51 protein-coding genes and 1 tRNA gene (1 of these 52 cut by a window edge) are annotated in these 56,663 nt (G+C 67.6%); 20 read left to right on the plus strand and 32 right to left on the minus strand.

Annotation, left to right across the window (positions count from 1 at the left end; genetic code table 11):
• Positions 1-186: 186 nt before the first annotated feature.
• The 3 genes from MYA_RS11560 to MYA_RS11570 are packed head-to-tail and all read right to left on the minus strand — an operon-like array spanning position 187 to position 6,182.
• Entirely contained in the window at positions 187-1,710 is a 1,524-nt protein-coding gene (locus MYA_RS11560; RefSeq protein ID WP_011885888.1) for an efflux transporter outer membrane subunit, read from the minus strand.
• Positions 1,710-4,910: an efflux RND transporter permease BpeB gene (gene bpeB / locus MYA_RS11565; RefSeq protein WP_014723557.1), complete on the minus strand. Its 3,201-nt coding sequence runs from the start codon at positions 4,908-4,910 to the stop codon at positions 1,710-1,712. The genes MYA_RS11560 and bpeB overlap by 1 nt, the downstream gene beginning before the upstream one ends.
• Before the next feature lie 15 nt (positions 4,911-4,925).
• Positions 4,926-6,182, minus strand: coding sequence for an efflux RND transporter periplasmic adaptor subunit (locus MYA_RS11570; protein WP_011885890.1), 1,257 nt, complete (start codon positions 6,180-6,182; stop codon positions 4,926-4,928).
• A gap of 403 nt (positions 6,183-6,585) precedes the next feature.
• Here MYA_RS11570 and MYA_RS11575 point away from each other — a divergent pair, with 403 nt between their 5' ends.
• The gene (locus MYA_RS11575) at positions 6,586-7,227 is read left to right on the plus strand and encodes a TetR family transcriptional regulator (RefSeq protein ID WP_011885891.1); all 642 of its coding nucleotides are present in this window, start codon (positions 6,586-6,588) and stop codon (positions 7,225-7,227) included.
• Positions 7,228-7,343: 116 nt separating this feature from the next.
• On the opposite strand, the gene MYA_RS11580 is transcribed toward MYA_RS11575, so the two are convergent.
• A complete protein-coding gene (locus MYA_RS11580; protein WP_014723558.1) occupies positions 7,344-8,009 on the minus strand; it encodes a cysteine hydrolase family protein in 666 nt (221 codons plus the stop codon).
• A gap of 152 nt (positions 8,010-8,161) precedes the next feature.
• On the opposite strand from MYA_RS11580, the gene MYA_RS11585 reads away from it, so the two are divergent.
• Complete coding sequence (locus MYA_RS11585; RefSeq protein WP_014723559.1) at positions 8,162-9,163, plus strand: helix-turn-helix domain-containing protein; 1,002 nt, start codon at positions 8,162-8,164, stop codon at positions 9,161-9,163.
• Here MYA_RS11585 and MYA_RS11590 read toward each other — a convergent pair.
• The 7 genes from MYA_RS11590 to MYA_RS11620 form a co-directional block, all read right to left on the minus strand.
• Positions 9,118-9,381, minus strand: a complete 264-nt coding sequence (locus MYA_RS11590; protein ID WP_014723560.1) for a tyrosine-protein kinase Wzc — start codon at positions 9,379-9,381, stop codon at positions 9,118-9,120. The two genes, MYA_RS11585 and MYA_RS11590, sit on opposite strands and share 46 nt — an antisense overlap.
• A 126-nt stretch (positions 9,382-9,507) precedes the next feature.
• Positions 9,508-10,200: a CoxG family protein gene (locus MYA_RS11595; RefSeq protein ID WP_014723561.1), complete on the minus strand. Its 693-nt coding sequence runs from the start codon at positions 10,198-10,200 to the stop codon at positions 9,508-9,510.
• 28 nt (positions 10,201-10,228) lie between these two features.
• Entirely contained in the window at positions 10,229-10,588 is a 360-nt protein-coding gene (locus MYA_RS11600; protein WP_011885896.1) for a DUF427 domain-containing protein, read from the minus strand.
• Positions 10,589-10,717: 129 nt separating this feature from the next.
• Positions 10,718-11,155, minus strand: a complete 438-nt coding sequence (locus tag MYA_RS11605; protein WP_014723562.1) for a carboxypeptidase-like regulatory domain-containing protein — start codon at positions 11,153-11,155, stop codon at positions 10,718-10,720.
• A gap of 105 nt (positions 11,156-11,260) precedes the next feature.
• Complete coding sequence (locus MYA_RS11610; protein WP_011885898.1) at positions 11,261-12,745, minus strand: DegQ family serine endoprotease; 1,485 nt, start codon at positions 12,743-12,745, stop codon at positions 11,261-11,263.
• A 100-nt stretch (positions 12,746-12,845) separates the two neighbouring features.
• A complete protein-coding gene (locus MYA_RS11615) occupies positions 12,846-14,186 on the minus strand; it encodes an ATP-binding protein (RefSeq protein WP_014723563.1) in 1,341 nt (446 codons plus the stop codon).
• Positions 14,187-14,189: 3 nt separating this feature from the next.
• Positions 14,190-14,852, minus strand: a complete 663-nt coding sequence (locus MYA_RS11620; protein ID WP_011885900.1) for a response regulator — start codon at positions 14,850-14,852, stop codon at positions 14,190-14,192.
• 183 nt (positions 14,853-15,035) lie between these two features.
• On the opposite strand from MYA_RS11620, the gene dacB reads away from it, so the two are divergent.
• From dacB to MYA_RS11635, 3 genes are all read left to right on the plus strand, one after another.
• A complete protein-coding gene (dacB, locus tag MYA_RS11625; protein ID WP_011885901.1) occupies positions 15,036-16,577 on the plus strand; it encodes a D-alanyl-D-alanine carboxypeptidase/D-alanyl-D-alanine endopeptidase in 1,542 nt (513 codons plus the stop codon).
• 576 nt (positions 16,578-17,153) lie between these two features.
• On the plus strand, positions 17,154-18,068 hold the full coding sequence (locus MYA_RS11630) for a sterol desaturase family protein (protein ID WP_011885902.1): 915 nt from the start codon (positions 17,154-17,156) through the stop codon (positions 18,066-18,068).
• A 95-nt stretch (positions 18,069-18,163) separates the two neighbouring features.
• Positions 18,164-19,300 (plus strand): SGNH/GDSL hydrolase family protein, encoded by a 1,137-nt coding sequence (locus MYA_RS11635; RefSeq protein WP_014723565.1) that lies wholly within the window; start codon positions 18,164-18,166, stop codon positions 19,298-19,300.
• 99 nt (positions 19,301-19,399) lie between these two features.
• Here the strand turns inward: MYA_RS11635 and MYA_RS11640 are convergent, their stop codons facing one another.
• The 6 genes from MYA_RS11640 to pyk form a co-directional block, all read right to left on the minus strand.
• On the minus strand, positions 19,400-20,437 hold the full coding sequence (locus MYA_RS11640) for an L-threonylcarbamoyladenylate synthase (protein WP_011885904.1): 1,038 nt from the start codon (positions 20,435-20,437) through the stop codon (positions 19,400-19,402).
• 11 nt (positions 20,438-20,448) lie between these two features.
• Positions 20,449-21,645, minus strand: a complete 1,197-nt coding sequence (locus MYA_RS11645) for a 5-(carboxyamino)imidazole ribonucleotide synthase (protein WP_014723566.1) — start codon at positions 21,643-21,645, stop codon at positions 20,449-20,451.
• 75 nt (positions 21,646-21,720) lie between these two features.
• Positions 21,721-22,242 carry a 5-(carboxyamino)imidazole ribonucleotide mutase gene (gene purE / locus MYA_RS11650; RefSeq protein ID WP_011885906.1) on the minus strand — a complete coding sequence of 174 codons (522 nt, stop codon included), beginning with the start codon at positions 22,240-22,242 and terminating at the stop codon, positions 21,721-21,723.
• A gap of 16 nt (positions 22,243-22,258) precedes the next feature.
• On the minus strand, positions 22,259-23,149 hold the full coding sequence (locus tag MYA_RS11655; protein ID WP_014723567.1) for a phosphoribosylaminoimidazolesuccinocarboxamide synthase: 891 nt from the start codon (positions 23,147-23,149) through the stop codon (positions 22,259-22,261).
• 229 nt (positions 23,150-23,378) lie between these two features.
• Complete coding sequence (fba, locus tag MYA_RS11660) at positions 23,379-24,443, minus strand: class II fructose-bisphosphate aldolase (protein WP_014723568.1); 1,065 nt, start codon at positions 24,441-24,443, stop codon at positions 23,379-23,381.
• A 297-nt stretch (positions 24,444-24,740) separates the two neighbouring features.
• Positions 24,741-26,177: a pyruvate kinase gene (gene pyk / locus MYA_RS11665; protein WP_011885909.1), complete on the minus strand. Its 1,437-nt coding sequence runs from the start codon at positions 26,175-26,177 to the stop codon at positions 24,741-24,743.
• Between pyk and MYA_RS32415 the strand changes: the two genes are divergently transcribed.
• Positions 26,176-26,304, plus strand: a complete 129-nt coding sequence (locus tag MYA_RS32415) for a hypothetical protein (protein WP_257785811.1) — start codon at positions 26,176-26,178, stop codon at positions 26,302-26,304. The genes pyk and MYA_RS32415 overlap by 2 nt on opposite strands.
• A gap of 157 nt (positions 26,305-26,461) precedes the next feature.
• Here the strand turns inward: MYA_RS32415 and MYA_RS11670 are convergent, their stop codons facing one another.
• From MYA_RS11670 to MYA_RS11680, 3 genes are all read right to left on the minus strand, one after another.
• Positions 26,462-27,658, minus strand: a complete 1,197-nt coding sequence (locus tag MYA_RS11670) for a phosphoglycerate kinase (protein WP_011885910.1) — start codon at positions 27,656-27,658, stop codon at positions 26,462-26,464.
• Positions 27,659-27,937: 279 nt separating this feature from the next.
• Positions 27,938-28,261 carry an AzlD domain-containing protein gene (locus tag MYA_RS11675; protein ID WP_011885911.1) on the minus strand — a complete coding sequence of 108 codons (324 nt, stop codon included), beginning with the start codon at positions 28,259-28,261 and terminating at the stop codon, positions 27,938-27,940.
• On the minus strand, positions 28,258-29,013 hold the full coding sequence (locus tag MYA_RS11680; RefSeq protein WP_011885912.1) for an AzlC family ABC transporter permease: 756 nt from the start codon (positions 29,011-29,013) through the stop codon (positions 28,258-28,260). Before MYA_RS11680 ends, MYA_RS11675 begins: the two co-directional genes overlap by 4 nt.
• 207 nt (positions 29,014-29,220) lie before the next feature.
• Between MYA_RS11680 and MYA_RS11685 the strand changes: the two genes are divergently transcribed.
• From MYA_RS11685 to MYA_RS11710, 6 genes are all read left to right on the plus strand, one after another.
• Positions 29,221-30,144 carry a branched-chain amino acid transaminase gene (locus MYA_RS11685; protein ID WP_011885913.1) on the plus strand — a complete coding sequence of 308 codons (924 nt, stop codon included), beginning with the start codon at positions 29,221-29,223 and terminating at the stop codon, positions 30,142-30,144.
• A 50-nt stretch (positions 30,145-30,194) separates the two neighbouring features.
• Positions 30,195-30,389, plus strand: a complete 195-nt coding sequence (locus MYA_RS11690) for a zinc-finger domain-containing protein (protein WP_006749970.1) — start codon at positions 30,195-30,197, stop codon at positions 30,387-30,389.
• 139 nt (positions 30,390-30,528) lie between these two features.
• Positions 30,529-31,566, plus strand: coding sequence for a lipopolysaccharide heptosyltransferase II (waaF, locus tag MYA_RS11695; protein ID WP_011885914.1), 1,038 nt, complete (start codon positions 30,529-30,531; stop codon positions 31,564-31,566).
• Between the two features lie 115 nt (positions 31,567-31,681).
• On the plus strand, positions 31,682-32,128 hold the full coding sequence (locus MYA_RS11700) for a nuclear transport factor 2 family protein (RefSeq protein WP_006749968.1): 447 nt from the start codon (positions 31,682-31,684) through the stop codon (positions 32,126-32,128).
• A gap of 34 nt (positions 32,129-32,162) precedes the next feature.
• Entirely contained in the window at positions 32,163-33,200 is a 1,038-nt protein-coding gene (locus tag MYA_RS11705; protein ID WP_011885915.1) for a hydrolase, read from the plus strand.
• The gene (locus tag MYA_RS11710; protein ID WP_011885916.1) at positions 33,193-33,822 is read left to right on the plus strand and encodes a DUF2946 family protein; all 630 of its coding nucleotides are present in this window, start codon (positions 33,193-33,195) and stop codon (positions 33,820-33,822) included. Before MYA_RS11705 ends, MYA_RS11710 begins: the two co-directional genes overlap by 8 nt.
• 30 nt (positions 33,823-33,852) lie before the next feature.
• Here the strand turns inward: MYA_RS11710 and MYA_RS11715 are convergent, their stop codons facing one another.
• Positions 33,853-35,547, minus strand: coding sequence for a M48 family metalloprotease (locus MYA_RS11715; RefSeq protein WP_014723571.1), 1,695 nt, complete (start codon positions 35,545-35,547; stop codon positions 33,853-33,855).
• 333 nt (positions 35,548-35,880) lie between these two features.
• Between MYA_RS11715 and moaC the strand changes: the two genes are divergently transcribed.
• From moaC to MYA_RS11735, 4 genes are all read left to right on the plus strand, one after another.
• Positions 35,881-36,369 (plus strand): cyclic pyranopterin monophosphate synthase MoaC, encoded by a 489-nt coding sequence (gene moaC / locus MYA_RS11720; RefSeq protein WP_011885918.1) that lies wholly within the window; start codon positions 35,881-35,883, stop codon positions 36,367-36,369.
• 217 nt (positions 36,370-36,586) lie between these two features.
• On the plus strand, positions 36,587-37,822 hold the full coding sequence (locus tag MYA_RS11725; RefSeq protein ID WP_014723573.1) for a WD40/YVTN/BNR-like repeat-containing protein: 1,236 nt from the start codon (positions 36,587-36,589) through the stop codon (positions 37,820-37,822).
• Positions 37,823-38,228: 406 nt separating this feature from the next.
• Positions 38,229-39,458: a WD40/YVTN/BNR-like repeat-containing protein gene (locus tag MYA_RS11730; protein ID WP_443101900.1), complete on the plus strand. Its 1,230-nt coding sequence runs from the start codon at positions 38,229-38,231 to the stop codon at positions 39,456-39,458.
• Between the two features lie 229 nt (positions 39,459-39,687).
• Positions 39,688-40,854: a WD40/YVTN/BNR-like repeat-containing protein gene (locus MYA_RS11735; protein ID WP_014723575.1), complete on the plus strand. Its 1,167-nt coding sequence runs from the start codon at positions 39,688-39,690 to the stop codon at positions 40,852-40,854.
• A 170-nt stretch (positions 40,855-41,024) separates the two neighbouring features.
• On the opposite strand, the gene MYA_RS11740 is transcribed toward MYA_RS11735, so the two are convergent.
• The 9 genes from MYA_RS11740 to recA all read right to left on the minus strand — a co-directional run bounded on the left by MYA_RS11740 (position 41,025) and on the right by recA (position 50,143).
• The gene (locus MYA_RS11740) at positions 41,025-41,375 is read right to left on the minus strand and encodes a TonB family protein (protein WP_041493884.1); all 351 of its coding nucleotides are present in this window, start codon (positions 41,373-41,375) and stop codon (positions 41,025-41,027) included.
• A 409-nt stretch (positions 41,376-41,784) separates the two neighbouring features.
• Complete coding sequence (locus MYA_RS11745; RefSeq protein ID WP_041493885.1) at positions 41,785-43,563, minus strand: PglL family O-oligosaccharyltransferase; 1,779 nt, start codon at positions 43,561-43,563, stop codon at positions 41,785-41,787.
• A 153-nt stretch (positions 43,564-43,716) separates the two neighbouring features.
• Positions 43,717-44,313, minus strand: a complete 597-nt coding sequence (locus MYA_RS11750) for a pilin (RefSeq protein WP_011885922.1) — start codon at positions 44,311-44,313, stop codon at positions 43,717-43,719.
• A gap of 98 nt (positions 44,314-44,411) precedes the next feature.
• On the minus strand, positions 44,412-45,116 hold the full coding sequence (locus MYA_RS11755; RefSeq protein ID WP_011885923.1) for a TerC family protein: 705 nt from the start codon (positions 45,114-45,116) through the stop codon (positions 44,412-44,414).
• A gap of 159 nt (positions 45,117-45,275) precedes the next feature.
• The gene (gene sucD / locus MYA_RS11760) at positions 45,276-46,157 is read right to left on the minus strand and encodes a succinate--CoA ligase subunit alpha (protein ID WP_011885924.1); all 882 of its coding nucleotides are present in this window, start codon (positions 46,155-46,157) and stop codon (positions 45,276-45,278) included.
• A 68-nt stretch (positions 46,158-46,225) separates the two neighbouring features.
• Positions 46,226-47,392, minus strand: coding sequence for an ADP-forming succinate--CoA ligase subunit beta (sucC, locus tag MYA_RS11765; protein WP_011885925.1), 1,167 nt, complete (start codon positions 47,390-47,392; stop codon positions 46,226-46,228).
• A 68-nt stretch (positions 47,393-47,460) separates the two neighbouring features.
• Complete coding sequence (locus MYA_RS11770; RefSeq protein ID WP_011885926.1) at positions 47,461-48,069, minus strand: DUF2889 domain-containing protein; 609 nt, start codon at positions 48,067-48,069, stop codon at positions 47,461-47,463.
• 146 nt (positions 48,070-48,215) lie between these two features.
• Complete coding sequence (gene recX, locus MYA_RS11775; RefSeq protein WP_014723581.1) at positions 48,216-49,073, minus strand: recombination regulator RecX; 858 nt, start codon at positions 49,071-49,073, stop codon at positions 48,216-48,218.
• Positions 49,073-50,143: a recombinase RecA gene (gene recA / locus MYA_RS11780; RefSeq protein ID WP_011885928.1), complete on the minus strand. Its 1,071-nt coding sequence runs from the start codon at positions 50,141-50,143 to the stop codon at positions 49,073-49,075. Before recA ends, recX begins: the two co-directional genes overlap by 1 nt.
• Before the next feature lie 188 nt (positions 50,144-50,331).
• On the opposite strand from recA, the gene MYA_RS11785 reads away from it, so the two are divergent.
• The 4 genes from MYA_RS11785 (at position 50,332) to MYA_RS11800 (ending at position 54,708) form a co-directional block, all read left to right on the plus strand.
• Positions 50,332-51,063, plus strand: a complete 732-nt coding sequence (locus MYA_RS11785) for a response regulator transcription factor (RefSeq protein WP_011885929.1) — start codon at positions 50,332-50,334, stop codon at positions 51,061-51,063.
• A gap of 17 nt (positions 51,064-51,080) precedes the next feature.
• Positions 51,081-52,628, plus strand: a complete 1,548-nt coding sequence (locus tag MYA_RS11790) for a sensor histidine kinase (protein WP_014723583.1) — start codon at positions 51,081-51,083, stop codon at positions 52,626-52,628.
• 216 nt (positions 52,629-52,844) lie between these two features.
• Positions 52,845-54,503, plus strand: a complete 1,659-nt coding sequence (locus MYA_RS11795) for an MFS transporter (protein WP_014723584.1) — start codon at positions 52,845-52,847, stop codon at positions 54,501-54,503.
• Positions 54,504-54,631: 128 nt separating this feature from the next.
• A tRNA-Met gene (locus tag MYA_RS11800) sits at positions 54,632-54,708 on the plus strand.
• An 84-nt stretch (positions 54,709-54,792) separates the two neighbouring features.
• On the opposite strand, the gene MYA_RS32490 is transcribed toward MYA_RS11800, so the two are convergent.
• Complete coding sequence (locus tag MYA_RS32490; RefSeq protein ID WP_308726612.1) at positions 54,793-55,275, minus strand: hypothetical protein; 483 nt, start codon at positions 55,273-55,275, stop codon at positions 54,793-54,795.
• A gap of 52 nt (positions 55,276-55,327) precedes the next feature.
• On the minus strand, positions 55,328-56,663 hold the 3' portion of the coding sequence (locus tag MYA_RS11810; RefSeq protein ID WP_041493886.1) for an SWIM zinc finger family protein. Its footprint extends 440 nt past the window's final position; only the last 1,336 of its 1,776 coding nucleotides appear in the window; the start codon falls outside the window, past its right edge; the stop codon is at positions 55,328-55,330.

A 56,663-nucleotide genomic window follows, 5' to 3' on the forward strand; every position in this document is an offset into this window, starting at 1 on the left:
CTGCTTTTGGGACCCACGAGTGCATGCACGCGACGGCGGCCGCGATACGCGCGATCGCCGGCTTGCGCGCGACGTCGCCACGCCGAGCGGCCGCGCAAAAAGAAAACGCCACGGACCTTGGTCCGTGGCGTTGTCGCCTGCGCGGGCAACGGCGTACGGGCGCGTTGCCCCCGTACGCCGCCGCGCCTACCCGTTCGTCGCCGCGGCGGATGCCGGCGCCGGCGCGGCCGCCTTGTCGTAGCCTTCCGTCACGTCCGGCGCGCGCGGCGTCTCGCCGGCGTGCTGAATCCAGCCGCCGCCCAGCGCACGGTACAGATCGACGAGGTTGGTCCAGCGCGCGAGGCGCGCGCTGATCAGCGACTGCTGCGCGGAATACAGATCCGTCTGCGCGGTCAGCACCGACAGATAGCTGTCGACACCGTTCTTGTAACGCAGGTCCGACAGATCGAAGCGACGCTGCTGCGCGTGCTCGTTGCGCTCGAGCGCGGCGATCTGCAAGTCGTACGTGCCGCGCGCGGCGAGGCCGTCCGACACCTCGCGGAACGCCGACTGGATCGCCTTCTCGTAGTTCGCGATCTCGATGCGCTTCTGCACGTTCGCGAGGTTCAGGTTCGCGATGTTCTGCCCGCCTTCGAAGATCGGCATCGTCAGCTGCGGCGCGAACGACCATGCCGCCGTGCCGGCCTTGAACAGCCCGCCGAGCGTCGGGCTCGCCGTGCCGAACGCGGCCGTCAGCGAGATGCGCGGGAAGAACGCCGCGCGCGCCGCGCCGATGTTCGCGTTCGCGGCCAGCAGCGTCTGCTCGGCCTGCATCACGTCGGGGCGACGCGTGAGCAGGTCCGACGGCAGGCCCGCCGGCACGTCGGTGAGCAGGTTCTGCGCGTCGAGCGACATGCCGGCCGGCAGATCGTCCGGCAGCGGCTCGCCGATCAGCAGCACCAGCGCATTCACCGCCTGCGCCCGCGCACGCGCCTGCGCCTGCTGGTTCGCGAGCGCCTGCTCGACGACCGTCTGCGCCTGACGCAGATCGAGCTCGGAGCCCGTACCGTTGTCGAACTGCAGCTTGGTCAGGTCGTACGACGCCTGCGCGGTCTTCAGCGTGTTCTCCGTGACCTTCAGCAGGTCCTCGGTCGACAGCAACGTCAGATACTGGTCCGCGACCTGCGACACGAGCGAGATCTCGGTGGCCTGCCGTGCATACGAGGTCGACAGGTACTGCGCGAGCGCCTGGTCCTTCAGGCTCTGCACGCGGCCGAACAGGTCGAGCTCCCAGGACGCGGAAAGCCCGACGCTGTAGGTGCGCGTGATGAGCGGCTGGCGCGTCGTCGACACGCCCGCGGGATAGCGCTGGATGTTGCCGGAGCCGGTGCCGTCGAGGGTCGGGAACAGCCCCGCGCGCGTGATCTGGTACTGCGCGCGCGACGCCTCGATGTTCAGCACCGCGACGCGCAGGTCGCGGTTGTTGTTCAGCGCGATCTCGATCAGCCGCTGCAGGCGCGGATCGGCGAAGAATTCGCGCCAGCCGATGGCGCTCGCCGCCTGGCCGTTGGCGCTGCGCGTGCCGGCCGCAGCGGGCTGCGTCGCGTAGACGCCGCCGGCCGGATACGCCTGCGCGACGGGCGCGTCGGGCCGCGTGTAATGCGGCGCCATCGTGCAGCCCGTGGCAAGCAGCGCGACCGCGATTGCAGTCAAAGCGTGTTTTTGCATCATCACTGTCCCTTGTTGCCTTCGTCGCCGGTGCCCGGCGTCTCTTCGTGGTGCGAGTGCTCCTGAGCCAGACGCAGCGCCTCGTCGGCGTCTTCCTTCTCGCCGCTGAAGATCGCGCGGATCTTCACGAAGAACATCGGGATCGTGAAGATCGCGAGGAACGTCGCGGTGATCATCCCGCCGATCACGCCCGTACCGATCGCGTGCTGGCTCGCCGAACCCGCGCCGTTGCTGATCGCGAGCGGCATCACGCCGAGAATGAACGCGAGCGACGTCATCAGGATCGGACGCAGCCGCAGACGCGCCGCTTCCAGCGCGGCCTCGATCGGCCCCATCTTCTCCGTCATCTGCAGTTCGCGCGCGAATTCGACGATCAGGATCGCGTTCTTCGCCGACAAGCCGACCGTGGTCAGCAGACCGACCTGGAAGAACACGTCGTTCTCGAGGCCGCGCAGCGTCGCCGCCAGCAGTGCGCCGATCACGCCGAGCGGCACCACCATGATCACCGAGAACGGGATCGACCAGCTTTCATACAGCGCCGCGAGACACAGGAACACGACCAGGATCGAGATCGCGTACAGCACCGGCGCCTGCGAGCCCGACTGGATTTCCTGGAACGACAGGCCGGTCCACGAGTAGCCGATACCGACCGGCAGCTTCTTCGCGAGCCCTTCCATCGCGGTCATCGCCTGACCGGTCGACTTGCCCGGCGCGGCCTGACCCTGGATCTCCATCGCCGACACGCCGTTGTAGCGCTCGAGCTTCGGCGAACCGTAGGTCCAGTGACCGGTCGCGAACGCGCTGAACGGCACCATCCCGCCCGAACCGTTGCGCACGTACCAGATGTTCATGTCTTCCGGCGTCATCCGGAACGGCGCGTCGGCCTGCACGTACACCTTCTTGATCCGGCCGTCGGTGTCGAGGAAGTTGTTCACGTACTTCGACGCCCACGCGATCGAGAACGTCTGGTCGATCGCATCGGCCGTCACGCCGAGCGCGTTGGCCTTCTCGCGGTCGATGTCGACCTTGTACTGCGGCGTATCGTTCAGCCCGTTCGGACGCACGCCCTGCAGCGTCGGATCCTTCGCGGCCATCCCGAGCAGCTGGTTGCGGGCGGCCATCAGCGCGTCGTGGCCGAGACCGGCGTTGTCCGTCAGCTCGAAGTCGAAGCCGGCGGCCGTACCGAGTTCCGGAATCGACGGCGGGTTGAACGGGATCACCAGCGCGTCCTTGTAGCTGCCGTAGCGCCCGAACATCCGGCCGATCAGCGCCTGGACCTTCTGGTTCGCGTGCTGACGCTGCGAGTAATCCTTCAGTCGCACGAACACGAGACCGGAGTTCTGGCCGCGGCCGGCGAAGCTGAAGCCGTTGACCGTGAACGCGGACTCGACGATGTCCTTCTCGTCCTTCAGCAGATAGTCGGAAATGTTCGCGAGCGTGCGCGCGGTGGTTTCCTGCGTCGAGCCCGACGGCGTCTGCACGATCACGAACATCAGCCCCTGGTCCTCATCGGGCAGGAACGACTTCGGCAGGCGCACGAACAACAGGCCGACCGCGACGATCACGACCAGATAGATGATGAGCCAGCGGCCCGAGCGCTTGATCACGTGGTGCACGCCGACGTGATACTTGTCGCGGCTGTTGTTGAACGTGCGGTTGAACCAGCCGAAGAAGCCCTTCTTCTCTTCGTGATGGCCCTGCGGGATCGGCTTGAGGATCGTCGCGCACAGCGCCGGCGTCAGAATCAGCGCGACGAGCACGGACAGCACCATCGCGGACACGATCGTCAGCGAGAACTGCCGGTAGATGGCGCCGACCGAACCGCCGGAGAACGCGACCGGCACGAACACCGCCGACAGCACCAGCGCCACGCCGACGAGTGCGCCGGTGATCTGGCCCATCGCCTTGCGGGTCGCCTCCTTCGGCGACAGGCCCTCTTCGGCCATCACGCGCTCGACGTTCTCCACCACCACGATCGCATCGTCGACCAGCAGGCCGATCGCGAGCACGAGGCCGAACATCGACAGCGTGTTGATCGAGAAGCCCACCAGCGACATGATCGCGAACGTGCCGAGCAGCACCACCGGCACGGCGATGGTCGGGATGATCGTCGCGCGCAGGTTCTGCAGGAACAGATACATCACGAGGAACACGAGCACGATGCCTTCGAGCAGCGTCTTGACCACTTCCTCGATCGACAGCTTCACGAACGGCGTCGTGTCGTACGGATACTTGACGACGAGGCCGTGCGGGAAGAACGGTGCGAGCTCGTCGATCTTCGCGCGCACGGCCTTCGCGGTCGCGAGCGCGTTCGCGTTGGTCGCGAGCTGGATACCGAGCGCGGCGGTCGGCTGACCGTTGTACTTGGTGTCGAAGTTGTAGTTCTCGCCGCCGAGGCCGATCTGCGCGACGTCCTTCAGGCGCACCTGCGAGCCGTCCTGGTTGACCTTCAGCAGGATGTTGCCGAACTGCTCGGGCGTCTGCAGCAGCGTCGATTCGGTGATCGTCGCCTGCAGCACGGTGCCGGGCTTGGCCGGCGTGCCGCCGATCTGGCCGCCCGCGATCTGCACGTTCTGCGCGGTGATCGCGCTCGACACGTCGACCGGCGTGAGGCCGTAGTTCGTCAGGCGGTTCGGATCGAGCCAGATCCGCATCGCGTACTGCGAGCCGAACAGCGTGACGGTGCCGACGCCGTTCAACCGGCTGATCGGATCCTTCACGTGCGACGCCACGAAGTTCGCGAGGTCGTACTTGCTCATGCTGCCGTCTTCGGAGTTGAACGCGAGCACCAGCAGGAAGCTGCTGCTCGACTTCGTCACCGACAGACCGAGCTGCTGCACGACCTGCGGCAGAACCGGCGTCGCGAGCGACAGCTTGTTCTGCACCTGCACCTGCGCGATGTCGGCGTTGGTGCCCGGCGCGAAGGTCAGCGTGATCGTCGCGTTGCCCGAGTCGTCACTCGTCGACGACATGTACAGGAAGTTGTCGAGGCCGCTCATCTGCTGCTCGATCACCTGCGTCACCGTGTCTTCCACCGTCTTCGCGGAAGCGCCCGGGTAGTTCGCGGTGATCTGGATCGATGGCGGCGCGATCGTCGGATACTGCGCGATCGGCAGCGAGAAGATCGCCGCGACCCCGGCCAGCATCAGGATGATGGCGATCACCCACGCGAAGATCGGGCGATCGATAAAAAACTTTGCCATGAAGCAGGCTCCCTGTTATTGCGCGCTCGACGCAGCGGCGGCGCTGGCCGGCGCGGCGCCCGACGCGGCTGCGGCACCGGAACCGGCGGCGGCCGGCGCGGCGGATGCGGCTGCACCCGATGCGGCATCGGCTGCCGGCAGCTGCGCGGCGACCGTCTTCACCGTCGTGCCCGGACGCGCCTTGTCGCCGCCCTGGACGATCACGCGGTCGCCCGCGTTCAGCCCGCCTTCGACGATCCAGTTCTGACCGTTCATGCCGGTCGTCTTCAGCGGACGCGGCTCGACCTTGTTGCTCGCGTTCACCACCATCGCGATCGCCTGGCCCTTCTGGTCGTGCGTGACGCCGATCTGCGGCACCAGGAACGCGTTCTCGTTCACGCCTTCCTCGATGCGGGCGCGCACGAACATGCCCGGCAGCAGCACGCGGTTCGGGTTCGGGAACACCGCGCGGATCGTGACCGAGCCGGTCGTCTGGTCGACCGTCACGTCGGAGAACTGCAGCTTGCCGGGCACCGGGTAGGTCTTGCCGTCCTCGAGGATCAGCGACACCTTCGCCGCGCCGGGGCCGCTCGTCTTCAGGCGGCCGCTCTGCACGTCCTGGCGCAGCTTCAGCCCCTCGAGGCTCGATTGCGTCAGGTCGACGTAGACCGGATCGAGCTGCTGCACCGTCGACATCAGCGTCGCCTGGCTCGCCTGCACGTAAGCGCCCGGCGTCACCTGCGAGATGCCGACGCGGCCGCTGATCGGCGACACGACGTCCGTATAGCCGAGGTTGATCTGCGCGGTTTCGACCGCTGCCTTGCCGGCTGCGACGTCGGCCGCGGCCTGGCCCTGCGTGGCCACCGCGTTGTCGTAGTCCTGCTTGCTGACCGCGTTGGCGGCCACCAGCACCTTGTAGCGCGCGACCAGCGCGTTCTGCGTGACGAGGTTCGCCTGCGCCTTCGCGAGCGTCGCCTTCGCGCTGTTCAGTTGCGCGAGGTACGGCGCCGGATCGATCTTGTAGAGGCGCTGGCCGGCCTTGACGTCGCTGCCTTCGACGAATTCACGGCGCAGCACGATGCCGTCGACCCGCGCGCGGACCTGCGCGACGAGGAACGCACTGGTGCGGCCCGGCAGTTCGGTGTAGATCGGTACGGCTTGCGGTTGGACGGTGACGACGCCGACTTCCGGCGTTTGCGGCGGCGGTGCCGATTCTTTTTTCCCGCACGCGGCCAGGAAAACGGCGGCCGTCGCGACAGTGAGTAAGCGGTATGGAACCCGTTCGACGCGCATGGAGCGACCTCTGTGTATAACCATTGGAATGAGTGCGGCGCCCGGACCGAGCGTCACACGGATGCGCCTTGCGGCGCTGATCGAACACCTGAATTACGGGACTACTGGACTACTGGATACGGTACGTCGGCACGAGGCTTCCGGGCCGACGCGATGCCGCAATGCGGCCTGGTACTTTGGCGGGAATCAGCAGAGTGGGATATTAACTGATTGCCCCTTGGGTCATTCGATCGTAGGGTGGTATTGTATATACATTCACGGATGTATGTAAAAAAGCCCCTACGCTCGTCACGCATGCTGAGTCTTACGAAACATTACGAATTGTGAGCATGGCGGCCGCAGCAGCGGCGACGGGGGCGCAGCCCCCTATTCACACCTACGATCGATCCATTCAGGCCTGCACATGGTCAGACGCACCAAGGAGGAGGCACTCGAGACGCGCAACCGCATTCTCGACGCCGCCGAACACGTGTTCTTCGAGAAAGGCGTGTCGCACACGTCGCTCGCGGACATCGCCCAGCACGCCGGCGTCACGCGCGGCGCGATCTACTGGCATTTCGCCAACAAGAGCGAGTTGTTCGACGCGATGTTCGACCGCGTGTTCCTGCCGATCGACGAGCTGAAGCGGATGCCGCCCGATGCGCCGGGCGCCGATCCGCTGGAAAAGATCCGCAAGATCCTGATCTGGTGCCTGCTGGGCGTGCAGCGCGACCCGCAGTTGCGGCGCGTGTTCAGCATCCTGTTCATGAAGTGCGAATACGTGGCCGACCTGGAGCCCCTGCTGCAGCGCAATCGCGCGGGCATGAGCGAGGCGCTGCACGCGCTCGACGCCGATCTCGCGCTCGCCGTGCAGCTCAAGCTGCTGCCCGAGCGGCTCGACACGTGGCGCGCGACGCTGATGCTGCATACGCTCGTCAGCGGCTTCGTGCGCGACATGCTGATGCTCCCCGACGAGATCGACGCCGAACAGCACGCGGAGCAGCTGGTCGACGGCTGCTTCGACATGATGCGTTATAGCCCGGCGATGCTGAAGACGGGGGGATGACGGGGCGCGCGGAGACCGCGCGGTTCATCGCCCCATCGCGATCTGCGACTGAATCGATCGCGAGCGCATACCGGCGCACCGCGCCGTCCGATCGACTTTTCAACTACCTCATCCGCTCAGGCCGCCTGCGCGCGCCGCGCCCGCGCCCGCCGGTTCGACGCCGCCACCGAATCGCGCGCAGGCATCGCCGCGCCGCCGAGGCCCGCGATCCACGCGTCGGTCGACATCACCGCCGCGAAATTCGACTGGAACACGACCGTGTACGCACGGTGTATCTCCTCGGCGCTCGCCGCCCCCGCTTCGTTCTCGTACGGCAACGCGCCGGTCGCATCGGCGAGGTACTCGACGCCGAGCCCCGCGTGCGCCGCGTGCAGGACGGTCGCCGCATTGCAGTTGTGCGTCATGTAGCCGACGACCGCCAGCGTGTCGATGCCGCGCGCGTCGAGCCATGCGGCGAGGTCGGTCGCGGCGAACGCGCTGGCCTGCGCCTTCACGATCAGATGCGCATACGGACGCTCGGCCACGACCGGGTGAAGCGCGACGCCGTCGGTGCCGGGCGCGAAGATCGGCGCGCCGGCCGGCGCGACGTGCTGGACCACGATCACCGGCACGCCGGCCGCATGCGCGGCGTCGATCGCCCGGCCGATGTTCTGCAGCGACACGTCGAGCGGCGGATACTCGATCGGCAGATTGCCGCTCACGTATTCGTTCTGCACGTCGATCACGATGAGGGCACGGCGGGAAACGACTGACGACGGGGACGACGGCGTGGCGTTCGACATGGGAAGCTCCAAAATCGGCCGCGCCGCGCTGCTCCGGAGCGGAGCGGCCAGCGACGCGATGCGAGGCATTGTCGGGTCGCGCCGCGCGGCCGGACAGTGGCCCGTTTGCCATTCTTCGATAGAATCGGGCCATCGCCATTCCGGAGCCCGTCATGCCCGCCGCCGCGTCGCCCGCCGCCCTCGCCCCGACCGTCGTCGCCGTGATCGCGTACGACGGCATCAGCCCGTTTCACCTGTCGGTGCCGTCCGTCGTGTTCGGCAACGAGCGCGATGCCGGCGCGACGCCCGTATTCGATTTCCGCGTGTGTTCGGCCGAGCGCGGCCCGCTCGCGACCACCGGCGGCTTCACGATCACCGCGCCGCACGGTCTCGACGCGCTCGCCGACGCCGACATCGTCATCGTGCCCGCATGGCGCGACCCCGATGAAGCGCCGCCCGACGTGCTGGTCGACGCCGTCCGCGCGGCAGCCGCGCGCGGCGCGCAGGTCGTCGGGCTGTGTCTGGGCGCGTACGTGCTCGCCGCCGCGGGCCTGCTCGACGAGCGCCCGGCCACCACGCACTGGGCCTGGGCCGACGATTTTGCGCGGCGCTTTCCGCGCGTGAAGCTCGACCCCGACGTGCTGTACGTCGACGACGGCAACCTGATGACGTCGGCCGGCACGGCGGCGGGGCTCGACTGCTGCCTGCACGTCGTGCGGCAACGCTTCGGCGCCGACGCGGCGAACCGGATCGCGCGCCGGCTCGTGATCCCGCCGCATCGCCAGGGCGGCCAGGCGCAATACGTGCCGCAACCGGTCGCCGCGCATCCGCGCGACGCGCGGCTCGCGGAACTGCTCGACTGGGTGCGCGCGCATCTCGACGTCGCGCACAGCGTCGATTCGCTCGCGGCGCGCGTGCTGATGAGCCGGCGCACCTTCACGCGCCGCTTCCGTCAGGCCACGGGGACGACCGTCACGGCGTGGCTGCACGCCGAACGGCTCACCCACGCGCAGCATCTGCTGGAAACCACCGGACAATCGATCGACGCAATCGCGCAGGCGGCCGGCTACGGGTCGAGCGTGTCGTTGCGCCAGCATTTCGCGGGCACGCTCGGCACGTCGCCGTCGGCCTATCGGCGGGAATTTCGCGGCGCGGCGCCCGGCGGGCGGCGGTAGGGCCGATCGCCCAAAAGCGCCGCGGCTGCGGACACGGTTTCGCCGGGGTTAGGTTCGTCGATCGTCAGCCGCCCTGCGTGCACGGTGAAGCCCGGCACACCGAGCCACAGCAGCAGTGTCGTGCCGCGGCGGCCGATGCTCGCCGCATCGTGCAGCGCGAGGATCGGCGCGGGATCGACGATGACGATGTCGTAGCGCCGCGCCGCGGCGTCGAGCACCGTCTTGAAGCGGCCGTCGTTGAACGGCGCGGACGTGCATATGACGGAGGGGAAAAGTCGCGGTCATCGCGCGGCCTGAGCGCCGGGCTGCCGGCGCGCAGCCCACGCTCCCTGCGACGCAACGGCTCAGGCGCCGTTGATCCAGCGCGCCGCGTACAACAGCACCGCAACGAACAGGATGATCGCGGCCCACGCCCACAAGGGCAGCGGCCCCGATGCGCGCGGTTGCACCGCACTGGCCGCGCGGCCGCTCAGCGCGCCGCCGAGATGCGGCAGCGGCCGCTTCGCGGCGGCCATCAGCGACGCGGGCCGCAGGAACACATGCTGGCGACGCGGCGCGCTCGACGCCGCACGGTTCGGCACGAGGCCATGCTTGGCCTGCACGACCGCACCGAATTCGCGGAAGAAATCGTCGGTCCACTGGTGCAGCGCGCGCTCGATCTGCCGGCCCGGCAGCTCGGCGAGCGGCCCGCTGGCGGTCGCCCACACCACGTAGTCGATCTGCGTCGTGGTTGCGTCGTCGCCCGGCAGCAGCGCGAGCTCGACCTGCCCGCGCAGCGCGCCGAGTCCATCGGCCCGCGCCTTGAAGCTGATCACGCGCCGCGCGTCGTCCTGCTCGCTGGCCGAATGCGCGCGCACGTCGTAGCGCGCGCGCAGCGGGCCGAGCGGCACCGTGATCGTCAGCGCGAACTCGCCGTGCGCGAGCTTCGCGAACGATTCGCAATGGTCGAAGCTCGCGCGCAGCAACGCGAGATCCTCGAGCGCGTCCCGCACGACCGCCGGCGCGAGCGGAACGCGTAACGTGTCGTTCAGTTCCATGATGCCTCCCCGATGACCACACGTCGCATCAGGACGTCTCGACGAGACTGTCGATCCGTGCGACATCGAAGGCGACGTAGTGCGCGAGCGCGAACGCCGTCTCCCCTGGTTCCTCGTAACTCCATGCGGCGCTGCGGATCACGCCGTCTTCTGTCTGCAGATCGAAATACACGGCCAGGCCGCGCAGCGGGCAGGCCGTCGTGACGCTCGACTTCACCAGCCGATGCATGTTGACGTCGCCGCGCGGCAGGTAATGGGTGTCCGGCGCACCGGTCTCGCGCACCGTCAGCGCGCCGAGCGAATCGGCATAGGTGATGCCGCGGTGAATCACGCGCACGCGATGGCGGTTCGGCACGATTTCGAGGCGACGGTCGGCGGCATCGGACATCGTTGTTCCTCCGGGCGGCCGCGGCATCGAGGCCGGGCGCAGGAAACGAAAAAGCCACGGCACGCGGCCGTGGCTTTCATTATCGGCGAAACTCGGTCCGATTGCGCGCCCCGCGACGGGGCCGCCGCGCTACTGCGCGCTCCACTGGAACGCCGCCTTCGTGCCGCCCTTCGCGCCCACCGTGACCGCGCGCGATTCGTCGCTGCCCTGGTACGACGCATGGACGGTGTAGCGCCCCGGCGGCAGCTTCACCAGCATGTACGGCCCGCGCGCGTCGGTCCTCAGCACCTCGGCGCCCTTCGCGTCGACGATCCGCACATGGACGTCGGCCAGATATTCGCCGCCCTTGCCGGTGAAGCGCAGCGCGAGCGGCCACGCCGATTCGTTGTGCTCGAAGGCCGTCGACTGATCCTTGCCGATGCCGCCCGACACATAGCTGACATCGCCCTGCTGGCTCGCCTCCGGCAAACCGTCCGACTGCGCGTAGGCGCCGGGCGCCGCGACGGCGACGCCCGCGACCAGCGCGACGGCCACCGCGAATCGGGATACGTTGCGTAGATGTTGCATGGCTCTCTCCTTTCGGGTCGGAACACTGCATCACGGGTGCCGACGACGCCGGACGCCCGGCGACGCCCGCCCAGACCGGCCGAGCCGGCCTGAGGCGGCCGCCGGTCAGCTCAGATCGACCGGCACGAAGATCTGTGCATTATCGCGCTGGATCAGCAGAGCAAGACTGTTGCCCGCTCCCTTGACGGCGTCGCGCAATTGCTCGGGGTTCGTGACCGGCCGGCCGTTCACCGCGAGGATCACGTCGCCCGGCTGGATGCCCGCGCTGGCCGCGGGGCCGCCCGCCTGCTGCACCATCAGCCCGTGCGACAGGTTCGTCGCGCTGCGCTCCTGCGGCGTCAGCGGCCGCACCGCGACGCCGAGGCGCCCCTGCTCGACGGGGCCGCCGTCGTTCGACGCCAGCTTCGCATCGGTCATCGCGCCGAGCGTCACGCTGATCGACTTCTTCGACTTGTCGCGCCAGATCTGCAAGTCGGCCTGCGAGCCGGGCTTCAGGCTCGCGATCTGCGCGGGCAGCGACGTCGAATCGGCCACCGGCGAACCGTTGACCGCGAGGATCACGTCGCCCGGTTGCAGGCCGGCCTTCGCGGCCGGGCCGCTCGGATCGACCGAGCTGACCAGCGCGCCGTCCGGCTTCGGCAGCCCGAACGAGCTTGCGAGCGTCTGGTTCAGCCCCTGCACGGCGACGCCGAGGCGGCCGCGGCTCACGTGGCCCGTCTTCACCAGTTCGTCCTTGACCTTGATCGCCTCGTTGATCGGGATCGCGAACGACAGGCCCTGGAAGCCGCCCGTCTGCGAATAGATCATCGAGTTGATGCCGATCACTTCACCCTGCAGGTTGAACAGCGGGCCGCCCGAGTTGCCGGGGTTGACCGGCACGTCGGTCTGGATGAACGGCGTGTAGTTCTCGTCCGGCAGCGCACGCGACTTCGCGCTGATGATGCCCGACGTGACCGTGTTGTCGAAGCCGTACGGCGAACCGATCGCGACGACCCACTGGCCGACCTTGCTGCGCGCCGGGTCGCCGATCTTCACGGTCGGCAGGCCGCTCGCGTCGATCTTCAGCACCGCGACGTCGGACTGCTTGTCGGAGCCGACGACCTTCGCCTTGTACTCGCGCTTGTCGGTCAGCTTGACGGTGACGACGTTCGCGCCGTCGATCACGTGCGCGTTGGTGAGGATGTAGCCGTCGGGGCTGACGATGAACCCGGAGCCGAGGCTCGCGCTCGGCTGGTCGTCCGGCTGCGCGTCGCCGCCCATGCCCGGCACCTGGCCGTAGAAGTGCTTGAAGAACTGGTAGAACGGGTCGCTCGGATCCATCGGCAGCTGCGGCTGCTGCACGCGGCGCGACACCTGCTTGACCACGTGCTTCGCGCTGATGTTCACGACCGCCGGGCCGTAGGTTTCGACCAGCCCGGAGAAATCGGGAATGCCGGTCTTGGCCGCGGCCTCGGCCGGCATCAGCGCGGCGGCCTGCGCGGGCGTGATGATCTGCGGATCGGCATGGCGGGTGCCCGCGACGTAGCCGGCGGACAGCGCAGCAGCGACGGCGACCGCAACGGCGCCACGCGCAAGGAATCGGGTGTTCATCGTGAGACCTCCTCGTTGTTAGGTCGCAGCGTAACGACCCTGACTTAAAGGAGGCTTAATCGCCCTTAAGCGGGGCTTAAGCAGCCCCGCGCGAGAACGGTTACGCAGATGCCGACCGTGCCTGCGCCCCCGTGTCGGCCTCGCGGAACACGACGCTCACGAGCAGGCCGCCGGCGGCTGCATCGCCGAGCGACACCGTCGCGCGCTGCTGCGCCGCGACGCGCTTGACGATCGCGAGCCCGAGCCCGCTGCCCGACACGTCCGCCCGCGCGCGCGCCGAGCTGTCGCGATAGAAGCGGTCGAACACGCGCTCGCGCTCGTCGGCCGGGATGCCGGGGCCGCTGTCGGCGATCTGCACGCATGCGCGGCCGGCCGCGTCGTGCGTCAGCGACACGTCGATGCGCCCGCCGTCGGGCGTGTACTTCACCGCGTTGTCGAGCAGGTTGCCGAACATCACGCGCAATGCGCCGACGTCCGCGACGACGGTCGCCGCGCACGCCTCCTCGAAGCCGAGGTCGATGCCGCGCCGCTGCGCGAGCGGCGCGTGCGCGGCCACGCATTCGGCCAGCAGCGCGTGCAGGTCGATCGGCTCGCGCACCGACGCGCCGTCGGGCTCGGCGCGGGCGAGCGCGAGCAGCTGTTCGGTCAGGCGCGTCGCGCGCGTGACGCCGTCCTGCAGATCGGCGACCGCCTCGCGGCGCGCCGCGTCGTCCTTCGCGCGCGCGACGAGCTGCGCCTGGATCTGCACGGCGGCGAGCGGTGTGCGCAGCTCGTGCGCGGCATCGGCGACGAACGCCTTCTGCGTGTCGAGCGCGGCCGACAGCCGCGCGAGCAGCCCGTTCAGCGCGCGCACCAGCGGCTGCACCTCGAGCGGCAGCCCCGCGTCGGGCAGCGGATCGAGCGCTTCCGGGCGGCGCGCCTCCACCGCGCGCGTCACGCGGCCGAGCGGCGCGAGGCCGCGCCCGACGATCATCCAGACCGCCGCACCGAGGAACGGCAACAGCACGATCAGCGGCCACAGCGTGCGCAGCGCGACGTTCGCGGCGAGCCGGTTGCGCACCGACAGCGGCTGCGCGAGCTGCACGACGTTGTCGCCGACGATCGCGCCGTACACGCGCCATTCGCCGCGATCGGTGCGCTCGGTCGAGAAGCCGAGCTCCGCGCGCGGCGCGATCGGCGCGCGCGGATGCGAGAAGTACATCAGCACGCCGTTGCGATTCCAGATCTGGATCACGATGCCTTCATCGCCGTTGGTGCGCGAGCCGAACACCTGCGAGAACGGTTCGGACGGCAGCGCCGCCGCGATTTCCTGCAGCTGGTAGTCGAACAGCTCGTTCGCTTCGGCGAGCGCCTGCCGGTAGATCAGCCAGCCGGCACTGCCCACGCCCGCGACGACGATCGCGAGCAGCCAGATCAGCAATTGATGACGAATCGACCTCACGCGTCAGCTTTCCTTGACGACCATGTAGCCGAGGCCGCGCACGTTGCGGATCAGGTCCGAACCGAGCTTCTTGCGCAACGCATGGATGTAGACCTCGACCGTGTTGCTGCCGATCTCTTCGCCCCAGCCGTACATCTTCTCCTCGAGCTGGCTTTTCGACAGCACCGCGCCGGGCCGCACGAGCAGCGCCTCGAGCAGCGCGAATTCCCGCGCGGACAGCGCGACGGGCGCGCCGTCGAGCGTCACCTGGTGAGACGCCGGATCGAGCGTGAGCGGGCCATGGCGAATCAGCGATTCGCTGCGGCCGGCCTGGCGGCGGATCAGCGCGCGCATGCGCGCGCCGAGTTCGTCGAGATCGAACGGCTTGACGAGGTAGTCGTCGGCGCCCGCGTCGAGGCCCTTCACGCGATCGGCGACCGCATCGCGCGCGGTGACGATCAGCACCGGCAGCGCCAGGCCGCGCGCGCGCAGCGTGCGCAGCACGTCGATGCCGTCGCGCTTGGGCAGGCCCAGGTCGAGCAGCAGCAGGTCGTACGTCTCGCCGCCGAGCGCCGTGAGCGCCGCGTCGCCGTCCTGCACCCAGTCGACCGCGAAGCCGTCGGCGCGCAGCGCCTTGCGCACGCCGTCGGCGATCATGCGGTCGTCTTCAACAAGCAGAATGCGCATCGGAACCGGAACCCATGGGACGAGTGAAACATGGCGACCATTGTAGCGCCGCGGCTCGCTTGCGCCGTCTGCAATGCAACAGTAAGGCGACACGCGTGTGGCGCATGCGCACTTGTCTCTACAATGTGCGCTCCGGCGCCGCGCGCCCCTGCTCGAAGCCTCGTGTCTTTCCCGTATTCGCCCATGCCGATTTCCGCTCTGTCCGCCCGGTTCGTCAGCCGCACCCGTCTGTGTGCGCGCACGGCCGCCGTCGTCGCCGCCTGCACCGCGCTTGCGTTCGCGCCGCCCGCGCATGCCCGCAAGAAACTCCACAAGGACGCACGCAAGACCGTCGTCGTGTCGCCCGCCGCGCGCGCGGCCGGCCTGCCGGCGTCCGTGCTGGTCGCGCTGCAGCGCGCGAACGTGCCGGCATCCGCGATCAGCGTCGTCGTCGAGCGCGTCGGCGACCCCGAGCCGCTGATCGCATGGAACGGCAGCCGGCCGATGCTGCCGGCGTCGACGATGAAGCTGGTCACGACGTTCTCCGGCCTGTCGATCCTCGGCCCCGACTACCGCTGGCGCACTACCGCGTACGCGGACGGTCCGATCGACCCGGACGGCACGCTGCAGGGCAACCTGTACATCAAGGGCACCGGCGACCCGAAGCTCGTGCCCGAAGAGCTGATCGACCTCGTCGACAAGATCCGCAAGGCCGGCGTGCGGCGCGTGGCCGGCCGCCTCGTGCTCGACAAGAGCTATTTCGCGGCGTCGACGCGCGACCTGCCGTCGTTCGACGACGACGTGAGCGCGCCGTACAACGTCGGCCCCGATCCGCTGCTGTACGCGTTCAAGGCCGTATCGTTCACGGTCACGCCGGGCGACGACGGCAAGGTGGCCGTCGACGTGCTGCCGCCGCTCGCGAACCTGTCGATCGACAACCAGCTCGTCGAAGGCGGCGGATCGTGCGGCGCGGCGGCCGCGGCCGCACGCCCGACGCTGTCGGGCGCGGGCACGGCCGGCGGGATCATGACCGCGTCGTTCTCCGGCGACTATCCGCTGCGCTGCGGCGCGCACACGACCAATCTCGCGATCCTCGACCACACGGCGTTCTTCGCGCGCGGCTTCCTCGCGCTGTGGCAGCAGGACGGCGGCACGATCGCGGGCCCGGTCGACGAAGGCAAGGTGCCGAACACCGCGCGGCCGCTCGCCGTGCACCACAGCCCCGTGCTCGGCAGCATCGTGTACGACATCAACAAGTTCAGCAACAACGTGATGGCGCGCAACCTGTTCCTCACGATCGGCGCGGTGGCCGGCAAGCCGCCCGCGACGCCCGAGCAGTCGAGCCGTGCGATTCACGCGTTCCTGCAGAGGAGCGGAATCGCGATGCCCGAGCTGGAACTGGAGAACGGCTCGGGGCTGTCGCGCGACGAGCACGTGAGCGCGCTGTCGCTCGCCGCGCTGCTGCAGGCCGCGAACGCGAGCCCGGTCGCGCAGACGTTCATCGATTCGCTGCCGATCGCCGGCATCGACGGCACGATGAAGAACCGGCTCACCAACGCGGGCGTGCTCGGCAATGCCCACATCAAGACCGGCACGCTGCGCGACGTGCGCGCGATTGCCGGCTACGTCGCGGGCGCCGACGGACAGAGCTACGTCGTCGTGAGCTTCATCAACGACGAGCACGCGGAAGCCGCGCGCGCCGCGCACGATACGCTGCTCGAATGGATCTACGCGGGCGCGCATTGACGGTGTCATGCGGGGCGGTGCTGTAGCTTGGGTTCGGTTGAGCTGCGGCCTGCTCCGTTGATCCGTTGCTCGGCCTGCGGCGCTGCATGGGCGGCTGGCGGCATGTGGTGTCAGCCGGCGGCTACCGATGGCTGCCGGTGTCCTCTTTCTGCTACCTGAGTGCTCCCTCTGACGCGTGCTTCGTGCTGCCTGCTGTTGCCTACCGGCGCCCGCTGCACGCGCTAGTGCCGCACTAGCCGCCACGTACGAAAGCGCGCTGCGACACGCCTCACCCTCGCCCGCCAATAACCCCATCCCGCATCCTCCGCGCGACCGTCGAAAGCACCGGCCGCGGTTTGAAACGGCCACGGCCACAGGCACGCCGCGCACCGCCCGCACGCCATGCCGGCAAAACGGTGCCACACCGCCCGGCCCCGTGCGACGCGGCTTCCGTAGAAACCCTGTCCTCTGAGGGAACCCTCTACGCTGCCCCCTCGCCTAGCGCGTGGCGATTGCGTAGGCTGTTGGCCTGACGATATCTACAACGGGCCACGTGCCCGGCCTGACGGCCTGCAGGGGAAAGGAGGAGACACGCCCATGCGATTCGACGTCGAATTGCTTCTGCTCGCGCTGGCGCCCGTCTTCCTGCTGTGCATCGCGTGGGAAGCCTGGCACCTCGCCCGCACGCGCGCACAGGACCACGTCTATGCGTGGCGCGACACGCTGTGCAACGCGGCGCTCGCGCTGATGCACCAGGGCGCCGACAAGCTCGCATGGTTGTTCGTGATCCCCGTTTATGCGTACTGCTACGCACATTTCCGGCTGTTCACCTGGCACGACGGCTGGCTGTCGTTCGCCGTGCTGTTCGTCGGCCAGGACTTCCTCTACTACGTGTTCCATCGCGCGAGCCACCGCGTGCGCTGGCTGTGGGCCGCGCACGTCGTGCATCACTCGTCCGAACGGATGAACTTCTCGACCGCGTTCCGCCAGAGCCTGATGTATCCGGTCGCGGGCATGTGGGTGTTCTGGCTGCCGCTCGCGTTCGTCGGCTTTCCGCCGCAGCAGATCGTCGGCATCGTGCTGATCAACCTCGCGTTCCAGTTCTTCGTCCATACGCAGGCGATCGGCAAGCTCGGCTGGCTCGAATACGTGCTGAACACGCCGTCGATCCATCGCGCGCACCACGCGCGCAACCCGCGCTACATCGACCGCAATTACGCAGGTGTGCTGGTGATCTGGGATCGCCTGTTCGGCAGCTACGTCGACGAATCGGCCGACGATCCGCCGCAATACGGAATCGTCGAGCCGCTCGGCTCGAACAACCCGCTCGTCGCGACGTTTCACGAGTGGGTGTCGATGGCGGCCGACGCGTTGCGCGTACACGGATGGCGCAACCGGCTGCGCGCGATTTTCGGCCCGCCCGAATGGGCGAGCGCTTATCATGCGCAGATCGCCGAGGCCGCAAACCATGATCCGCGCACCGTGCCGCTTGCGGCCGTGCGCGACCAATAAACCGCTTCAGCCAACGGCCGCCGTGCCGCCCGAACCTGAGCGGGCACACGGCAGATGCACAACACATCGGGCCATATCTACGAGGAGATCCATCGATGCAGTCACGACAATCCACTCCGTCGCGCAACCGTCAACGCCTGCTGCGCACCGCCCAGGTCGCGATCGCGGGCGCCGCGCTCGCGCTGCTCGCCGCCTGCGGCGGCGGCGACGACAACAGCAGCAGCGCATCGAACACGCCGCCGTCCGGCGTGAAAATGCAGGTCGTGTCGTTCGGCGACAGCCTGTCGGACGTCGGCACCTACTCGCAGATCAAGCTCGGCTTCGGCGGCGGCCGCTTCACGACCAACCCGGGCCAGGTGTGGACGCAGAACGTCGCGCAGTACTACGGCGACACGCTGCAGCCGGCGAACCAGGGCGGCTTCGGCATCCCGTTGCAGGCGACCGGCGGCCTCGGCTACGCGCAGGGCGGCTCGCGCGTGACGCTGCAGCCCGGCATCGGCCATGCGGACGCCAGCGTGCCGAACCCCGACTATGCGCAGGCCACCACCACGCCGATCGCCGATCAGGTCAAGCAGTACCTGGCGCAGCACGGCAGCTTCAACGCCGGCCAGATCGTGCTGATCAACGGCGGCGCGAACGACATCTTCTATCAGGCGCAGGTCGCGCAGGCGCAAGGCAACACGCCGGCCGCGCAACTGGCGGCCGCGCAGGCGATCGGCCTCGCCGCGCAGCAGCTCGGCGGCCTCGTCCAGCAGATCGTCGCGGCCGGCGCGACGCACGTGTTCGTCTCGAACGTGCCGGACATCGGCGGCACGCCGCTTGCGCTGCAAGGCGGCACGCAGGCCGCGCTCACGCAACTGTCGGGCCTCTTCAACCAGACGCTGGCCGGCACGCTCGCCGCGCTGCAGGTCGATCCGACCAAGTACGCGTTGGTCGATACGTTCACGTGGCAGGACGGCATCGCGGCCAACTACCAGGCGAACGGCTTCAGCGTGAAGAACACCGACACCGCGTGCAACCTGAAGGCGATGGTCCAGGCGGCCACGCAGTACGGCGTCGCGAACGCGACCGCGTTCGGCTCGTCGCTGTTCTGCTCGCCGCAGACCTACACGGTCCCGAACGCGGACCAGACCTACATGTTCGCCGATACCGTGCACCCGACGACGCGCCTGCATGCGCTGTTCGCGCAGTACGTCGAGCAGCAGATCGCGAAGTCCGGCGTCGGCAAGTAACGCGCTCGCGGCACGCCGATACGAAAACGCCTGACCGGCGAGTCGCCGGTCAGGCGTTTTTCATTGCAGTGCGCGTCGAAGCGGCCGAAGCGAGCCGGGTCAGTCGGCCGCGTCCCCCGCATCGAACGCCGCGGCCGCGCGGCCGAGCCGGTCGTTGACCGCGATCCACTCGACGGTCTCGGGCAGCTTCTCGACGAGAATGCGTGCGACCTGCGCGCGATCGAGCGCGCGCAGCATCCCGTACAGATCGCGCGCATATGCGTGCGGATCTTCGGGCGCGGCGATGAAGTGCACGCCGTCCGCCTGCGCCCAGCGCCCCGCACGCGACGCGCGTGCGACGAGCGCGACGCGTTCGCCGTCCGCCTGCGCGGCCGCGAGCAACGGCTCGAGCGCGTCGAACGGCAGCAGCGCGAGCGGCGTGCGCGGCGCGTAATGCGCCTTCAGCGTGCCGGACGCGCGCGGCGCGGTCGCGTCGCTGCCATCGGGCAGACGCGGCGCGCGGCCGAGCACGTCGGCGATCTGCTGCGGCGTCACGTGACCGGGCCGCAACAGCGCGGGAAAGCCGCGCGACAGATCGACGATCGTCGATTCGATCCCGACTTCGGACGCACCGCCGTCGAGCACGTGCACGGTGTCGCCGAATTCGTCGCGCACGTGCTGCGCCGTGGTCGGGCTCACGTGGCCGAAACGGTTCGCGGACGGTGCGGCCACGCCGCCGTGGCCGCCGCGGCGCGCGCTGAACGCGGCCAAGAGCGCCTGCGCGACCGGATGCGACGGACAGCGCAGACCGACCGAATCCTGGCCGCCGCTCACGGCATCCGGGATGCGCGGATGGCGCTTCAGGATCAGCGTCAGCGGGCCCGGCCAGAACGCGTCGATCAGTGCCCGCGCATCGGCCGGAACGTCGGCGGCCCAGTAGCCGGGATCGCCGCCGGGCGGCAGATGCACGATCACCGGATGGTTCGCCGGACGCCCTTTCGCCGCGTAGATGCGCGCGACGGCTTCCGGATTCGCCGCATCGCCGCCGAGCCCGTACACGGTTTCGGTCGGGAACGCGACGAGCTGCCCGGCGTCGAGCAGCGCCGCGGCCGCGTCGATCTGCGCGGGCGTCACCGTATTCGGGAGCGCGATGGACATCGGCCGGCGCCTCAGTCGAGCGGCACGCGCAGCAGCTGCGCACACGCGTTGGCGGCCGCGACCGCGTCGTCGCGCGTCTCGGCCGTGAAGTTCACGTGACCCATCTTGCGGCCGACGCGCGCCTCTTCCTTGCCGTACAGATGCAGATGCGCGGCCGGCATCGCCGCGACCGTGTCCCACGGCGGCGTGACCGCGCCGGCATCGGCGCCGTTCGGGAACCACACGTCGCCGAGGATGTTCAGCATCGCGGCCGGCGAATGCTGGCGCGGGTTGCCGAGCGGCATGCGCGTCATCGCGCGCACCTGCTGCTCGAACTGGCTGGTTGCGCACGCATCGACCGTGTAGTGGCCGGAGTTGTGCGGGCGCGGCGCCATTTCGTTCGCGACGAACGAGCCGTCTTCCAGCACGAAGAATTCGACGCACAGCACGCCGACGTAATCGAGCTTGTCGGCGATCCGGATCGCGGCCTGCTGCGCCTCTTCGACACGCGCGGCATCGGCGGCCGGCGCCGGCACCACCGTCAGTGCGAGGATGCCGTCGTGATGCACGTTCTGCGCGAGCGGGAACGCGGCCGAGCGGCCGTCCACGCCGCGCGCGATCAGCGCCGACACTTCGTATTTCAGCGGCAGGCGCTTTTCGAGCACGCACGGCACGCCGCCGAGCGCCGCGTGCGCGTCGCGCGCTTCGCGGGCGGTGCTCACGCGCACCTGCCCCTTGCCGTCGTAGCCGAGCCGCGCGGTCTTCAGGATGCCGGGCAGCACCGCATCGAGCGCGGCATCGTCGAGGGCGGCGAGCGCGGCCGGCGACTCGATCACGACGTGCGGCGCGACCGGCACGCCGGATGCCTCGATGAAACGCTTCTCCGCGATGCGGTCCTGCGCGACTGCCACGCAGCGGCCGGCCGGCGCGACGAACGTCGTGCGCGCGAGGAAATCGAGGCTCGCGGCCGGCACGTTCTCGAATTCCGTCGACACGGCTTCGCACAGCGCGGCCAGCTCGGCGAGCGCGGCTTCGTCGTCGTAGGCCGCGCGCAGATGGCGGTCGGCTACCGACCCGGCCGGGCTCGCCGGATCGGGATCGAGCACGGCGACGCGATAGCCCATCGACTGGGCGGCAAAGCAGAACATGCGGCCGAGCTGGCCGCCGCCGACCATGCCCAGCCACGCGCCGGGCAGGATCGGGGAAACGGAATCAGGAGTTGCGGTCATGTCAGTGATCGATCGCGGCGGGCGCGGCCCGCCGCAGTGGGGAAAGTCAGGCGATGCGCGGCCGCCGGCGCGCCGTCAAGCGAGCGGCGGCAGCACCATCGCGTGCGCGGCTTCGTTCTGGCGCACGCGGAACGCGGCGAGCCGGTTCGCGTAGTCGACCGACGTGCCGGACAGGATCGACACCGCGAACAGCGCGGCGTTCGCGGCGCCGGCCTCGCCGATCGCGAACGTCGCGACCGGCACGCCCTTCGGCATCTGCACGATCGAGTGCAGCGAATCGACGCCCTTCAGGTACTTGCTGGCGACCGGCACGCCGAGCACCGGCACCGTGGTTTTCGCGGCCAGCATGCCGGGCAGATGCGCGGCGCCGCCGGCGCCCGCGATGATCGCACGCAGCCCGCGCTCGCGCGCCTTCTCCGCATAGTCGAACATCTCGTCGGGCATCCGGTGCGCGGACACGACCTTCGCTTCGTACGGCACGCCGAATTCCTGCAGGATCGCGACCGCGTTCTTCATCACGTCCCAGTCGGAACTCGAACCCATCAGCACGCCGACGAGCGGCGCGCTGTGCGTGTGGGCAGTCTGGACTTCAGTCATGTCGATGTGTCCTTGCTTACGCGAGCGGCTGGCCGGTGATGCGCTCGAGCGCTTCCTGGTACTTCGCGGCCGTCTTCGCGACGACGTCGGCCGGCAGCGCCGGCGCCGGCGCCGTCTTGCCCCACGGCTGCGCCTCGAGCCAGTCGCGCACGAACTGCTTGTCGAACGACGGCGGGTTGGTGCCGACCTGGTACTGGTCGGCCGGCCAGAAGCGCGACGAATCGGCGGTCAGCACTTCGTCCATCAGGTACAGCTTGCCGTGGTTGTCGAGGCCGAACTCGAACTTCGTGTCGGCGATGATGATGCCGCGCGTCGCCGCGTAGTCGGCCGCTTCCTTGTACAGGCGGATCGAGATGTCGCGGATCGTCGCGGCCAGCTCGGTGCCGATGCGGCGCTCGGTTTCCTCGAACGTGATGTTCTCGTCGTGCTCGCCGAGCTCGGCCTTCGCGGCCGGCGTGAAGATCGGCTCCGGCAGCTTCTGCGCGTTCTGCAGGCCGGCCGGCAGCGCCACGCCGCACACCGCGCCCGAGGCCTGGTATTCCTTCCAGCCGCTGCCGGCCAGATAACCGCGCACGACCGCTTCGATCATGATCGGCTCGAGACGCTTGACGACCGCCGCGCGGCCCTTGACCTGCTCGACTTCATCGGCCGCGACGACCGCTTCCGGCGCGTCGCCGGTCAGGTGGTTCGGCACGATGTGCGCGAGCTTGTCGAACCAGAAGTTCGCCATCTGGTTCAGCACGCGGCCCTTGTTCGGAATCGGCTCGCCCATGATCACGTCGAATGCCGACAGACGGTCGGTCGTGACGATCAGGAGCTTGTCGTTGCCGACCGCGTAGTTGTCGCGGACCTTGCCGCGACCGAGGAGCGGCAGCGAGCGGAGCGTGGATTCGTAAAGGGTAGACATCGTCTTTTCGCAGATAAGGAGCCAAACAAAAAGGGAAACGCCGTTCCCCGCGGCAGGCGGGAACGGCGGTCTTGCAATGCGTCGGCGAACCGCCGGCGCGAGCGCGCCGGGCGGTTGCCGGCCGGCCCTCGTTCGGCCGGACGGAACGGCTGCCGGGGCCGGATCAGGTCCGCCGCGGGCAGCCGCCGCGCCCGGCGACCACGCCGGGCGGGGCAATCGTACTACAGTCTCAGCGCACGACCTGCGCGAGCGCGCCGGACTTGTACTGTTCGGCGATCTTGTCGAGCGACACCGGCTTGATCTTCGCGGCCTGGCCTTCGCAGCCGAACGCGAGGTAGCGATCGACGCAGACCTTCTTCGCGGCTTCGCGCGCGGGCTTCAGGTAGTCGCGCGGATCGAACTTGCCCGGGTTCTCGAACAGGTAGCGGCGGATCGCGCCGGTGATCGCGAGACGCAGGTCGGTGTCGATGTTGACCTTGCGCACGCCGTGCTTGATGCCTTCCTGGATTTCCTCGACCGGCACGCCGTAGGTTTCCTTCATGTCGCCACCGAATTCGCGGATCTCGGCCAGCAGCTCCTGCGGCACCGACGACGAACCGTGCATCACGAGGTGCGTGTTCGGAATGCGTGCGTGGATTTCCTTGATGCGCTGGATCGACAGGATGTCGCCGGTCGGCTTCTTCGAGAACTTGTACGCGCCGTGCGACGTGCCGATCGCGATCGCGAGCGCGTCGCACTGCGTGAGCTTCACGAAATCGGCAGCCTGCTCCGGATCGGTCAGCAGTTGCTCGCGGGTCATCGTGCCTTCCGCGCCGTGGCCGTCTTCCTTGTCGCCCTTCATCGTCTCGAGCGAGCCGAGCACGCCGAGTTCCGCCTCGACCGTCACGCCGATCGAATGCGCCATCTCGACGACCTTGCGCGACACGTCGACGTTGTACTCGTACGAGGCGACCGTCTTGCCGTCGGCTTCGAGCGAACCGTCCATCATCACGCTGGTGAAACCGCTGCGGATCGCGGCCATGCACACGGCCGGCGACTGGCCGTGGTCCTGGTGCATCACGACCGGGATGTGCGGATACGACTCGACCGCCGCTTCGATCAGGTGGCGCAGGAACGGCTCGCCCGCATACTTACGCGCGCCGGCCGATGCCTGCATGATCACGGGCGCGCCGACCTGGTCCGCCGCCGCCATGATCGCCTGGACCTGCTCCAGGTTGTTCACGTTGAAGGCCGGCAGGCCGTAACCGTGCTCTGCCGCGTGGTCCAGCAATTGACGCATTGATACGAGAGGCATTGTGGAACTCCTTGGAATGAAAACCGGTGCGCCCTGACGCCGGCGCGGCGCTCGCTCCCGCCTGAAACGGGGCGGCACGGCACGGCTGAGCGTCGAATAGCGGCATTTTATCGCGAAGCGCCGCCGATTCCGACCGCGCCGGCGCGCCCGCTCGCAATTTGTTACCTTGGCACGGCACAATCCGCCAAAAAACAGAAAAAAAGCCGCGCGGGGCATCCGACCCCACGCGGCTTTTCGGTCCAAACGGTGCCGGATCGACCGGGCCGACGGCCCGAGGCAACCCGGCCAGCCCGGCGCTCAATAGTGCTCGCCGACCCGCACGATCTTCAGCGTATTGGTGCCGCCCGCCTGCCCCATCGGCTCGCCGACGGTCAGCACGACCATGTCGCCGTGCTGCACGTAGCCCTGCTTGACGATCATCTCGAGCGCCGCCTGCAGCGCGGCGTCGCGGTCGCTGTTGAAGTCGACGTGCAGCGGCGTCACGTTGCGGTACAGCGCCATCGTGCGCTCGCTGCCGACGCGCGGCGTCAGCGCGAAGATCGGCACGTGCGTGTAGTGACGCGACATCCACAGCGCGGTCGCGCCCGATTCGGTCAGCGCGACGATCGCCTTCGCACCCAGGTGATACGCGGTGAACAGCGCGCCCATCGCAATCGACTGGTCGATACGCGTGAACGTGCGGTCGAGGAAATCCTTGTCGAGTTCGACGTGCTCCGATTTTTCCGCTTCGACGCACACCGCCGCCATCGTCTCGATCGTGACGACCGGATACTTGCCGGCGGCCGTTTCGGCCGACAGCATCACCGCGTCGGTGCCGTCGAGCACCGCGTTCGCGACGTCCGACACTTCGGCGCGCGTCGGCACCGGCGCGTGGATCATCGATTCCATCATCTGCGTCGCGGTGATCACGAGCTTGTTCGACTCGCGCGCCATCCGGATCATCCGCTTCTGCAGCGCCGGCACGGCCGCGTTGCCCACTTCGACCGCGAGGTCGCCGCGCGCGACCATGATCCCGTCGGACGCATCGAGGATGCTCTGCAGCGCCGGAATCGCCTCGGCGCGCTCGATCTTCGCGATCATCTTCGGCTTGATGCCGTACGGCGCGCCCGCGATGTTCGCGAGCTGGCGCGCCATTTCCATGTCGGTTGCATTCTTCGGGAACGACACCGCGACGAGATCCGCGCCGAGCGACATCGCGGTGCGGATGTCCTCCATGTCCTTCGCGGTCAGCGCGGGCGCCGACAGGCCGCCGCCCTGACGATTGATGCCCTTGTTGTTCGACAGCTCGCCGCCCACCTTGACGATCGTGTGGATCTCCTCGCCGAGCACGCGCTCGACGGTCAGCACGATCAGGCCGTCGTTCAGCAGCAGCAGGTCGCCCGGCTTCAGGTCGCGCGGCAGTTCCTTGTAGTCGAGGCCGACGCGCTCGTCGTTGCCGAGCTCGCAACCCGCGTCGAGGATGAACGCCTGGCCCGGCGCCAACGTGGTCTTGCCGTTCTCGAACTTGCCGACGCGGATCTTCGGACCCTGCAGGTCGGCCATGATCGCGATCTCGCGGCCGACCTTGCGGGCGGCCTCGCGCACCATCTCGGCGCGCTGGCGATGATCGTCGGCCGTGCCGTGCGAAAAATTGAGCCGCACGACGTCGAGGCCCGCCTGCATCATCTGCAGCAGAATCTCCGGCGAACTGGAGGCCGGACCGATCGTGGCGACTATCTTGGTGGCGCGCTGCATGAAACTCCTCATCTGGATCAGGGTTGATGCGCTGGGTGAAACGCTGCGAGAGCCGGAATCGGCGAGCCCAGCGGCGGCCGTCCCGGGGAGCGTGCCGGTGCTTGCGCCCGGCATCGCTTTGTTCTGAATCTCATGGTGCTGCACGACCGCGTCGCCGGCGGCCGCCGCTGCGCGCGGGGTGGTGTCCGCCCGCGCGGGCGCGCGTTTGCGCTTGCCCGCGCCGGCCCGCTGCTCCGCTGTCGCGGAGCGCGCGGCCTTCGTCACCCCTGCGCGCACCGCCACGCTCAGGCCGCCCGCGTTTCCAGCACTTCCACCGCCGGCAGCTTCTTCCCTTCGAGGAACTCGAGGAATGCGCCGCCGCCCGTCGAGATGTAGCTGACCTGGTCGTGGATGCCGTACTTCGCGATGGCCGCCAGCGTGTCGCCGCCGCCCGCGATCGAGAACGCGGACGACTTGGCGATCGCGTCGGCGAGCGTCTTCGTGCCGTTGCCGAACTGGTCGAACTCGAACACGCCGACCGGGCCGTTCCACACGATCGTGCCGGCCTTCTCGAGCTGGCTCGCGAGCGCGCGGGCCGTATCGGGACCGATGTCGAGGATCATGTCGTCCGCTTCGATGTCGGCGACCTGCTTCACCGTGGCCGCGGCCGTCGGCGAGAATTCCTTGGCCGTCACGACGTCGGTCGGGATCGGCACCGACGCGCCGCGCTCGCGCGCCTCGTCGATGATCGCCTTCGCTTCGGCGACCAGATCGGCTTCCGCGAGCGACTTGCCGATCGACAGGCCGGCCGCGAGCATGAACGTGTTCGCGATGCCGCCGCCGACGATCAGCTGGTCGACCTTGCCGGCCAGCGACTTCAGGATGGTCAGCTTGGTCGACACCTTCGAGCCCGCGACGATCGCGACGAGCGGACGCGCGGGGTTGCCGAGCGCCTTGCCGAGCGCATCGAGTTCGGCAGCAAGCAGCGGGCCCGCGCAGGCGACCGGCGCGTACTTCGCGATCCCGTGGGTGGTGGCCTCGGCGCGGTGCGCGGTGCCGAACGCGTCGTTCACGTAGATATCGCAGAGCTTCGCCATTTTTTGCGCGAGCTCGTCCGAATTCTTCTTCTCGCCCTTGTTCACGCGGCAGTTCTCGAGCAGCACGACCTGGCCCGGCGCGACGTTCACGCCGTTCTCGACCCAGTTCGACACCAGCGGCACGTCGCGGCCGAGCAATTCGGCCAGACGCTTCGCGACCGGCGCGAGCGAGTCTTCCGGCTTGAATTCGCCTTCGGTCGGGCGGCCGAGGTGCGACGTGACCATCACGGCCGCGCCGGCGTCGAGCGCGGCGCGGATCGCCGGCACGGACGCGCGCACGCGCGTGTCTTCGGTGATGTTGCCGTGATCGTCCTGCGGGACGTTCAGGTCGGCGCGGATGAACACCCGCTTGCCGGCGAGCTGGCCGGCGGCGATCAGGTCGGTAAGACGCTTGACTTGGCTCATGGTGGACAGATTGAAGTAGTGGATGGGGAAAGGGGCTTCACGCTGGACGTGCGCGGGCTGCCGCGAAAGGGCGCCGGATGCGGCCGTGGCTGGCGGTTCGCATGACGCGCACGGGTAAAAATCTCGAACGGGCATTCTAGCCGATCCACCCGGCAGACTGACCGTGCGCGGCCGAATTCCGCCTATTTGGGAGCGCGGGCGGCCGGCGGCATGCTGCTGCAATGCAGCAATCCGCTGGCGCCGGCGCACCGGGCGCCGGCCGGCCGCCGCCGCGATTCATCAGAACAGGATCCGCAGCACGGTGAACACGAGCATGCCGCTGACGATCGTGCCGAGCATGCTGCGGCGCCACAGGAACCAGCCGAGGCCGGCGAGCGCCGCGTAAAACGGATGATTGGTCAGCGCGAACGACAGGCCGGCCGGCGTCTCCAGCACGTCGGGCAGCACCACGGCAACCAAGGCGGCGGCCGGCGCATAGCGCAGCGCGCGCTGCGCGCGCTCGGGCAGCACGGTGCGCTCGCCGCCGATCAGGAACAACGCGCGCGTGACGGCCGTGACGATGGTCATCCCGACGATCACGAGCCAGATTTCGGTCGCACTCACTCGCTCTCCTTCTCGTGCACGATTTCGGTACGGATGCGCCGCCAGTCGGCGCGCTCGACGAAGAAATCGGCGGTGCAGCCGGCGGCCAGCGCCGCGAGCACCGCGATCGGCAGCGCGAGCCGGTACGGCAGGTCGAACAGCACGAGCGACACGATGCCGGCCACCGCGACCGCCACGAGCGTCGAGCGGTTCGCGACCGCCGACACCATGATCGGAATCAGCGCGAGCGTGCCGGCCAGCTCGAGCCCCCAGCTCGCCGGAAAGAAGCTCGCGAGCAGGATGCCGGCGAGCGACGACGCCTGCCACGACGCCCAGCTCGCGAGCGCCATCCCCCAGAAGTACGCCTCCTTGCCCGGCACGTGGCCGTAGGCGAAGCCCTGCTTCTGGAACAGCAGGTAGATCACGTCGCCGTTGAAATAGCCGATCGCGACGCGCCGCCACAGCGGCAGGTAGGAGAAATGGGGAGCGAGGCCGGCGCTGAAGATCACGAAGCGCATGTTGACCATCGTGGCGGTGAGCAGGATCGTCCAGAGCGGCAGCTTCGCGACGAGCAGCGGCAGCACCGCGAGTTGCGACGAACCCGCGTACACCAGGATCGACATCGCGCTCGCCTGCCCGAGCGTCATCACCGACTTGCTCATCGCGATGCCGGTGACGAGCCCCCAGGAGAGGATCGCCATCAAGGTCGGGGAATAGTCGCGCGCGCCCTGGATCAGCGCGAAGCGGTCGGTGGCGGACAAGCGAGCGAGCATGGGGAGGCGGGCCGCAGCGGGCGGTTCGTCCGGGCTCCGGCGTCTCCTGCCGGCACGGCCCGTCGTCGTTGGAATCGGTACCGGACGATTATAGCCCCGGCCCCATGGCGACCGACCGGATCGGCGCCAAATGACGCTAAAATAAGCGTCTTTCCGGCTCAACGCTGCACAACCACCGCAGCACCCCACTGCTCCCAGGAGAATCCTATGTCAATGGCCGACCGCGACGGCAAGATCTGGATGGACGGCAAGCTGATCGACTGGCGCGACGCCAAGATCCACGTCCTGACCCATACGCTGCACTACGGCATGGGCGTCTTCGAGGGCGTGCGCGCATACAAGACGGCCGACGGCAGCACCGCGATCTTCCGCCTGCGCGAGCACACGAAGCGGCTGCTGAATTCGGCGAAGATCTTCCAGATGGACGTGCCGTTCGACCGGGAAACGCTCGAAGCCGCGCAGCTCGAAGTCGTGCGCGAAAACAAGCTCGAATCGTGCTACCTGCGCCCGATCATCTGGGTCGGCTCGGAAAAGCTCGGCGTGTCCGCGAAGGGCAACACGATCCACGTCGCGATCGCGGCCTGGCCGTGGGGCGCCTACCTCGGCGAGGATGGCCTCGCGAAGGGGATCCGCGTGAAGACGTCGTCGTTCACGCGCCACCACGTCAACGTGTCGATGGTGCGGGCAAAGGCGTCGGGCTGGTACGTGAACTCGATTCTCGCGAATCAGGAAGCCACGGCCGACGGCTACGACGAAGCGCTGCTGCTCGACGTCGACGGCTACGTGTCGGAAGGCTCCGGCGAAAACTTCTTCCTGGTCAACAACGGCAAGCTCTACACGCCCGACCTGTCGTCGTGCCTCGACGGCATCACGCGCGACACGATCATCACGCTCGCGAAGGACGCCGGCATCGAGGTGATCGAGAAGCGCATCACGCGCGACGAGGTCTACACGGCCGACGAAGCGTTCTTCACGGGCACGGCCGCCGAAGTCACGCCGATCCGCGAGCTCGACAACCGCACGATCGGCAGCGGCGCACGCGGCCCGGTCACGGAAAAGCTCCAGTCGGCGTTTTTCGATATCGTGTCGGGCAAGAACGCGAAGTACGCGCACTGGCTGTCCAAGGTCTGAGCGCGCCGCGCCGCCGACCGCCCACAAAAAGAGTGATTAGAGAAAGTCTCATGAGCGAAATCAAGGAAATGCCGCTGGTCGAACTGACAGCCAAGGACCTCCCCGCGTATTGCCCGAACCCGGCCATGGCGCGCTGGAGCGCGCATCCGCGCGTGTTCATCGACGTCTCGCACGGCGAGGCACGCTGCCCGTACTGCGGCACGCGCTACAAGCTGCGCGACGGCGAGGTGGTCAAGGGCCACTGAGCCCGGCCCGCGGGCCTGCGGGCCCGTCGCACGCGAGGCGGCGCCGCCGGAGTTTCCGGCGCGCCGCCCTTTCCCTTTCTGACAACCCGAACGCGGTGCATGCGCGCCGTGCTTCATTACGACATCGGAAGTCGACCTGATGCGTCGAGCGCTGGTTATCGCACCGAACTGGATCGGTGACGCATTGATGGCGCAGCCGCTTTTTGCGCTGCTGAAGAAGCTCCATCCCCGCATCGCGATCGATGCCGTCGCACCCAGCTGGGTGGCGCCGGTGCTCGAGCGGATGCCGGAGATCCACGATGTCCACGCGACCGATCTCGCCCACGGCAAGTTACAGCTGCTGCGCCGCTGGCAACTCGCGAGCGACCTGCGCGACGTCGGCTACGACGCGGCGTACGTGCTGCCGAATTCGTTGAAGTCGGCCGTGATCCCGTGGCTCGCGAACATCCCGCTGCGGATCGGCTACACGGGCGAGCACCGCTACGGCTTGCTGAACGTGCGGCACGCGAACCCCGACAAGTCGGCCGAGCGGCCGCCGATGACGACCCACTACGCGGCGCTCGCCTATGCGCCGGGCGCGAAGCTGCCCGAGTCGATGAAGACGCTGCCCGCGCCGCGCCTCGACGCCGATCTGAACGAGACGGCGCGCGTGTCGGCGCGTTTCAATCTCGATACGCGCAAGCCGCTCGTCGTGTTCTGCCCGGGCGCCGAATACGGCCCGGCCAAGCGTTGGCCGCCCGAGCATTTCGCGACGCTGGCGACGATCGTCCACCAGTCGTTCCCGTATACGCAGATCGTCGCGCTCGGCTCGCAGAAGGACGCCGCGGCCGCGCAGGCGATCGCCGACCACGCGCCGAACGTGCGCAACCTGTGCGGGCAGACGTCGCTGTCCGAGGCATGCGCGCTGATCGCGCGCGCGAACGCCGTCGTCACCAACGATTCCGGGCTGATGCACGTGGCCGCGGCGCTGCGCCGGCCGCTCGTCGCGCTGTACGGGTCGACGGATCCGCGCCACACCCCTCCGCTGTCGGAGCTGGCGAAGGTACAATGGCTGCATCTCGAATGCAGTCCCTGCTTCGAACGCGAATGCCCGCTCGGCCATCTGAACTGCCTGCGCGAGCTCGGCCCGGAGCAGGTATTCGGCGACTTGCGCGGCATGCTCGTCGGGCAGCGCTGACCCTGGCCGGCGGCGTCGCACGACGCGCCGGGCAATCCGATTCACCGGTGTACGGCGGCCTCATCCGGGCCGCCGTGCTGAATACGGCGCGCGACGCGCGCGAGAGATAACCCCGATGCCACGTTTTGCCCGCCTTTTCGAAGCCGCCGCCGATACGCTGAACGCTTACTACCAGGCCGTCGCCGACGCCAATCTCGACGCGCTGCTGGGGTTGTGGATCGACGAGGACTTCGCCAGCTGCGTGTGGGCCGACGGCGAGCATCTGCACGGCCTCGACCAGATCCGCAGCGGCCTCGCGAACCGGCTCGCCACCCGCCCGGTGACGATCGAGCCGCTCGACATCCGCGTGTACGACAGTCTCGGCACCGTCGTCTATACGATCGCCGAGGCCCATCAGCAGGCCGACCTGACGGCCGAACCCGACATGGTGTTCGCGACGTACGTGATGATTCACGAGCGTGGCGAGTGGCGCATCGCGCATATCCACGCGAGCCCGATTCCCGAACAGGCGGCCGGACAATTCGCCGCGAAGATCCGTCACGGGCAGGGTCCGCTGCACTGACGAAGCAACGTAGCAACGCACTAGCAGGGCGATCATGAGTACGGCCTCCCCGCCTACCTCGCCGCTGACCGGGGCCTCGGCCCCCGCCGACGACCTACTGCGCTATCGCGCACCGCGCTGGCTGCCGAACAGCCATGTCCAGACCATCGTGCCCGCGCTGTTCGCGCGGCGTCCGGCCGTCGCGTACCGACGCGAGCGCTGGGAAACCCCCGACCACGACTTCATCGATCTCGACTGGGTCGCGCACCTCGACAGCGCGGCGCCGGCACCCGATGCGCCGCTGTTCGTGCTGTTCCACGGCCTCGAGGGCAGCTCCGGCTCGCACTATGCGCTCGCGATGATGGCCGCCGCGCAGGCGAACGGCTGGCACGCGGTCGTCCCGCACTTTCGCAGCTGCAGCGGCGAGCTGAATCGCCAGCCGCGCTTTTATCATCTCGCCGACAGCGCCGAAGTCGACTGGATCCTGCGCCGGCTCGCCGCGCAGCATCGCGGGCCGATCGTCGCGGCCGGCGTGTCGCTCGGCGGCAACGTGCTGCTGCGCTGGCTCGGCGAGCATCGCAGCGACACGTCGATCGTGCACGCGGCCGCGGCGATCTCGACGCCGATCGACGTGCATGCGGGCGGCCGCGCGCTGTCGCAGGGCTTCGCGATGGTCTATACGCGCAGCTTTCTCAAGACGCTCAAGCGCAAGGCACTCGCGAAGCTCGATCAATATCCGGGGCTGTTCGACCGCGACGCGATGCTGCGCGCCGTCACGATGCGCGACTTCGACGAAGTCGTCACCGCGCCGCTGCACGGCTTCGCGAACGCCGACGACTACTGGACCCAAGCCACCACGCGCCCGCTGCTGCGCGCGATCGACGTGCCGACGTTGATCCTCAATGCACGCAACGACCCGTTCCTGCCCGAATCCGCGCTGCCGAGCGCCGCCGACGTGTCGCCGGCCGTCGAGCTCGATCAGCCGGCGCACGGCGGTCACGCGGGATTCATGACCGGGCCGTTCCCCGGCCGACTCGACTGGCTGTCGGCGCGCGTGTTCGGCTATTGCTCGAAATTCGTCGACCATGGATGACATCGTCCGACAGGCCATCGCCAAATGGCCGAACGTTCCGCACTGCACTGGCTGGCTGCTGCTCGACCGGCGCGGCGCATGGCGGCTGCGCGACGACGCCGCGCAGGCCGCCGGCGAGCTCGGCTCGCCCGTGCGGCATGACGCGCTGAACGCATTCATCGCCCGCAACTACGCATGCGACGCGCATGGCCAGTGGTTCTTCCAGAACGGCCCGCAGCGCGTCTATGTCGAGCTTGCCTATACGCCGTGGGTCGTGCGCCTCGTCGAACGCGACGGGCAGCTCGAGCTCGTCGATCACACCGGCGCGCCGTTCGAGCCCGAGGCCGCGTGGCTCGACGATGCGGGCGGCGTGCTGTTTCGTGCGGCGGGTGCGGCGGGCGCTGCGAACGCGCCGCCGCGCGTCGCGGTGCTGCACGATCACGATCTCGGCCTCTTTGCCGATCACGCCGATTTCGACGCGACGCCGCCCGTGCTGCGCTGGCGCGACGGCCGCACGCTGCCGCTCGGCAGCATCGCTCGCGCCGACGTGCCCGCGACCTTCGGCTTCGTCGCGAGCCCCGCGCAGCGCGCACGCGACACCCCAGCCGCCGCTGCAGCGGATCCGGGCGGCGGCGAAGGCTGAAGCACGGTCGCCACATATGTGTGAAGGCCGTCAGCCGCGGCCGTTCTTCTCGTCTTCGCGCTCTTCCTTGTAGCGCGCCTCGAATTCCAGCAGCCGCGCGCCGATGATCGACTGATCGTAGAACGACACGTCCTTCGCGTCGCGCGCCTCCTTCAACTGCCGAATCGCCGACGGCCACGCGCCGTCGAGCGCCAGCTTCTCCGCGAGCGCGCGGCGCCGCGTGAGCACGTCGCCCTTGCCGTCGCTCGCCTTCGCGAGGTAGTCCCACCAGTCCGGCTGCTCGGGGTCCGCGTCCGCCTGCGTGCGGGCCAGCGTCTGCGCTTCGGCGAAGCGGCGCGCCGCGATCAGCGCCTGCAGGTGCGCGACGATCGCCGCATGCGACGCGGGCCAGCGGCGTTGCGCGAGCGCCGCCAGCCGCACCGCGTCGTCGTTACGACCCGCGCGGCGCGCGAGATCCGCGGCCAGCACGTCGAGGCTCGGCGAACTCGTCGTCGGATCGTCGGCGCGCCGTTCGCCGGCTTCGAATGCGCCGCGCGCCGCCGCGAGCGCGCGGTCCGCGGCGTCGTACTGGCCGAGCAGCGTGTTCGCGAGCGCGATGCCGTAGTGGTTCGCCGCGACGTTCGGCGCGGTGCGATCGTCGATCTCGAGCTGCATCCGGTGCGCCTCGGCGGCGATGTCGGTCGGCGCGCGGTTCTGCAGGACCCGCAGCCGCGCGCGCACGAAGCCGTATTCGGCCGACTGACGCGGTTGCCGGTACGGCGCGCGGCGGGCGCGATCTTCCATGTCGGCGATCCGTTCGCCCGTCAGCGGATGCGTGCGCGCGTAGGCCGGCACGCCCGCGTCGCCCATCGACGCGCGATCGAGCCGCTCGAAGAAGCCCGGCATCCCGTACGGGTCATAGCCGGCGCCCGCCAGCAGCTGGAAGCCGACGCGATCGGCCTCGCGCTCGGCCGAGCGCGAGAAACGCAGCTGGTTGTCGACCGCGTATGCCTGGCCGCCCATCGCGATCGCGCTGCCGAGATCGCCGCTGCGCGCGAGCACGCCGGCCAGCACGCCGAGCAGCATCGTCGCGAGCGCGGTGTAGCCGGTCTTTTCGTTCGCGCCGATCATGCGGGCGATGTGCCGCTGCAGCACGTGGCCCATCTCGTGGCCGACCACCGACGCGAGTTCGGATTCCGTCTGCGTCGCGACGACCAGGCCGCTGTTAACGCCGATGAAGCCGCCCGGCATCGAGAACGCGTTGATCTGCGGGTCGCGCACCGCGAACAGGTCGAAGTCGGGCATGTAGCCGCCGATGAAGCGCGCGGCCGCCGCGGCCGCGAGCCGCGCCGCCATCGCATTCAGGTAGTCGCGCACGAGCCAGTCGTCGAGATAGTCGGGGTCGCGCCGCACCTCGCGCATCACGCGCTCGCCGAGACGGCGCTCGGCCTGCGGCGTGAGCGAGCCGCCGGAGCCGTCGCCGAGATCGGGCAGTTCCAGTGCGCGCAACGGCGCGCGCAGGTTCGCGACGGGCGCGGAGGCGCCGTCGGCGCCGGAGAACCGGCTTTCCGCGCCGCCGTAGGTGCCGAACACGCCGGTCGCGATGCCGGACGGGACGGTGGAGATCGACGGCGACGCGCCGGCCGCCGACTCGAGCGGCGGCGCCGACGCGCGCTGCGCATAGCCGTTCGGCGGCAGCACGAGCGCCGCCGACAGCAACACGGCAAGCAACTGTTTGACACGCATGGCAGAGTGAAAGCGGCGCCTTCCGCGCGCCCGGCGCGCATCGCGGCGTGTGGTCCGAATAATCGGGTCATTGTACCGGGGCGATCGCGACGGTTCGTTGCGGCGCATCGGCCGCCGGTGCGCGCGGCGCCGTTGAGGGCGCGAAGGGCGCGAAGGCCGCGAAGGCCGCAGAGGCCGCAGAGGCCGCAGAGGCCGCTGCTATGATAGGCGCCCGTTGAAACGTTGGATCGGCGCGGAGAGCGGGAAGCGGATAGCGGATCGAACGCCCCGGCCGGCCGTGAAGCAGGATCGATGTACGCGCTCGCACGCGCGTGCGTTCCACTGGAGCCAGACATGTCAGGACTTACCCACTTCGACGCCGCCGGCCATGCGCATATGGTCGACGTCGGCGGCAAGCAGGAAACGCAGCGCGTCGCGGTTGCACGCGGCACGATCCGGATGTTGCCCGCGACGTTCGCGCTGATCCGCGACGGCAAGGCAAAGAAAGGCGACGTGCTCGGCGTCGCGCGGATCGCCGCGATTCAGGGCGCGAAACGCACGGCCGATCTGATTCCGCTGTGTCATCCGCTCGCGCTGACGCGCGTGGCGGTCGACTTCGAACTCGACGACGCGCTGCCCGGCGTGCATTGCGTCGCGCAGGTCGAGACGTTCGGGCGCACCGGCGTCGAGATGGAAGCGCTGACGGCCGTGCAGGTCGGGCTGCTGACCGTGTATGACATGTGCAAGGCCGTGGATCGCGGGATGGTGATCACCGATGTGAGCGTCAGGGAGAAGCGCGGCGGGAAGTCGGGGGATTGGACGGCGGAGGATGCGGCGGGTTGAGGGCGGCTCGCTGTCCGCGAGGGGAGATTCCACGCGCCGCCCAGGCGAACGATGTGCCTATGTGCATGGCGCCTTGGTCCGGTACGCGCGCGGTGGGTAGCGGGGAGCGCGCCGTTCGAACGTTCAAGTACATCCATCCGTCCACTGCATCCCATCGGTCAACGAAAACCACTTCGATCCAGTTTGCGCGCGCTCGAAAAACCGATATCGAAATGAAATGACCAAAAGGTTCGCGAAGCTGGCGCTGGGCGCGGCAGCCGTGCTGATTGTTCTGATTGTCGGCTACGCGTACAGGTCGGACGACTCGCAGATCGTTTCCGGTAATTTCATGAAAGACAGCAAGCCCTACGGCGGCGGCGACTTCGTGATATCCGGAAACGAAGCAATCACGCTGAAGATTGCCGATCCTGAAATCACGTTCAAACCGTACGCCGAGTGGAAGGACAAGGATAAAGCCGAGCCGGCCGAAGCCTGGATGAACGACAGCCGCGAAGCGCTGAACAGGACGTCCGTCGAACTTTGGCGCGGCCCGGTCGGCGCAGAGATGACCCGCGAATTCAAGCAAGCCGGCCAAAACGCAGCCTGGTGGCGTAGCAAGGACTGGACGGTTGTATTCATCAGCACCGGATGGATGGACTACAAGTCGCCGCAGCCCGCCGACGGGCTGACGCCGCAATCGACCAAGCTCTGGAAGTCCTCCAACGGCGGGCGGAACTGGGTTCAGCTCGCGTGGCCCGAAAACCAGAACATCGGCCGCCTGCTGTTCGTCGATCCGCAGCGCGGCTACGCGATCGGCTGGGGCCCGCACGTGTGGCGTACGGCCGATGGCGGTCAATCGTGGAGCGAAATCGCACCGCCCCCGGGCGCCGTCGATTCCGGCAAGCCTCGCCGTACCTTCGATGGCGTCGATCTTGGCCCGGACGGTACGTTGCGCGTGGCATATCACGTCGCGCAAACCGCGTCCGCGCCCGCCGGCAGTGTCGTCTACCGACTCGCGTGGGAGCAATCCGCATTCGTCGCGGATGCTGTGCTGCCCGGACAGGTGATCGTCAATCTGTCGTCGTCGCCCGTCGCTTCGAATCACTATGCGCTTTACGCGTTGACACGTGTGGGCGAACCCCGAAACTTCGACGACCCGGCGGATAAGGGACAGCGAGTCGGCGCCATTTCGACTTGGTCCGACGGCGCCCCCGAGCATGTTCAGCAGTTGCATTCGTTCGACGACAACGTCACGCTCGATAGCCTCAGCGTCGGCCGTGATGGCTTGTTGATCGTCTACGCAACCGAGCGCAAGCCGAACGGCGCGCCCGCCGATCTGATGTTCGTCAGCCGCGATGCCGGGACGACATGGACCCGGTTCAAGGAGAAACCGACTCAGGGCGGATACTTCAACGCGGAGACCAACACGCTGTATTCGTTGGTCGCGTACACGCTTCGGAAACGCCAGTTCTGATCCATTACTCCGTCAGCCATGGCTACGACTACCCGGCTTTGGAGCAAGTCCCGGCCCTCGACTCAGCCCTCAAGAAACGGTGCAGTCGAACCAAGCGCACACGCTTCTGTCAGTGAGCAGCGTCGAGCCAACAGAGGCCACACTTCGATCTGGAACCGGACATCGAGACATTGGAGGATTCAGCACTCGGCACGTGCGGATGACTTATCTCGATGGAGTGCTGGCAAGCCCGCCGAACATGAATTGCGTCAGGCTCCGGACGCGCCCGAAAATTCAAAATGGGATGACGGAAGAATGTGGAGGAAGGCAATGGATTCGGCTATCACTGTTCTGACGGAGAAGGCCGGAGTGCAGAGCGTGGGCGATCCGATCGGCAATGCACCCGGACGATTGCGGGCAACGTGACATGCGCAAAGACAAGCGATGGCTTTGGATCGCGGGATGCGTTGTGGTCGTCCCGATCGTTATTTACGCATACATCGACGGCACCTCAGGCTGGGACACGGTATCGACCGAATTCATGCGCAACGACAAACCGTACGGCGCAGGTGCATTTCGCGTACAAAACAATGATTTCATGTCGTTGAAGGTAGCGAGACCGGAACTCCGATTCAAGCCGCAACGCGAACAGAGCAACCCCGATGTCGCGGAATTCGCCGAACCGTGGATGGACGACTCGAACCAGCGGCTGAACCGGTCCACCGTCAGCTTCTTGCGCGGCACCCTCGACGGCAGCGCAGTGCGTCACTTCCAGCAACCGGGCCAGTCCGCGTCGTGGTGGTATTCGCCGGACTGGCGCGTTCTGTACGTCAGCACCGGCTGGATGGATTACGCGGCGCCACGCCGGGACGACGGTGCATCCGTGCAGACGACCAGACTCTGGAAATCGACCGATGGTGGCCAGCACTGGGCGCAGCTCGCATGGCCGGCCGAGCGCAACATCAACCGCTTGCTGTTCATTGACACCGAGCGCGGCTACGCGACCGGATGGGGGCCGCGCGTGTGGCGAACGGCAGATGGCGGGCAGTCGTGGCAAGCGATCGAGGAACCGCCCGGTGCAGTCGTGCAGGATAAGCCGCGCCGGACCTTCGATAGCACCGACCTCGGTCCCGACGGCGTATTGCGCATTGCGTACCAGGTCCAAGGCGACGAGCATCCTCAGCCTGCATCCGTTGTCTGGCGACTCGCGTGGGGCGAGCAGGATTTCGTCCGGGAAGCGGTACTGGCCGGACAAGCTATCGTCAGCCTCGAATCGCCGCCGACACCCGCGCGGGACTACCCGTTGTATGCGCTGTCACGCGCCAGCGGCAACCCCGGCAGCGGTCGCAGCGCCGGTGTGATGTCGACCTGGACCAGCGAGCACCCCGACCAGATTCAGCAACTGCACGCGTTCGACAGCCGGCTGACACTGAACGGACTGAGCGTGGGTCGCAACGGCATCCTGCTCGTCCACTCGACGGACCCGAACACCGCGAACGGCGGCGGAGCGCCGATCGACCTGACGATCACCAGCACCGACGGCGGCAAGACATGGCAGCAGTCCACCGACGCACCCTCTCAGGGCGGCTACTTCGACCCGCAAACGAATACGCTCTATTCGGTGTTCGGCTATACGCTGCGCAAACGAAAATACTGATCGGCGGCTGAGACGTCAAACGTCGAACGTCCGATGCAGGCGATACGATACGGGCTCGACGGACGGCAACGCGGAAACGTTCAGGGCCTATGCCTTCGTGAAGCAAAGCCAGCCGGACGCTGGATCATTTACCGTACAAATGACACGCAAAGATCACAAGCGCGGGAAATGGATATGGATAGCCGCGAGCCTCGTTGCCCTGGCCATTGCAACATACGGGTATGTAAATATGGCAACGAGCTGGGAAACGCTCTCGACCAACTTCATGCGGAACGACACACCGTATGGCGGCGGCAGCTTCCGCATCAAGGGCAACGACGTGATGAGCGTCAAGCTCGCCAATCCCCAGGTGACATTCAAGCCCACCGCTGAATCGAACGAACCGCAGCGGCCCGAGCCGACCGAAGCCTGGATGAACGACACAGGCGAGCTGCTGAACCGCATGACGATCAGCTTCCTTCGCGGGACCATCGACGGCGGGATGAAACGCCAGTTCCAGCAAGTCGGCCAGAATGCCGCATGGTGGTATTCGCCAGACTGGTCGGTTCAGTTCATCAGCACCTCATGGATGAACTACAAGGCACCGGAGGCACATGGCGGCGATGCGCCTCAGACGACGAAGCTGTGGAAATCGCTCAACGGCGGCCAAACGTGGTCGCAACTGCAATGGCCCGAAAACCAGAACATCGGCCGCCTGCTGTTCATCGATCCGCAGCGCGGCTACGCGATCGGCTGGGGCCCTCGAGTATGGCGCACCGCGGACGGCGGCAACACGTGGCAGGCGATCGACGTGCCGGTCGATGCGCGCGTCGCCGGCAAGACGCGCAAGAATTTCAATGCGGTGAGCCTCGGCCCTGACGGTGTGCTGCGTGTCGCCTACTCCATCGCTCCGACTGCAGAGACGCCGGCGCACAGCGTGATCGGCCGGCTCGACTGGGAGCAGCACGCCTTCGTGACCGAAACCGAACTGCCGGGCCAGGTCATCACTGCGCTCGATACCACGCCGGGACCGGCGACACACTATTCGCTGTACGCGCTGTCACGTCTGGACAAGCCGCAGAACGGCGAGAGTCGCGACAACGGCCGCCGGGTGGGCGCCATTTCCATGTGGACGAACGACCATCCGGAGTCGGTGCGCCAACTGCGCACGTTCGACGAGACGCTCAGGCTCGACAGCCTGAGCGTCGGCCGTGACGGCCTCCTGCTCGTCTATGCCACCGACCCGAACTCGGGCAGTCGCGGCGGTGCGCCGATCGACCTCACGTTCACCAGCACCGACGGCGGTAAGTCGTGGGATCAAACCGCCGACAAGGTTGCACAAGGCGGTTACTTCGACGCGCAGACCAACACGCTGTACTGGTTGCACGGATATACGCTGAAAAAGCGCACCTTCTGATCGCGCGAACGGCGCGCTCGCGCGCCGATAGAGCGAACCTGCTGCCGCGACACCGAGCGTAGGCCACTCGACGAAGCGGCGAAGCGCGACGTGGCCGCGGCGCGCCGGCAGGCAGTCAACGACCACAACCGGCCGGTGCGCCACACCACGATCACCCGCACCAGCCCCCACTACTCCCCGCGCCGCGGCTCGAACACGAATGGTTGCGTGAGCAGGAACGGATTCGCGGTCGCGCCGGTCTGCGCGCAGCTCGCATGCGTCATCGCGTCGACGGCCGCGCGGTCCGCCGCCGCGTTGCGGCTGCTCGTCGTCACGGTCACGTTCTGCGCTTCGCCGGACGTCGTCATCAGCGCGCGTACGAGCACGGTGACTCGGCGCGTAAGCGGCTTCGCATTGTCCGGATAGACGGCGCGCGGAATGTGGCAGGTCAGCTTGCTTTCCTGCGACGACGACAGCATCGCGCAGCCGGAAAACAGCACGGCGACGGCCGGCAGGATCAGAAGGGTCGAGCGAAGGGCCATGGTCGAATATCGTTCTTCAGTACTGTTCCAGGCGAGCGTCGCGCCGGCGGACATCGTCCGCCGCACCGCCAGCATCGCCCCGCGCCGCGGCCATCGGACCGGCGCCCCGCTACGGCCGCATGGCCGCGCGTGGCATCGGCCGCGATCGTTCCAGGCAGGCTCCCGGATCTGCGGACCTGCGCTCGCTCGTGCGGCCGACATCGCCGCGCGCACGCGAACGCTTCCGCGCATTGTGCACGTGCCGTCTTTCCCGTGGCGACGATTTGACAATGGTTGACGCGAATCGCGCGATTCCGTCGCTACCCGTTCGCGACGGGAAGCAATGTGCGCGCCGTCACGAGCCGCCACCGCACCGCCGCTTCACCACGATCCGGCGCGCGCCGGGACTTCCCGCCCGGCGCGGCGCGCGTTATTCCGAATCGTCTTCGGAGTCGTCGTCTTCCGCGTCGGCCGGCACTTCACCGTACTTCGCGACGACGGCTGCCTTGAACGTCTTCAGCCCCGGCTGCTCGTCGCACAGCTTGTACAGCAACGCCAGTTGTTGCGGCCAGTCCTTCAATTCCTTCGCGAACACATGCAGCCGCTCGACCGTATCGAGCGCGTCGGCTTCGCGACCGGCCAGCGCCTGCAGCGCCGCATAACGGCGCAGCACCGTCTCGCCGGGCAGCAGCGCGATCGCCCGCTCGTGCGCGGCAAGCTTCAGCGGCAGGTTGTCCGGCGAAATCGTCAACAGCGTCGCCGCCCCGTAATCGCCCCACGCGCCGAACAGCAACGACGGCGCATCGCGATACTGCACGGCCGGCTCGGTGCCGTAATACAGCACTTCCGCCCGCTGGTAGTCGCGCAGCACCGGCACCGCCGCCAGCACGCCGCCGACCGACAGCACCGCGAACAGCGCGAACGCCGCGCGGCCAGGCAGCCAGCGCAGCGGCTTCACGTCGAGCAGCCCGATCACGAACATCGCCGGCAGCAGGAAGAACATGTACTGCTGCGGATACTCGACGAGCGCGTGCATCAGCAGCACGCCGATCAGCGCGAAACCGAACACGCGCGTGCTCGACTGCGGCGCGCGCACCGCGCGCACGAACCACGCGACGAGCGCGAGGGCCAGCACGCCGAGGCCGACGAGGCCCGACTTCGCGAGCAGGTCGATGAAGATGTCGTGCGAGTTGTTCGCGATCTCGACGCCGCCGAGCGCGCGCGCAAGCGCGAACTGGTGCGACGGGAATTCGCCCCAGCCGACGCCGAGCAGCGGATGCTCGCGGAACATCGCGAGCCCGTACTTCCACAGCGCAAGGCGCGGCGCAATCTGGCCCGCGTCGCGCATGCGCTCGGCCGCCGATTCGGCGAGCCCCAGATGGAAATGCACGTTGGCCCAGCGCACCGCGACGTTCACCGCGACGAACGCCAGCGCCAGCACGACCGGGATCAGCCACGCACGGCGATTGCCCGGCGCACGGCGCGACTCGACCCATGCCATCCAGAAACCGGCGACGACCATCACCGCAACCTGCAGCCACGGCCCGCGCGACACGGTCAGCGCAAGCCCGGCCGACAGCACGATCGACAGCGCGAGCCATGCCCGCACCGCGAGGCGGCGGGTCTGCACCAGATAAAGCGCGCCGGCGAGCGCGAACGCGATATAGGTCGCGAGGTGGTTCGCCTGCGCCATGTTGCCGTACGGCCGACGGTCGACCGCGATGTTGTACACCACGACGAACGGCGACAGCGCGGACTCGAAATGGAACAACTGGACGATCTGGGTCGCAACCGCGAACACTCCGCCCACGAGCAACGCGCCCGCCATCATCCGGGCGGTGGCTTCGGCGAGGCCCTCGCGCGCGAGCGTGTAGCCGGCCTGCATCGCGACCAGCGCCGCGGCCAGATAGCCCAGCGCCAGCCAGTTCATCGACGGCACCTTCAGCGGCAACAGCGCGACCTGCGCGAGCAGCACCGCGCCAAACCCGAGCGGCGCGACGAATGCGGCCGGCGCCGCGAACGGTTCGGCCGGGCGGCCGGTGCGCGCGAGCAGCACGACGGAAACCCCGACCAGCAGATACAGCACCAGCGCGGCGAACTCGGAATAGAACGTCGGAATCGGATACGTATGGTTCGTGATCGAGTACGGCACGATCAGCGCGACAGCCAGCGCAACGAGCGACAACGAGCGGGAAAAAGTAGAAGGCATGAGCGAACCGGATGTCAGCAACCGGCGCACTATACAAAACTTTCCCCACTCTGTGCGGGAGCCGTCGCCCCGGCAGCCGCCATGTGCGGCCGGCCCGGGCCGGCCGGCACCCCGCGATGCGTGCCGCCCGCACCATCCCGCGCATGCCTGCCGTTACGCGCGGCATTCCGCCGGTGCATATTTCGCAGGCAAGGTCGCCGCCTCGGCCGGCATCGGGCCTGCGCCGGGCGCCGGCAGCGACGAAGCGTCCTTGCCGCCGGCAAAACACTCCCACGCGATCGCGCCGGCCTGCATCGTCCCCTTTTTGAGCGGCACGCGTGCGGTCGGCGCGTCGGCCTTGTCCGGCGCCGACGGCACCAGCACCAGCGTATTCGCGCCCGCCGCGGCGACGCGGGCCGTGAACGCAACCGTGATCTGGCCGGTGTCGCCGTCGATCCGAACGGATTCGACGTTGCGGGTCGCGGCCGGCGCGCTGTAGCCGCCGTCGAGGGCCGCGCCGCTCGCGGCGTTGTCGGCCACCGCAAGGCGCGCGGACGACGCAAGGGCGAGCCCCTCGCCCACCCGCGAACGCGCGAGGTAATCCTGATAAGCGGGTATCGCGTAGGCGGCGATCACGCCGACGATCGCGAGCACGATCATCAGCTCGATCAGCGTGAAGCCGGCCGGATGCCAGCGCGGCACCGGCCGGCGCGCGCGCCGCATATCGGCGGCAAAGCGACGAAACAGGGAAACGGAAAAGGCTTCGAACATGACTGGCTCCAGAAACGAAAAACGCCTGCCGAATCGGGCAGGCGTTTCGATCGTAGCCAGCGGGCCGCGCGGCCGACACTCGGCCTGACGGCCAACCGTCAATGCGCTTGCGGGATGCCGCGGCGGCGCCGCAGCAGGAAGCCGGCGGCGACGACGAACAGCGCGCCGGCAATGCTCGCGCCGTAGATCGCGGCCGGCGTATCGAGCACCGGCCAGCCATCGCCGACCGGATCGTGGACCATCAAACCGCCCGCGATCCAGCCGAGCAGGCCGGCGCCGAACGCGACGATGATCGGGAAGCGATCGAGCAGCCGCAGCACCAGCGTACTGCCCCACACGATGATCGGCACGCTCACGATCAGCCCGAAGATCACCAGCGCCAGCCGGTGCTGCGGATCGGCCTGCTCGGCCGCGCCCGCGATCGCGATCACATTGTCGAGGCTCATCACGGCGTCGGCGAGCACGATCGTCTTCACCGCGTCCCACAGCCGATCGGCCGGCTTGACGTTGTCGTGCGCGTCGGCGGCCGGCGCCATCAGCTTGATGCCGATCCACAGCAACAGCAGGCCGCCGCCGAATTTCAGGAACGGCACGTCGAGCAGTGTGACTGCAAATGCAATCAGCGCGACGCGCAGCATGATCGCGCCGGCCGTACCCCACACGACGCCGCGCAGCCGCTGATTGGCCGGCAGGTTGCGGCACGCGAGCGCGATCACGACCGCGTTGTCGCCGCCGAGCAGGATGTCGATGACGACGATCTGCAACACGGCGCCCCAGTGCAGCGACGTCAGGAATTCAGGCATGAGTGGCGGCAGGTGCAGGATGACGGCCGCCCGACGGGCGGCCCGGTTGGTCGTCGGCACACGCAGTGCGCATGCGCCCCGGCTTACAAATTAATTTCGCGAGCATAACAAAAAACGCCGGCTGGGCCGGCGTTTCTTGCAGGACGAACCACGCGGAACTTACAGCGCCTTCTTCAGCAGACGGCCCATTTCCGACGGGTTGCGCGTGACGGTGATGCCGCACGCTTCCATGATTTCCAGCTTCGCTTCGGCCGTGTCCGCACCGCCCGAGATCAGCGCGCCGGCGTGGCCCATGCGCTTGCCCGGAGGCGCCGTGACGCCCGCGATGAAGCCGACCACCGGCTTCTTCATGTTGTCCTTGATCCACTGAGCGGCGTTGGCTTCGTCCGGACCGCCGATTTCGCCGATCATCACGACCGCATCCGTATCCGGATCGTCGTTGAACATCTGCATCACGTCGATGTGCTTCAGACCGTTGATCGGGTCGCCGCCGATACCGACCGCCGACGACTGGCCGAGGCCGAGTGCCGTCAGCTGCGCAACGGCTTCATACGTCAGCGTGCCCGAACGCGACACGACGCCGATGCGGCCCTTGCGGTGAATGTGGCCCGGCATGATGCCGATCTTGAGCTCGTCCGGCGTGATCGTGCCCGGGCAGTTCGGCCCGAGCAGCAGCGTCTTGCGGCCTTCGCGACGCATGCGGTCCTTCACTTCGATCATGTCGCGCACCGGAATGCCTTCGGTGATGCAGATCGCGAGATCGAGGTCGGCTTCGACCGCTTCCCAGATCGCTGCAGCTGCGCCTGCCGGCGGAACGTAGATGACCGACACGGTCGCGCCGGTTTCAGCCTTCGCTTCCTTGACGCTTGCGTAGATCGGAATGCCTTCGAAATCTTCGCCGGCCTTCTTCGGGTTCACGCCCGCGACGAACGCTTCGCGGCCGTTTGCATATTCACGGCAGGCGCGCGTATGGAACTGACCGGTCTTGCCGGTAATGCCCTGCGTGATGACCTTCGTGTCCTTGTTGATCAGAATCGACATGTATTTTGACCTCTGTTCGATTGGCGTCGCGTGCACACCGCGCCGCCATGCGTGTTCATTGAGCGCGCTTACTTGCCTGCCGCAGCCGCGACGACCTTCTGCGCAGCCTCTTCCATGCTGTCTGCCGAGATGATCGGCAGGCCCGAATCGGCCAGCATCTTCTTGCCGAGGTCCTCGTTCGTGCCCTTCATGCGCACGACGAGCGGCACGTTCAGGTTCACGGCCTTCGAACCGGCGATCACGCCTTCCGCGATCACGTCGCAGCGCATGATGCCGCCGAAGATGTTCACGAGGATCGCCTTCAGGCCCGGGTTCTTCAGCATCAGCTTGAACGCTTCGGTGACCTTCTCGGTCGTCGCGCCGCCGCCGACGTCCAGGAAGTTCGCCGGCTCGCCGCCGAACAGCTTGATCGTGTCCATCGTCGCCATCGCGAGGCCTGCGCCGTTCACGAGGCAGCCGATGTTGCCGTCGAGCGAGATGTACGCGAGATCGAACTTCGATGCTTCGATTTCAGCCGGATCTTCTTCGTCGAGATCGCGGTACGCGACGATTTCCGGGTGGCGGAACAGCGCGTTCGAGTCGAAGTTGAACTTCGCGTCGAGTGCGGTGACCTTGCCGTCGCCGGAAACGTTCAGCGGGTTGATTTCGGCGAGCGACGCGTCGGTTTCCCAGAATGCCTTGTACAGGCCTTGCAGGATCGTGCGCGCTTGCGGGATCGATGCAGCCGGCACGCCGATCTTCGCGGCGAGGTCGTCCGCCTGCGCGTCGAGCAGGCCCGTCGACGGCTCGACGATGACCTTGTGGATCAGTTCCGGATGCTTTTCCGCAACTTCTTCGATGTCCATGCCGCCTTCGCTCGAACCCATCAGAACGATCTTTTGCGACACGCGATCGACGACGAGGCTGACGTACAGCTCCTGCTTGATGTCGGCGCCTTCTTCGATCAGCAGACGGTTGACCTTCTGGCCTTCCGGACCCGTTTGGTGCGTAACGAGCTGCATGCCGAGGATCTGGTTCGCGTATTCACGAACCTGCTCGATCGTCTTCGCGACTTTCACGCCGCCGCCCTTGCCGCGACCACCCGCGTGAATCTGAGCCTTCACGACCCACACCGGGCCGCCCAGCTCTTCTGCCACCTTGACGGCCTCGTCAACCGAGAACGCCGGCTTGCCGCGCGGTACCGCGACTCCGAATTTCCGCAGGATTTCCTTACCCTGGTACTCGTGAATCTTCATGCGTGATTCCCTTCAGTCTGAGAGATGGATGAAATGTCGCTTAAGACGCTTCTTCGAATGATTTCCGTTCATTCCTTCGTGCTGCCTTCAACGCGCATATCGGGCCGGATCGGACCATACCAGCGCGGGTAGTACTGCCGCACGACTTCGCCGTCGAACCGCAACGCCTGGCAGCGGCCGAGCTGGAACGGCGGCTCGACGTGCTCCACGCCGTGGCCCGGCCCTTCGCCGCCTTCCTCGCGCACGTTCCACACGTCACCGGCGAACGCCTGGATCGCCGCCGTCGGCAGCACGGCGCACAGTTCGGTGAGGTGGGAGCAGCCTGCGACGCCGGCGAGCAGCCGGTTCGCGTTACGGCGGAAATTGCGGAAGAGGTTGAGCCCGATGAGGGCCCGATAGGCGGGAGGAGCAGATTGGCAGTGACCGGGATAGGGAACCCATTCCGAGGACGCTTCGGCGTCGACGACATTGAGGTCACGATCGATGGTCACGCGCAGCCAGAGTTCGTGAATCGGCAAGCCCTGGGGCCGAATGCCCGACGCAAGCGCAACATCGCGCGGCTTGTGATCGGTCAGGCAGGCTTCGATGTCCCACAAGCCGTCGCCGCGCTCGTAGGCTTCCGCTCGGATTGCGCGTCGATGTCGCAACTGACGGGGCACGGGCTCGGATAGCGGCATGCTGGAGGTTGAGGCCGAAGAGGAAAACCCGTGGATTTTAGCATATTGGGTATCTGAGGCATGGGCGCGCGACGGCGGGTATTCCCGCCTGTCCGGAAGCGGTTGCGTTGCAGCAAAATCGCGCGCAGCGCGCGCGACGGAGCCCGTCAGTCGTCGATCGGGAGATCGTCGCCGGCCTTCAGCAACTTCACGATGGTCGCGCTCGAGAAGCCCCGCGCCGCGAGAAAGCGCGCCTGCTTCGCGCGCTCCGCCGGAGTTTGCGGCAGCGCACCGAATTTCTTGCGCCAGACGGCCTGCGCGCGGGTCAATTCGGTCTCGCGCAATTGAGCATTCACTTCTTCGACGAGCGTGTCGCCGACTGCATGGCGCTTCAGTTCGCTCACGATGCGCGCGACGCCGACACGCGATGCGCGACGATGCACGAGGCTCTCGGCAAAGCGCGCGTCGGACAGCCAGCCTTCCTGCTCCAGCGCATCGAGCACCGGCTCGACGGATTCGTCCTCGCCGACGTACGGTGCGAGCTTGCGGGCCAGCTCCGCGCGGCTGTACTCGCGCCGCGACAGATAGCCGAGCGCGCGGCCCTTCAGCGAGCGCGGCGGCTTCGACGATTTGCGCTCGGCGGTGGCGGAAGGCTCGCCGGCAGCACCGCCGGACGCGCGACGCGTGCGGCGCGGATGCTGACTGCTGCGCGTGTAGACATCTTCCGTGACCGGCGCCGCGGCATCGGCCGCGCGCGCGCCGAGGATGCCGATGCCCGACACGCGCCGACGCGACCGGTCGTGCGCATCGAACGATTCGTCGTCGTCGAACGGATCGACCGGCGGCGCAATCTCAAACGAAACGAGGGCATCGTCGGATGCCCTCGTTTCGGTGCGATGCGCGGCACGACTGCCCGCGCTGCGCCGGTCGGTGCCCGAGGATGCGGCTCGCCGGCCGGAGCGCCCCGTCACGTCGGACGTGACGCTCGCTTCCGGCTCACCGGCCTGCCCTCGGCGCCCTGCCATCACTCTTCTTCGTCCATCGCCTCGGCTTCGTCGACCACGCCATCGGGCATCGCGACGACACCGAGCGACTCGCGAATGCGGTTCTCGATCTCGCGCGCGATTTCGGGATTCTCGCGCAGGAATTCACGCGCGTTGTCCTTGCCCTGACCGATCTTCTCGCCGTTGTAGCTGTACCAGGCGCCGGCCTTGTCGACGATTTTCGCCTGCACGCCGAGATCGATGATCTCGCCCTGACGCGAAATGCCTTCGCCGTAGAGGATGTCGAAGATCGCTTCGCGGAACGGCGGCGATACCTTGTTCTTGACGACCTTCACGCGGGTTTCGTTGCCGATTACCTCGTCGTTCTTCTTGATCGAGCCGATCCGGCGGATGTCCAGACGCACCGACGAATAGAACTTCAGTGCATTGCCGCCCGTCGTGGTTTCCGGGTTGCCGAACATCACGCCGATCTTCATCCGGATCTGGTTGATGAAGATCACGAGGCAGTTCGTGCGCTTGATCGTGCCCGTCAGCTTGCGCAGCGCCTGCGACATCAGACGCGCCTGCAGACCCGGCAGCGAATCGCCCATCTCGCCTTCGATTTCGGCCTTCGGCACCAGTGCCGCGACCGAGTCGATGACGATCATGTCGATCGAGCCCGAGCGCACGAGCGCGTCGGTGATTTCGAGCGCCTGTTCGCCGGTGTCCGGCTGCGAGATCAGCAGCTCCGGCACGTTCACGCCGAGCTTCGCCGCGTACTGGACGTCGAGCGCGTGCTCGGCGTCGATGAAGGCTGCCGTGCCGCCCAGCTTCTGCAGCTCGGCGATCACCTGCAGCGTGAGCGTGGTCTTGCCGGACGATTCCGGACCGTAGATTTCGACCACCCGGCCGCGCGGCAGGCCGCCGACGCCGAGCGCGATATCGAGGCCCAGCGAGCCCGTGGAGACGACCTGGATGTCTTCCTTCACGTCGCCGTCGCCCATCCGCATGATCGACCCTTTGCCAAACTGCTTCTCGATCTGCGCGAGTGCGGCCGCCAGCGCCTTGCTCTTCTCGGCGGTCATCCCGGAGCCCTTCTTGCTATCTTCCATGAATCGTCCTTTGCTATGATGAGCAGCGTCTGTCAGAGGCGCGCCCGCTTCAAGCGCTGCCCACGAATGCAGACACTGTATAAAAAAACAGTGTTTTATGCAAGCCCGCAATGCAGGCTGCGTTGTACACGGATCAGTTCGGAGACAGCCGCGCCGGCGCGCCCGCCCGCCGGCCATCGGTCAGCAACATGCGAATTCTCATCGCCGAAGACGACAGCATACTCGCGGACGGCCTCACCCGGTCACTCCGCCAATCGGGCTATGCGGTCGACCACGTGAAGACCGGCGTCGACGCCGATACCGCCCTGTCGATGCAAAGCTTCGACCTCCTGATCCTCGATCTCGGGTTGCCGAAAATGTCCGGGCTCGACGTGCTCAAGCGCCTGCGCGCGCGCAATTCCAACCTCCCCGTGCTGATCCTGACGGCCGCCGACAGCGTCGACGAGCGCGTGAAGGGGCTCGACCTCGGCGCCGACGACTACATGGCCAAGCCGTTCGCGCTCAACGAGCTCGAGGCGCGCGTGCGCGCGCTGACCCGGCGCGGCGCGGGCGGCGGCCCGACCGTCGTGCGCCACGGCTCGCTCGCGTTCGACCAGGTCGGCCGCATCGCGTATGCGAACGAGCGCGTGCTCGACCTGTCCGCGCGCGAGCTCGGGCTGCTCGAAGTGCTGCTGCAGCGCATCGGCCGGCTCGTGTCGAAAGAGCAGCTCGTCGACCATCTGTGCGAATGGGGCGAGGAAGTCAGCAACAACGCGATCGAAGTGTACGTACACCGGCTGCGCAAGAAGATCGAGCCGAGCGGCGTGCGCATCTCCACCGTGCGCGGCCTCGGCTACTGCCTCGAGAAAGCCGCGCCCGCGGCGCCGGCCGACCCGGCTGCCGCTGCGCCGCCCGCGGCGGCCGGCACGCCGCTGCGCTGAGCCCGGCCGTCGCCGCGATGGCCTCGCCGGTCCATTCCCGCCCTTCGGCCGGCGAGCAACCGTCCGCCGCCGACGCCGCGCGCGATGCGCGCTACGAGAACCCGTTCGCGCCGCCCGACGAAACCGAGACGCCCGAGGCCGCGCGCCCGCGCTCGCTGTTCGGCGAGATCCTCGACTGGATGCTCGCGCCGCTCCTGTTGTTGTGGCCGATGAGCATCGCCGTCACCTATCTGGTCGCGAAGACGATCGCGAACGGCCCGTTCGATCGCGCGCTGGAGACCAACGCGTACGTGCTCGCGCGGCAGATCCACCCGGTCAACGGCGTCGCCGAGCTGACGCTGCCGCAGCAGACGCGCGACTTCCTGCGCGCGGACAACGTCGACAGCGTGTATTTCCAGGTGCTCGGCACGCGCGGCGAGCTGGTCGCGGGCGAGGCCGACATGCCGCTGCCGCGCGAAGAAGACCGGCCGCCGCCGGGCGTCGTCGTGTTCCGCGACGATCTGCTGCGCGGCAACGACGTGCGCGTCGCGTACACGACCGTCGCGTTGCCGACGCCGGGCGGCCCGCAGCCGGTGCTCGTGCAGGTCGGCGAGACGCTCGACAAGCGCAACGCGCTCGCGAACGACATCATCAAGGGCGTGATCCTGCCGCAGTTCGTGATCCTGCCGCTCGCGATCCTGCTCGTCTGGTTCGGGCTGTCGCGCGGGCTCGCGCCGCTCAACGCGCTGCAGGCGCACATCCGCGCGCGGCGGCCCGACGACCTGTCGCCCGTCGAGGCGCAGCGCGCGCCGCCCGAGATCGAGCCGCTCGTCACGTCGTTCAACGATCTGCTGGCGCGCCTCGAACAGAACATGGCGCTGCAGAAGCGCTTCATCGCCGACGCCGCGCACCAGATGAAGACGCCGCTCGCCGGGCTGCGCACGCAGGCCGAATTCGCGCTGCGTCATCCGGTGCCGCCCGACGTGCAGCGCTCGCTCGAGCAGATCGCGACCAGTTCCGAACAGGCCGCGCGGCTCGTCACGCAACTGCTCGCGCTGGCGCGCGCCGAGAACCGCGCGAGCGGGCTGACGTTGGAGCCGGTCGAGATCGCCGAGCTCGCGCGCCGCACGGTGCGCGACTGGGTGCAGGCCGCGCTCGCGAAGGGGATGGATCTCGGCTACGAAGGCCCGGACGACGACGCGCCGCTCAACGTCGACGGCAACCCCGTGATGTTGCGCGAAATGCTCGGCAACCTGGTGGACAACGCGATCCGCTACACGCCCGACGGCGGCCGCATCACGGTGCGCGTGCGCGCCGAGCGCGACGCGCAGCGCGTCCACCTCGAAGTGGAGGACACCGGCCCCGGCATCCCGGCGGCCGAACGCGGCCGCGTGGTCGAGCGCTTCTACCGGATCCTCGGCCGCGAAGGCGACGGCAGCGGCCTGGGGCTGTCGATCGTGCGCGAGATCGCCGCGCAGCACGGCGGCACGCTGACGCTCGACGATCACGTGTACCAGCAGACGCCGCGCCTCGCGGGCACGCTGGTGCGCATCAGCCTGCCGCTGTCAGGCAGCGCTGCGGATTAACCCTGACAGGCGCGTGACGAATCGCGGCGAAACCGGTGTTTTACCGCCCGTTTGCGGCACGATCGGACCGCGAAACCGCCGATTCGTCGCGGGTTAACGCGCAGTCAATTTGTGCATGCGAGTCAGTGCGCCGTAAGTTTCCGTGCCAATAATCGTCGTCAGGCCCGCCCTCCCAAAGCGGCCGCACATCTATATCAAGGGACTTGGAGACGATTCATGGCAACGCTAGGCGAGCAAATTTCGCACTCGCCGATGACGGGCGAAGAAAAGAAGGTGATCTTCGCGTCGTCGCTCGGCACCGTGTTCGAGTGGTACGACTTTTATCTGGCCGGATCACTCGCGGCCTACATCAGCAAGAGCTTCTTCTCCGGGGTCAACCCGACTGCCGCGTTCATCTTCACGCTGCTCGGCTTCGCGGCCGGCTTCGCGGTGCGCCCGTTCGGCGCGATCGTGTTCGGCCGCCTCGGTGACCTGGTCGGCCGCAAGCACACGTTCCTCGTGACGATCGTGCTCATGGGCATCTCGACCTTCGTGGTCGGCTTCCTGCCCGGCTATACGTCGATCGGCATTGCTGCGCCGGTGATCTTCATCGCGATGCGGCTGCTGCAGGGCCTTGCGCTCGGCGGTGAGTACGGCGGCGCGGCGACCTACGTCGCCGAGCATGCGCCGGCCAACCGCCGCGGCTTCTACACCGCGTGGATCCAGACCACCGCGACGCTCGGCCTGTTCCTGTCGTTGCTCGTGATCCTCGGCGTGCGCACCTTCATCGGCGAGGAAGCGTTCGGCAACTGGGGCTGGCGCGTGCCGTTCGTCGCGTCGATCCTGCTGCTCGCGGTGTCGGTGTGGATCCGGATGCAGCTGAACGAGTCGCCGGTGTTCCTGCGCATCAAGGCCGAGGGCAAGACGTCGAAGGCGCCGCTGACCGAAGCGTTCGGCCAGTGGAAGAACCTGAAGATCGTGATTCTGGCGCTCGTCGGGCTGACCGCCGGCCAGGCCGTCGTCTGGTACACGGGCCAGTTCTATGCGCTGTTCTTCCTCACGCAGACGCTGAAGGTGGACGGTGCGAGCGCGAACATCCTGATCGCGATCGCACTGCTGATCGGCACGCCGTTCTTCCTGTTCTTCGGCTCGCTGTCGGACAAGATCGGCCGCAAGCCGATCATCCTCGCCGGCTGCCTGATCGCGGCGCTCACGTACTTCCCGCTGTTCAAGGCGCTCACGCACTACGCGAACCCGCAGCTCGAACTCGCGACGCAGAAGGCGCCGATCACGGTGCTCGCCGATCCGGCCACCTGCTCGTTCCAGTTCAACCCGGTGGGTACGTCGAAGTTCACGAGCTCGTGCGACATCGCGAAGAGCGCGCTCGCGAAAGCCGGCCTGAACTACGAGAACGTCGCGGCGCCGGCCGGTACGATAGCGCAGATCAAGGTGGGCGACACGGTGATCCCGGCCTATGACGGCAAAGCCACCGATGCGAAGGCGCAAGGCGCGGCGTTCGACAAGACGCTCGCGTCGACGCTGAAGGGCGCCGGCTACCCGGCGAAGGCCGATCCGGCGCAACTGAACTGGCCGATGACCATCGTGATCCTGACGATCCTCGTGATCTACGTGACGATGGTGTACGGGCCGATCGCCGCGATGCTGGTCGAGATGTTCCCGACGCGGATCCGCTACACGTCGATGTCGCTGCCGTATCACATCGGCAACGGCTGGTTCGGCGGCTTCCTGCCCGCGACCGCGTTCGCGATCGTCGCGGCGAAGGGCGACATCTATTCGGGGCTCTGGTATCCGATCGTGATCGCGCTGGCGACGTTCGTGATCGGCGTGCTGTTCGTGAAGGACACGAAGAACTCGAACATCTACGCGCAGGATTGACGACGGGTGCGCGGGCGGTGTTTCGCCCGCGCGGTCGGCGCCGGCATGAGACGGTCGGCAACTTTTTTCAGGGAAGATCGAAAAAGGTGTTGACAGCCGGGCGGTAGATCTACATAATTCAATTCTTCGGCGAATTAGCTCAGTCGGTTAGAGCGACGGAATCATAATCCGCAGGTCCGGGGTTCGAATCCCTGATTCGCCACCAAATGCAGAAAGGGCTCAGCGCAAGCTGGGCCCTTTTTCTTTGCTCCGCAAACCAGCCCATGCTCCGCAAACAGCATGCAGGCAACTACACCTGCATCGCGAATCTTAGCCACGCGGCTCCGCGCCAGGGTTGTCCAGAATCTGACTTGCTTCCTGCCTGCAGTCGGCCCTTTAAGGCCCGCATCAGTTTCGCCTTTTCCTCACCGCCACAACGCAACAGCTCCTGCTTCGTCCGCCATATCTTGCGATGTCGTTCGTTTGGAAGTCGCAGCTCGCGTTCAACCACAACGGCGCCCGTGACAACCTTGACCGACGTCACGGCATAGGTTTTCGATTTCTTCTGCTTGGTCTTATAGCCGAACCTACTAACCACCTTCCGAACCTCGCCCAACAGCTTCTTCGTGGCGACCGGTCCCGAAATCGTCACATCGTCTACGTAAGCAGTCAACTGACGCTGCACCACTCGAATATCACCGGCCAACTCGGTTTTATCTGTCCCCGCTTTCGCGCGAAGATCTCGGAACTGGAACGCGTCCTTTGGCACACCCGCCAACTGACGCGCACACACGACGCACACTCTTGCCTATTTCAACGCGGCCCGAAACGACCTGCGAGCGACTTCAGGACAGTTTGACCAGCAGCTTGATGAAGTTGCGCTTGGCGCGATACGCTGCCCGAATCTCTTCGAGTTCGCGGCTGAATTCCGCACGCTCATCCAACTTCGCCCGCAACGTGCCGATGGCCCGCACGATTTCAAACGCCTCGTCATATCGGGCGTTGCGCGTACCGCTTTCGGCAGCAACCGGCAGCAGCCTGTGATAGAGGGCAATGGCATCGTGCGGGTGGGTCTTGCCACGGACAGCGGCCACTTCCGGCCATAGCTGCGTTGCGACCGGTCCGCCGGTAAACGTTTCCCATGCGGCGTCGTTCTCTTGTCCAGCAAGAAAAATCCTGACCAGTTCGGTCCGCGTCGACCGCTGCCAGACATTGCGCTTCGATTTTGCAGCGGCCTCCTCTTCCCTAACCAGCGCCCAAAGGTGCGTAAGAGCGCGCTCCCGCGTCTCATCATGCCTGCCAGTAGCCGTGGCAACCTTCATCAAAGCGGGAAACGCCTCGGCTGTCGGGCGCATTTCGAAGCGGCGCCACGCGAACGCATCGGCCGTGTCGAATTCACTGCGACGCAGATACGCGTCGATACAGAAGTCGAGCAGGCGCTGGTCATGGCTCTTGCCGGACTCTTTGATGCCGCGCTCGGCCCAAGCGAGCCCTTCATCCGGGCGACCGTGCTTGACACAAAGCTCCGCCACCAGCAGATAGCGGTACGGACCCGACAGATCCTTCGAGTAAATGCGAATCAACGCATCAACGTCTCCATCGAGTTCGGCCAGCGCCCCCATTGCGCGCTCGAGCTGCATGCGCGGCGAGTCGTATGACCGTCGATATTCCTTGTCCAGCGCTAGCGCGGGCAGCGCTTCCCAAGCCTCGTTGACGAGCTCGCGGTAGCGGCTCAAACCGTTCTTGCCCAGTGGCTCCGCATACGCCGGCAAAACGTTGTAAAAGGTGTCCCACTTGCCTTCTGTCTGAAATCGGAATAGCCGCTCCGCGAGCTTCACTGGGTCGGGGCCAGTCAACTTGCAGGCATCGAGGTGCACAGACGCCAGTTCAAGAATCGCCGGCATCACGTCGCCACCGGAGTCGTCAATCTGTTCGAGGCTTGCTTCGGCGCCCGCAATCGCCAGTTCGGATAGCTCGACTACCTGTGCAGCGTGAGGTCCGTGAAGCCTCCGGCGCAGCATATCGGCCAGCGACATCAGGCCATCGCCGTATGCGCCAGCCTCCCGCCAGTCCAGTGGCCGGGAAAGGCGTGTCGCCTGCCTGACGGCAGCCCTCATGCCGGGCAAGTCGGAGGCCCCCGTCGCACGCGCGGCGAACAGCAGCTTGTCACGAAACGACAGG

This window comes from Burkholderia sp. KJ006 (genome assembly GCF_000262695.1).
Classification (GTDB): Bacteria; Pseudomonadota; Gammaproteobacteria; order Burkholderiales; family Burkholderiaceae; genus Burkholderia; species Burkholderia vietnamiensis.

Excerpts from the sequence above, each read along its gene's own strand:
- purE (WP_011885906.1), bottom strand. The coding sequence starts at position 22,242 with ATGACTGAAGTCCAGACTGCCCACACGCACAGCGCGCCGCTCGTCGGC.
- MYA_RS11710 (WP_011885916.1), top strand. The coding sequence starts at position 33,193 with ATGGATGACATCGTCCGACAGGCCATCGCCAAATGGCCGAACGTTCCG.
- MYA_RS11560 (WP_011885888.1), bottom strand. The coding sequence starts at position 1,710 with ATGATGCAAAAACACGCTTTGACTGCAATCGCGGTCGCGCTGCTTGCC.
- MYA_RS11750 (WP_011885922.1), bottom strand. The coding sequence starts at position 44,313 with ATGTTCGAAGCCTTTTCCGTTTCCCTGTTTCGTCGCTTTGCCGCCGAT.
- recA (WP_011885928.1), bottom strand. The coding sequence starts at position 50,143 with ATGGAAGATAGCAAGAAGGGCTCCGGGATGACCGCCGAGAAGAGCAAG.
- MYA_RS11735 (WP_014723575.1), top strand. The coding sequence starts at position 39,688 with ATGGCAACGAGCTGGGAAACGCTCTCGACCAACTTCATGCGGAACGAC.
- moaC (WP_011885918.1), top strand. The coding sequence starts at position 35,881 with ATGTCAGGACTTACCCACTTCGACGCCGCCGGCCATGCGCATATGGTC.
- bpeB (WP_014723557.1), bottom strand. The coding sequence starts at position 4,910 with ATGGCAAAGTTTTTTATCGATCGCCCGATCTTCGCGTGGGTGATCGCC.
- MYA_RS11685 (WP_011885913.1), top strand. The coding sequence starts at position 29,221 with ATGTCAATGGCCGACCGCGACGGCAAGATCTGGATGGACGGCAAGCTG.
- MYA_RS11795 (WP_014723584.1), top strand. The coding sequence starts at position 52,845 with ATGGCAACGCTAGGCGAGCAAATTTCGCACTCGCCGATGACGGGCGAA.
- MYA_RS11680 (WP_011885912.1), bottom strand. The coding sequence starts at position 29,013 with ATGCTCGCTCGCTTGTCCGCCACCGACCGCTTCGCGCTGATCCAGGGC.
- waaF (WP_011885914.1), top strand. The coding sequence starts at position 30,529 with ATGCGTCGAGCGCTGGTTATCGCACCGAACTGGATCGGTGACGCATTG.
- sucC (WP_011885925.1), bottom strand. The coding sequence starts at position 47,392 with ATGAAGATTCACGAGTACCAGGGTAAGGAAATCCTGCGGAAATTCGGA.
- MYA_RS11640 (WP_011885904.1), bottom strand. The coding sequence starts at position 20,437 with ATGTCCATCGCGCTCCCGAATACGGTGACGCCCGCGCAGATCGACGCG.
- sucD (WP_011885924.1), bottom strand. The coding sequence starts at position 46,157 with ATGTCGATTCTGATCAACAAGGACACGAAGGTCATCACGCAGGGCATT.
- fba (WP_014723568.1), bottom strand. The coding sequence starts at position 24,443 with ATGCCTCTCGTATCAATGCGTCAATTGCTGGACCACGCGGCAGAGCAC.
- MYA_RS11575 (WP_011885891.1), top strand. The coding sequence starts at position 6,586 with ATGGTCAGACGCACCAAGGAGGAGGCACTCGAGACGCGCAACCGCATT.
- MYA_RS11635 (WP_014723565.1), top strand. The coding sequence starts at position 18,164 with ATGCAGTCACGACAATCCACTCCGTCGCGCAACCGTCAACGCCTGCTG.
- MYA_RS11715 (WP_014723571.1), bottom strand. The coding sequence starts at position 35,547 with ATGCGTGTCAAACAGTTGCTTGCCGTGTTGCTGTCGGCGGCGCTCGTG.
- MYA_RS11670 (WP_011885910.1), bottom strand. The coding sequence starts at position 27,658 with ATGAGCCAAGTCAAGCGTCTTACCGACCTGATCGCCGCCGGCCAGCTC.
- MYA_RS11570 (WP_011885890.1), bottom strand. The coding sequence starts at position 6,182 with ATGCGCGTCGAACGGGTTCCATACCGCTTACTCACTGTCGCGACGGCC.
- MYA_RS11655 (WP_014723567.1), bottom strand. The coding sequence starts at position 23,149 with ATGTCTACCCTTTACGAATCCACGCTCCGCTCGCTGCCGCTCCTCGGT.
- dacB (WP_011885901.1), top strand. The coding sequence starts at position 15,036 with ATGCCGATTTCCGCTCTGTCCGCCCGGTTCGTCAGCCGCACCCGTCTG.
- MYA_RS11600 (WP_011885896.1), bottom strand. The coding sequence starts at position 10,588 with ATGTCCGATGCCGCCGACCGTCGCCTCGAAATCGTGCCGAACCGCCAT.
- MYA_RS11610 (WP_011885898.1), bottom strand. The coding sequence starts at position 12,745 with ATGAACACCCGATTCCTTGCGCGTGGCGCCGTTGCGGTCGCCGTCGCT.
- MYA_RS11605 (WP_014723562.1), bottom strand. The coding sequence starts at position 11,155 with ATGCAACATCTACGCAACGTATCCCGATTCGCGGTGGCCGTCGCGCTG.
- MYA_RS11790 (WP_014723583.1), top strand. The coding sequence starts at position 51,081 with ATGGCCTCGCCGGTCCATTCCCGCCCTTCGGCCGGCGAGCAACCGTCC.
- MYA_RS32415 (WP_257785811.1), top strand. The coding sequence starts at position 26,176 with ATGAAACTCCTCATCTGGATCAGGGTTGATGCGCTGGGTGAAACGCTG.
- MYA_RS11620 (WP_011885900.1), bottom strand. The coding sequence starts at position 14,852 with ATGCGCATTCTGCTTGTTGAAGACGACCGCATGATCGCCGACGGCGTG.
- MYA_RS11770 (WP_011885926.1), bottom strand. The coding sequence starts at position 48,069 with ATGCCGCTATCCGAGCCCGTGCCCCGTCAGTTGCGACATCGACGCGCA.
- pyk (WP_011885909.1), bottom strand. The coding sequence starts at position 26,177 with ATGCAGCGCGCCACCAAGATAGTCGCCACGATCGGTCCGGCCTCCAGT.
- MYA_RS11645 (WP_014723566.1), bottom strand. The coding sequence starts at position 21,645 with ATGACCGCAACTCCTGATTCCGTTTCCCCGATCCTGCCCGGCGCGTGG.
- MYA_RS11745 (WP_041493885.1), bottom strand. The coding sequence starts at position 43,563 with ATGCCTTCTACTTTTTCCCGCTCGTTGTCGCTCGTTGCGCTGGCTGTC.
- MYA_RS11730 (WP_443101900.1), top strand. The coding sequence starts at position 38,229 with ATGCGCAAAGACAAGCGATGGCTTTGGATCGCGGGATGCGTTGTGGTC.
- MYA_RS11690 (WP_006749970.1), top strand. The coding sequence starts at position 30,195 with ATGAGCGAAATCAAGGAAATGCCGCTGGTCGAACTGACAGCCAAGGAC.
- MYA_RS11630 (WP_011885902.1), top strand. The coding sequence starts at position 17,154 with ATGCGATTCGACGTCGAATTGCTTCTGCTCGCGCTGGCGCCCGTCTTC.
- MYA_RS11580 (WP_014723558.1), bottom strand. The coding sequence starts at position 8,009 with ATGTCGAACGCCACGCCGTCGTCCCCGTCGTCAGTCGTTTCCCGCCGT.
- MYA_RS11595 (WP_014723561.1), bottom strand. The coding sequence starts at position 10,200 with ATGGAACTGAACGACACGTTACGCGTTCCGCTCGCGCCGGCGGTCGTG.
- MYA_RS11705 (WP_011885915.1), top strand. The coding sequence starts at position 32,163 with ATGAGTACGGCCTCCCCGCCTACCTCGCCGCTGACCGGGGCCTCGGCC.
- MYA_RS11725 (WP_014723573.1), top strand. The coding sequence starts at position 36,587 with ATGACCAAAAGGTTCGCGAAGCTGGCGCTGGGCGCGGCAGCCGTGCTG.
- MYA_RS11755 (WP_011885923.1), bottom strand. The coding sequence starts at position 45,116 with ATGCCTGAATTCCTGACGTCGCTGCACTGGGGCGCCGTGTTGCAGATC.
- recX (WP_014723581.1), bottom strand. The coding sequence starts at position 49,073 with ATGGCAGGGCGCCGAGGGCAGGCCGGTGAGCCGGAAGCGAGCGTCACG.
- MYA_RS11740 (WP_041493884.1), bottom strand. The coding sequence starts at position 41,375 with ATGGCCCTTCGCTCGACCCTTCTGATCCTGCCGGCCGTCGCCGTGCTG.
- MYA_RS11585 (WP_014723559.1), top strand. The coding sequence starts at position 8,162 with ATGCCCGCCGCCGCGTCGCCCGCCGCCCTCGCCCCGACCGTCGTCGCC.
- MYA_RS11785 (WP_011885929.1), top strand. The coding sequence starts at position 50,332 with ATGCGAATTCTCATCGCCGAAGACGACAGCATACTCGCGGACGGCCTC.
- MYA_RS11700 (WP_006749968.1), top strand. The coding sequence starts at position 31,682 with ATGCCACGTTTTGCCCGCCTTTTCGAAGCCGCCGCCGATACGCTGAAC.